Below are 57,671 nucleotides of genomic sequence, written 5' to 3'. Positions count from 1 at the left end.
GAACGTTTACTAGACCGTCGTTTGCGAATCCCACTCCCGGATTGATCAACCCAGCTTCCCCGTAGATGAATCCAGTCCCTAGCAGATTAGCCTGACCAAAGTTGAGGTGTTCGGCTACCTCGCCCTCAGAGAGCAAGTCGCTCCCCCCTTCGTTCATTCCACTGCCCTTTGCGTCGAACTTAGACGCGTAGCCATGAACTCTCCATAGGGTACCCAAGATCTGAATCTTCACGGCGCCCGAATTGCGGAATTCGAAGTGTGTGGGAACTTGAATATGGCTCCCGTCAGCGCTAATAGTGGGTTCACCGAAGGATGCGTTCAAGGCAAACTTCATCGGAGTCGAGTAGGGCAGGTAAAATAATTGCGAATAGGCGATGCCTGCAGCCCCAATCGCAGCAGATGCTACGAAACTCATCGCGACACTCTTTGGGTGTGGGACACCTCTCCAGACACCATGTTGAGTCACTGCCCACAAGGCCCATACGCACCAGACCGCCAGAGCAACCCATAGCAAGAGACGTGGGCTCCAGTTTTTGCTCTGGATCTGCAAGAGTAGGAACAGGAGATCCGTGAGAGCGACGACGCCAACACCGATGATGAGTGCTGCACCTGAATAAGAAAAGGTCCTCTTTCCCCAGAAGTCGAACGCCGCCGCAACAGCGACTGCTTCAACAAGGGCTGCGGCGATGAACACGACCCCCACGAAGTGAGCACCATAGGTCAGCCCATGGAATGTGTCATTCTTGCCCACCGACAACAGCACTGTTGCCGATCCGAGAAGCCCAAGGGAAGTTACTAGGGCCGCAGCCCATCTGCGCCATGGACGGTCAGGCCAAGATGACTTATCCGCTGCCCAATAGACGTGGTCAGCGTCGTCGAGATCGAAATCTGGCGGCAAGCTGGCGCGCCGCAACATCCTTCGCAGGTGGCGCAGTGACCAGGCTCCACCGACATATTCCCCTCCGACACGCACGGCCCGCAGACCGCGGCTGTCTGGAGCCTCTACGACGACGCGATGGAGGTTGTTCATGAAGATAAGGGTGCTCACTCCGCCAGGGACGCTGATGGAATGACGCGCCGTTACAGGTCACCTCATTTGGCGGATCCGAGGGGAGCCCAAAGCCGAGCAGAGGTGTGCTCACTTCCTACGGGGAACCATCTGCTCTGGCGTCGCCGCACAGCGGAACCCTGTGTCGTCGTCATGCATCGTGTCGTCGGCGTCGTTGGGAACGGCCGGCACTCCCCGGAACAGAGGGCTCGTGAAGGCGCTCCCCCGGAGTTCGTACCGTCCCGGATCGGTCGGCGTGGCAAGCCACTCCCACACGTTGCCCACCATGTCGTAGACCCCGTAGGGCGAGACACCGCTGTGGTAGCGCGATACGGACGTCGTGCGCTCCACTCCGGTCTCTCTGACGTTGCACTTGGCGGCAGTCTTCTGGTCACCCCACGGGAAGGTGCGGCCAGCAGTTCCGCGCGCCGCCTTCTCCCATTGGTTCGCTGTGGGCAGTGACTTTCCCGCCCACGTCGCGTACGCGTTCGCGTCTCGCCACGTCACGTGCACAACGGGGTGGTCGTACAGCTCACGCGGACAACGACCGCTCTCCCAGTGCTCGGGCACCGGGTGTCGAGTCGCCGCACAGAATCGCGCATAGTCGGCGTTCGTGGTCGGAAAGGTATCGATGTGGACTTCATCTACCCACACCGGATCGTCGCCCTCTCCAGATAGGAAAATTCCTTCGGGCACATGCGCCATAAGTTTTCCGTCGCCGGGATGCTTCACGTACTCGCCGCAAACTCGTGCCCGTGGTCTTCGAGTCGGGCGTAGATGCCACCGCCGCCGGGGTTCTCCGCGAACAGCTCCGGGATCTCCTTCACAACGTCCCAGGGAAGGTAGGACGTGGCGGTCTCGACCGGGGTGCCATTGCGGAAGTAGAGGCGCCGGCGGGCCAGCACCTGCGTGCCGGCGGGGACGCCCAGTCGCTGGGCGGCGTCCTCGGGTGCCTCCATGGGCCCGATGTAGAGGACGCTGACCTTGGCGGAAGCACCGGACTGCGCAGACTCCGCAAGGTACGCGGCCTGCCCTCCCTGACGGAGCGAGCGCCGGAAGCGATCGGAGGAGCGGTGCCGCACCGGCGGCCGGTTCTTCACGATCGAGCCCTTGCCGTGCCGGGTCTCGACGAGCCCGCTCGCCCGCACTTCGACCATGGCCTTACGGATGGTGCCGCCGGACACGCCATAGCGGTCCACCAGCTCCGATTCACTCGGCACCATGTCACCGGGCTTGAGAACACCCGCCCGGATCTGCTGCACGATCTCTTCCGCGATACGCACGTACCGAGGCCCGGATCCGACCCCTCCAGCCGCAGTTCCCATAGTCCTTCTCTGCCTCCTATGCTCCTCTACATGAGTCAAGCACAGGAAGCGACATCGCCTCCCCTGCACTCCGTGTCCGTGGCCGGAGTAGTAGTGCGCGAGGACGGGCGCCTCCTGGCGATCCGCCGGGCCGACAACGGCACCTGGGAACTCCCCGGCGGTGTCCTCGAACTCAACGAGACCCCCAAGGCCGGCGTCGCCCGCGAGGTCCTGGAGGAGACAGGCATCCACGTCGAGGTCGACGAACTCACCGGCGTCTACAAGAACATGACCCGCGGCATCGTCGCCCTGGTCTTCCGCTGCAAGCCTTCCGGCGGCACCGAGCGCACCTCCAACGAGTCGACAGCGGTCTCCTGGCTCACGCCTGACGAGGTCAGCGAGCGCATGTCCGAGGTCTACTCGATCAGGCTCTTGGACGCCCTGAACGGCAACGGCCCCTACGTACGGAGCCACGATGGCAGGCACCTCATCCCAGCGGGATAAAACCTTCTCTCCTTCATCAAGGGCTCGCTTCGCTCGCCGTCGCTCCCGGCCTCCCAAGCTGCAAGCAGTCCGATCGGAGATCAGAGGTGCCGCGCACAGCGCGGCGGCGCCGGGCGGTCGCCGCCGCGCCGCCCCTCCTTACCTTCGTCACCGGGGCCGCGCGCCGTCGCCCGCCCGCGCCCACAAGGGGGCGAAGACCAGGCCGGGGCTGGGGTGAGACGACACAACGAGGTCAGAACAGTGCCTCCGGCGGCGGATCGCGGAGCACATGTGGGAGCCGGGAGACCGCCTTCCCTCCCGCACCCAGATCGGCCAGGAGTGCGGCGTGGGCGACAACGTGGTGCGCCGGGCACAGGAACTGCTGATCTCCCAGGGCGTGTTGGAGGGCCGGGCCGGGTCCGGAACGTACGTCGCCGAGCCCCGGCAGCGGGTGCGGGTCGTCCGTTCATCGGCGCGCGAGCACCCCAACGGATCTCCGTTTCGCGCGGACATGAAGGCCGTGGGCAAGCAGGGGGACTGGGAGAGCCGAACCGAGGCCAAGATCCCGGCCCCGGCGGAGATCGCGGCCCGCCTCGGCATTACCGAGGGCGATCTATGCGTCCGGACTACGTACGAGTACCTGGCCGACAGCAGGCCGGTGCAGTTGTCGACGAGTTGGGAGCCATACGACCTCACCGCCGGCTCCCTCGTCGTCCTCCCCGAGGGAGGGCCCCACGCGGGGGCGGGCGTCGTGAACCGCATGGCCGCGATCGGCGTCACCGTCAGCCACGCCGTGGAACAGCCGGAACCGAGGCAGGCGACCGCCGAGGAGGCATCACTCCTGGGCATCCAGAAGGCCGCCCTCGTCACCCACATCCGCCGGACGTACTACAGCGACCAGGGACGCCCCGTCGAGACAGCGGACATCGTGGTGCCCGCCGCTCACTGCGAGATTGTCTACGAGATCCCGATCAACCGTTAGGGCTTGTCCGACCGGCAACCAGCGCGAGAAATCAGCCCACGTCACTTCGCGGCCTGCGGCGACGTCGAATGTCACGCACTAACTGCCAGATAGTGGTGACTTGCAGCAGGCATGCCGACGCGACCCACCAGGCCGACTCATCTCCGGTCAGATACGCCTGCAACGCACCGATCACGAGCATGAGGCAGACCAAAGCACCGAAAATCGATATAGCCAAGCTGACTCGATTGATCACCTGCGAATTGTCATGGACTAATCGCATCCTTGCCTAGCGCGTACGGCAAGGTTCCACGCGGCTGCACCAAGCGATGTCTGAGAGACACGCTCTAGAAGACTGCTGAGAATCTTGCTCCGGCCATCCGGCTCGCCCCGGATTGCCGGTAAATGTCAATCGCCACGAAACGGCGCAAGTCGGGCGCGATTCCAAGATCTTCAGGACACTCCTAGTCGGCGGCGAGCCCGCTGCTCGATGGATCTCCGACTACGGTGGTCGGCCCGTGCCCCATCCGTGCCCGATCGAGCGGGAAACCACGGGGAAATACGGCGATGAGCGGGCGGCACACAGCACAACGGCCCCTGACCGTATTACCTGGTCAGAGGCCGTCAACCTGCGCGGTGGGTGTGGGATTTGAACCCACGGTGACTCGCGCCACGACGGTTTTCAAGACCGTTCCCTTAGGCCGCTCGGGCAACCCACCCCTGCGCCGCCCACCAGGGGCGGAGCAGGTACAGCCTAGCGCCTCGGGACCTCGGGTACGGGAGATCGGCCAGGGGATGGCCACCGGTCACGGCCCCGCCGCAATCACCGTCCCGCAGCCGCCGGCGGCTGCGGCGTACAAAGCCGCGAATGCCCGTCATGGCGGACCCGCCGACGCGATGGATGCGCGTCCTGCGCGCGGGGGTGGCTTTCGTGCACCCCTGATACGGAAGAGCCCGGTCGCTGGCGACGGGGGATGCACCAGCGGCCGGGCTCTCGCCAGAGTAACAAGGCCGGTTGCGCGGCGGGGAGCCGACTACTCTGCTACGGCAAGGAGTTGTGACGGGGATCACGGAACCCGATCCACGAGGAGGTGCCGGCTCGGATCCGCTACTGATCACACGGAGACTTGTACGAGAGGCGGGGCAGATACTCGTGCCACCTCTCCGGTGTCAGAACGCCCCGAGTGATCGAGCAGATGCGGCGAATCGCCTCGTCGATATCCAGGTTCCACAGCCGGACGGTATCGGCACCGCTCGACACTCCGAGCATGTGGCTGTTGGGGCTGAACGACAGGAAAGTGCCGGTCTTGGCGTTGGGGCTCATCGACCGGCCGATGGGGGCGGCCTTGGAAGGGGTGGTGACGTTCCAGAGCCGGACCGTGTTGTCGTTGCCGCCGCTGGCCAGTGTGCGTCCGTCCTGACTGAACGTCAGCGACACGACCGCCTCGGTGTGCCCCTTGAGGGAGGAGTCCAGCCGCGTGGCCCGAGGCGAGTCGGTGATGTCCCAGAGCCGGACCGTGTCGTCGTCGCTGCCGCTGGCCAAGGTACGGCCGTCCGGGCTGTAGGCGAGCACGTTCACCGGTCCCAGGTGCCCGGTGAGAGGCGCGCCGCGTCGGGTGGCACGACGTGGGTCGGCCACGTTCCACAGCCGGATGGTGGCGTCCGCGCCGCCGCTGGCCAGAGTGCGCCCGTCCGGGCTGAAGACGAGGGCGTTGACGTAGCCCTTGTGGCCGGTGAGCGGCGCACCGAACGGACGGAGCTGGGACGGGTCGCTGACGTTCCACAACTGGATGGTGCGGTCGTCATGGGCGGTTGCCAGCGTGCGCCCGTCCGGGCTGAAGGCCAGCGCTCCGGGACCGGCGAATCGTGTGCGCAGCGCGACAGGCGACCCGTAGGACACCGGCCGGGCCGGGTCGGCGACGTTCCACAGCTGCACCGCGCTGCTTCCCGTCAGCACCGCGAGGGTGCGGCCGTCGGGCGAGAACGCCAGCGAACGCACGTCGCCCTCCCGGGGCATGAACGGATTGCCCAGCAGTACGGGCCGGTTGGGAGTCTGCACATTCCACAGCCGGACCTTTTCGTCGCGTGCGGCCGTGGCGAGCACCCGCCCGTCGGGACGGAATGCTCCGATGCGGCCGATCATGTCCGATGTCGGTATCGACCACAGGCGGACTTTGTTGTCGCCGCTCCCGGTCGCGAGGGTCCGCCCGTCGGGGCTGAAACCCACGGCGTACATCTCGCCACTGCCGCCCGCGAGAGGCTCCCCGACCTGCGACGGGTATGCCGGATCACTGACGTTCCACAGACTCGCCGTGCTGTCCGCGCTGCCGGCGGCCAGCATGGTTCCGTCAGGACTGAAGGCCACGGACCATACGGGACCGGTATGACCGGTGAGCGGCGCACCGAGCGGTGTCGCATGCCGTGGATCGGCCACGTTCCAGAGCTGGATGGTGTCGTCCGTGCTGCCGCTGGCGAGGGTGCGGCCGTCGGGGCTGAAGGCCACGGAGTGGACCGTGCCCCTGTGGCCGGTGAGTACCGCGTCGATCGGCCTCGGACGCGGATCTGCCATGTTCCACAGCCTGATCGTGGCATCGTCGCCGCCGGCCGCCAGTGTCCGTCCATCGGGGCTGAAGGCCACGGAGCGCACGGCGGCGGTGTGGCCGGTCAGGGCACGGAGCGCCCTCGGCCCGCGCGGGCCGCCCACGTCCCACAGACGCACGGTGTGATCTTCATCGGCGGAGGCCAGAGTGCGTCCGTCCGGGCTGAAGGCGAGCAGGTAGATCGTGCCGGCATGGCTGGTCAGGGGCGCGCCGAGCGGGCGCGGGTGGGCGGGATCCCGCACGTTCCACAGCCGGATCGTGCCGTCGTCCGAAGCGCTGGCGAGGGTGTGGCCGTCCGGGCTGAAGACGGCGCTGCTCACCCAGCTCGCGTGACCGGTGAGGGGCTTGCCCAGGGGCGTGGGGCGGGTCGGGTCCGTCACGTCCCACAGTCGGACGGTCCGGTCGTAGCTGGCGGTGGCCAGGGTCCGCCCGTCCGGGCTGAACGAAGTGAGGTAGACGGCGCCAGTGTGGCCGAGCAGCGGCATGGCCAGCGGCGCGTTGACGATCGATATCAACCGGCTGTTCGTGCCCTTGTCATGTGGCCGCAGGCGGTGTGCCACCAGGTCGAGTTGAGCGGACAACGACGGATCCGTGTACTGGACACGATCGGATTCGGCGAGCACCTGCTCGAACACGGCGTCGTCCCGCTGCCGCCACGCGAGCGCCGCCGACCCACCGGCCAGCACCGCCAGGACGACCAGAGCCGACACCGCGCCACGACTGACCCAGACCGTGCGCTTGCGCAACCGGACGGACGCGGCCAGGAATTCCACCACGCTCCGGGTCAAAGAGGTTCCACCAGCGGATTCCGCCCAGCTGTGGGCCTGTTCCAGACGCGAACCCCGGTACAGCAGTGACGTGTCGCGGTTCGAGCCCTCCCAGGCCCTGCCGTCCTCCTCGAGTCGCTGGCGCAGCAGGTGGCCGTGCCTGTCCTCGTCGATCCAGTCGCGCAGGCGTGGCCAGGCGTGGAGCAGCGCTTCGTGGGTGATCTCCACGGTCTCCGCGTCGAGTGTCACCAATCGGGCGCGCACCAGCGCTTCGAGCGACTCCTCCGTCTTGCCGGGGTCCGTGGACTCCTCCGCCAGTTGGCGCCGCGTCCCCCGCCTACGGGTGGCCTGGGTGTCCTCGCCCAGCCGGACCAGCCTGAGCAGGAGCAGTCTCGCGGCCGTACGAGCCGCCGGATCGAGGCCGGACCAGGCCCGCTCGGCGGTCGCCGCCACCGCTCCCTGGATGCCGCCCGCCGCGCGGTAGCCGGCCAGCGTCAGCCTTCCCGCCTTCCGCCGCTGCCAGGTGGAGAACAGGGCGTGGGAGAGGAGCGGCAGCGCTCCCGCGTCGTGCGCTCCGCGGGGGCCGTCGTCGCTGACTTCCTGGACGATCAACTCCGCCAGCCCCGGCTCGAGTTCCAGCCCCACGGCCTTGGCCGGGCCGATCACCGCTTCACGCAGCTCCGCAGTGGTCAGTGGCCCGAGGACCATGTGACGGTGTTGCAGCGCGTCGGCCAGTTCGGGATACCCGAGGCATTGCTCGTAGAAGTCGGCGCGTACGCCGAGAACAACGAGCACGGGGGCTTGGTCACCGGGTTCGGCGGGCGTGCACGCGGCGTGGAGGAGCTGGATGAAAGCGCGTCTGTTCGCCTCGTCGAAACAGAGGGTGAACGCCTCCTCGAACTGATCCACGATGACGACCGGGCGGAAGGCGGAGGACGTCTCGCGCTGCGCCCATGCCGTGACGGCCTCTCGCACCGCGTGGGCGAACTCCGCAGTGCCGGGCTCCTGCGCCGCCGGCTCCTCCGCGCCGGGGACGAGGCGCGCGAGTTCGGGTATTCGGCGGGTCAGCTCCGCGAAAGGATCGCTGCCCGGCACGAGTTGCACCACCACGTCCGACGCCTGGCCGGTCTCCTCGCCCGGTACGCCGTTCTGCAGTGCGGGCACCAAACCGGCGCTCAGCAGGGAGGACTTCCCCGCTCCCGAAGCCCCCACGAGCATGATCAAGCCACCCGTCTTCTCCGCTGCACGGAGCTGGGCGACGAGGGCACCCGTGCTGCGCTCGCGGCCGAAGAACCACCGGGCGTCCTGCTGCCGGTACGAGGCCAGTCCCCGGTAGGGGCAGACGACGGGGGCGACGCTCGGGGCTTCGGCCGGAGGTCGTTCCCCCTTGTCCGTGGATGTCGCGGGGCGGTCGCCGACCGGGTCGGCCAACGCGCGCTCCCACAGGTGCTGCCACTGGGCCAGGTCGTACAGGCCCTCGGACACCGGCGTGGGCTGCAGGCGGCGTGCCTGGGGGATCACGATGTGCAGCACTGCCGCCAGGGCGACGAACTGCGCAGGCACGTTCTTGGCCCGTCGCCAGTCGCTGATCCGCTGAGCGGACACCCGCACGGGGCGCCCACGTTCGTCGACCCGCTGGAGCCGGTCGACCGCTTCGGCCACGCGCTTGAGGGGAGGGTTGCCGGCCTCCTTGTACAGCAGCGCCAGACGTTCCGCGAAGGCTGTGCATGCCCCTGAGTCGGAACTCAAGGCCTCCACTCCTCACTTCCCCTGCACCTGGACGTCCGGACCGGAAAACCCACTCTATATGGCTGACCTGCGGTTTAGCCCTTGAGGCAAGGTCGAAATCTCGTCGGCGGAAGTCTCAGATGGCAAGATCTCGACACAGGAGCGCATCAACCGGGCATCGCCCGGGGCAGGCCACCGGCTCTCGGTAGGACACCTCACGACACCGCATGTTCTCGGCCGGCTTCCGGTCAAGCGAGGCGGCGGTGGCGGTGGTCCCGTCGTATGAGCTTGCAGAGCCGCACAGCCGGTCTGGACCAGATGGCTGCCGCACCGACCACGGTCCGGCCTTGCCCGATCCACACCGGTACGGCGCGAGCTGCGCCGCCCCCGTCGCTCGGCACCGGTCCCCACGAGGGGAGGGACCAGCGCCGAACGGTGGGGGCGTTGTCATCACGTGGCGGCGCTCTCCGGCCCCGGGTGACGTACGGCCTTCTTCACGGCTTGCTCGACCTCGTAGCGGTTCTGCCCGGTCGCTTCGGCATGCTCCGTGACGGCTGCCTGGGCGGCCTTCGACGCCTCCCACCAGCGTTGCCACTGCGCCATGCGCTCCTCGCCGTCCAGGCCCGCGAGCCTTTCGCGCTCCTCTTCGGCGGAACGTTCCAGCATGATCAAATCGTCGGATATGTCTGCCACGACCAAGAATTTTAGGCGCGACGGTGCGGTGTCGATGGCGAGGCGGGTCGCCTGAGCAGCCCACCGGCTCGCGCTGCCCCTCCATGCGGATGGACCGGCGGAGGTCGTCCGGGCCGGTGAGCGCGCCCGCGACAAAGGCGTACGCAGTGATCGGAGGGGACCAGCAGACGCGCAAGGGGGCCGCCGAGACCCTCGGCAGCCCCCTCACCCGCTGTCTTCCGCTCGTGGAGGCCGGTCAGTTGTCGCCGATACGGGAGCCCAGGGCGAGGTCCACCGTGTGGGTCCGGCCGTCGCGCTGGTAGGTGATCGTGACCTTGTCGCCCGGCTTGTGAGTCCAGATCTCGCCGATCAGGGTCGGCCCGCTGTCGATCACCCTGTCGTCGAGCTTGGTGATCACGTCACCCGGCTTCAGGCCTGCCTTGTCCGCGGGACCACCCGTCTCGACCGAGGCGGAGCCGCCGGTGCCCCGGTCGGTGATCTTCGCTCCGCCCACGGAGTCCTCCAGCGAGACCGAGGCTCCGATCTTCGCGTAGACCGGCTTGCCCGTCTTGATCAGCTCCTGGGCGACGTACTTGGCCTGGTTGATCGGGATCGCGAAGCCCAGGCCGATCGAACCGGACTGGCCGCCGCTGCCGCCCAGGCCGCCGCTGGCCGTGGACTGGATCGCCGAGTTGATGCCGATGACCGCGCCCCGTGCGTCCAGAAGGGGACCGCCGGAATTGCCCGGGTTGATCGAGGCATCCGTCTGCAGCGCGCTCATGTACGAGGGCCTGCTGCCGGAGGCGCCGTCACTGGAGGCCACCGGACGGTTCTTGGCGCTGATGATGCCCGTGGTCACCGTGTTCGACAGGCCGAAGGGCGCGCCGATCGCGATCGTGGTGTCGCCGACCACCATCTGGTCCGAGTCGCCGAGCGGGAGCGGCTTGAGGTCCGACGGGGCGTTCTTGAGCTTGATGACGGCGACGTCGTAGCCCTGCGCATGCCCGATGATCTCGGCGTCGTACTTCTTGCCGTTGGGGAACGTCGCCGTGAGCTTGCCGCCGTCGACGGCCTCGGCGACGACGTGGTTGTTGGTGATGATGTGGCCCTGGGTGTCGAAGACGAAGCCCGTGCCGGTGCCGCCCTGGCCGTTATTGCTCGCGGCCTCGATGGTGACCGTGCTCGGCAGCGCCTTGGCGGCCACTGCCGCGATCGAGCCGGAGGAGCTCTTGACGTCGCCGCCACTGGTGGCGGCGGCGACGGTCGTCGAGCCGCTGGAGTTCTCGTTCTTGGCCAGCTGATAACCGATGCCGCCGCCCACGCCGCCCGCGACCAGCGCGGCGACGAGGATCGCGGCGACCAGACCGCCACGGCCTTTCTTCGGCTTCGGGGCGGGCTGCTGGTACGAGGCGCCCCACACGCCGCCAGCACCACCGTCGCCGCCCATGTACGCGGGGCCGGCCGGCGCGGGCCACCCGGCCTCGGCGGCCGGGTAGGCGCCCGGCTGCCCCGGGGGCGCGGGCGGCAACTGGGCCGCCGGCACACCCCCCGCGGTCGGAGCCGGATTCCCCGCACTCGGAGCGTGCCCTTCGGGGGCCGCGCCCGGTGCGGGAGCGGGAGCGTCCACCGGCACGGGAGGTGCAGACGGGGCCGGGGGTACCGCAGTGCCCTCGTTCTCGGTGCTCACAGCTCTTTCTCCTCGTTCCACGGCTGTTTTCTTCTGGGGTCGCACGCGGCCGCACTCGCCCGCTCCGCGCGGCGCCGGGCGCGCATCGGCAGTGCAAGGCCTTGTGTATGCCGTCAAGCTTTTCCCACAGGACGTCAGGGCACCATAAGCGGAGACTGTGGGTCCCTGACCTTCATTTATATCGGACCTGTCCGAACAAAAATCTGCATTCCCGACACCTCACCGATGCGCCGCCGTCACTTTCCGGTCCCGCGCGTTCTGCCTGACAGTGACACCATGACGCGGTGACCCACGCACGACAGCATCCGATCCAGGTCGTCGCCCACCGCGGAGCCTCCGAAGAGGCGCCCGAGCACACCCTGGCCGCGTACAAGAAGGCGATCGAGGACGGGGCCGACGCCCTCGAGTGCGACGTCCGGCTGACTGCGGACGGACACCTCGTCTGCGTCCACGACCGTCGCGTCAACCGTACGTCCAACGGCCGCGGCGCGGTCTCCGCCCTGGAACTCGCCGACCTCGCCGCCCTGGACTTCGGCTCCTGGAAGAACCGCGACGAGGAGCCCGACTGGGAGCACCGCCCGCAGGACCCCGAGGACACCTCCGTCCTCACTCTGGAGCGCCTGCTCGAACTCGTCGCCGACGCCGGGCGCCCCATCGACCTGGCCATCGAGACCAAGCATCCGACACGCTGGGCGGGGCAGGTCGAGGAGCGGCTGCTGCTCCTGCTGAAGCGGTTCGGCAAGGACGCCCCGGAGTCACCGGCCGAGTCATCGGTACGGATCATGAGCTTCTCGGCGCGCTCCCTGCACCGCGTGCGGGTCGCCTCTCCGACCCTGCCGACGGTCTACCTGCTGCAGTTCCTCTCCCCCCGGCTGCGCGACGGACGGCTGCCCGCGGGCGTGCGGATCGCAGGCCCTTCGATGCGGATCGTGCGCAGCCACCCGGGGTACATCCAGCGTCTGAAGCGCGCCGGACACCAGGTACACGTGTGGACCGTGAACGAGCCCGAGGACGTCGATCTCTGCGTCGAGATGGGCGTCGACGCCATCATCACCAACCGCCCGCGCGCGGTGCTGCACCAGCTCGGCCGCTGACCGGCACGGCGCCTTCCGCCGCAGAGCCGCCGTAAGGGCTGAAATCCAGCCACATGACTACAGGGAGTGCACCGGCGCGTTCGGTCCGTATCCGACCGTTACGAGTGCGTCACCACACGTACAGGGGTCGGTTTCCGGCCCGGTCACGTGGGGCATTCACACCGTGGCGTGGGGCGAAGGAGGTCTCGGGGGTGGCGTTGGTGGTGGCACAGGAGGTGCCCACGTCGTCGAGCATGGCCGTACCCCATGGTCCTGCGGGCGTGGGGGAAGCAAGACACCGGATGCGTGATCAGCTGCGTACCGGTGGCATGTCGGAATCGGTCATCGACGATGCCGTATTGATCCTGTCGGAACTGCTCAGCAACGCCTGCCGCCATGGCAGGCCGCTCGGCGACAGCCTTGCGGGGGACGGGGATGTGCGTGCTGCGTGGCGCGTCGAGCCCACGGGACGACTCACGGTCGAGGTGACGGACGGCGGGGGTCCGACCCGTCCGGTTCCGGCGACTCCGTCGGTCACCGCGCACGGCGGTCGCGGGCTGAACATCATCACGGCACTGGCCGAGGACTGGGGCGTCCGGGACGACGCTCGCGGCGAGGTCACGGTCTGGGTCGTCGTTCAGGACGACACCGGCTCAGCGCACCGCCGCGACGACTTCGCAACGCGCGTGACGGCGCCCTCCGTGTCGGCCGACCTGGACTTCGCGGACGCGTTCGACGACCTCGACTGAGGCGTTCCGCCCCGGCGGCGCCCGCCCGGCGGGCGCCGCGCACAGGAGCGGTGGAACACAAGCGGTGGACCCGGTGTCACGATCGTCTTCGCGAGCCGAGGTGGGCGGGACACGCCGTACGGACGCTTCCCGCCCGGGCGGGGCAGCACTGGAGCGCCCTCTTCCGGGGCTGTGCGATGCGTTGTCCACAGGATCCCGTCGGCCGCCGTACGAGCGGCTAGGCTCGCGCCCGTACGTAACGAGCCGTAACCGGGAGACACCCACGATGGCCAAGAAGCGACCCCAGACCAAGGCCAAGCGCCCGCAGCCCGCCCCCGGTGCCCGTGCCGCGGGCGCCGATGGGAACTTTCCGGTCGTCGGCGCCCGGGAGCCCTGCCCCTGCGGCAGCGGCCGCCGCTACAAGGCCTGTCACGGCCGGGCCGCCGCGCACGCGGTGACCGAGCTGGTGCAGCGCCCGTTCGAGGGACTTCCCGGCGAGTGCGACTGGGTGGCCCTGCGCGAGCTGGTGCCGGCGGCGACCGCCGAGCTGAAGCTCAAGGGGGACCTCCCCGAGGGCATCCCGTCGGTCACGCTCGCCACGGTCCTGCCGATGGCGTGGCCGGCACTGCGCCGCGACGACGGCTCGATCCTGCTCGGCCTGCAGAACGACACGGCGTCGGGCGACATCAGCCGCGACCTCGCGGACACCCTTGAGCGCGCCCTCGCCGTGGCACCCGGCACTCCGGTGCAGGCCCGCCGCGCGCCCGCCGACGGTCCGCGGCTGCAGGACCTGCTGGACCCCGAAGGCGCCCTCGAGCCGGTGGTGCACAGCGGCTTCGAGTTCTGGGTCCCGGACGTGGAGAACGCGACGCCGGAGGTGACCGCTTCCCTGGAGCGGGCCAACGCCGCCGCCATCCCCACCGTGAAGCTCACGGCCGTGGACGCCGCGTACTGGTGCGAGACCCCCGAGAAGAACCACCTGCGGTGGGTCATGCCGCACCCCGAGGAGCGGCTTCTGGACGCTCTGGCCCGGCTGCACGCGGCCGGGCAGTCGAGCCTCGGCGAGGGCACGCGCCTGGTCGGCTCCTTCCGCGCACACGGGCTCACCGTGCCGGTCTGGGACCTGCCGCGCGAGATGGGGGCGGAGGACATCGAGAAGCCGGTGGCCGAGTTCGCCGAGCGCCTCGCGGCCGCCCTGGCGTCGGACGCTCCGCTCACCGCGGACGAGCGCCGGGCGCGCGGCGGACTGACCAACCGACAGGTGACGCTCAGCTGACGCGCGACCTCGGCTGACCGGCTGGTCAACCCCTCACGGGCCTCATGGCGGGTGACTCCTGTCACAACTCATCCTTGTGACAGGGAAACCCATGTCCGATTGACCGAGATCGAATTTGCGAAAAGCCGATCTCTTGTTACCGTTCCAGTAGCCCGGTTGCTGGTGCATCCCCCGTCGCCAGCAACCGGGTCTTTCCATGCGCGGACGCGGTACGAAACGCCGTACGAAGCCAACTGCCCCGCGAGGCCGACGCGTTACTGTCCGTCCAGCTCGGCCGCATCGCTTCCGGAGCGCAGCAGCAGCGGACCGCTCCCGTCGCCCCGGGCGAACTCCGCCACCGCCGAATACCCCGCAGTGTCACTCGTCATGGCCTGCCGCGGTGTCTCACAGGTCTTCGCGTCACCCTCCACGCCCACCGCGCACTGCGTCTCGACGGCGCGTCCGCCCGGCCCCATGAAGCTCAGGGAGGAACTCAGCTCCTCGCCAGTGGTGTTCCGGTAGTACGTACGCGCCCAGGTGTCCCGTCCCTGGGCCAGGACGCAGGTCTGCGCCTCGATGCCGTCGCCGGAGGAGAGCTGCGGACCGCAGCGGGCGGCGGTGGCGAGACCGAGTCCCGGCAACCGGGAGGGAGAGGGAGCCGGAAGCCTCGCGCCGTCGTCGCGCGCGGGCGGGGGGACCACCGTGCGGTCCGCATCGCCGACCGGTCCGGCGGACGCCATGGCGAGCGGCAGCGCGGCCACGGCCGCCACCAGACCCATGAGCGCGAGCAGACGGGCCCTGCGGGGGTCGGGCCGACCGGCGAGGCGGACCAGCAAGCGCCTTCCGGGCCGCCGCTTCCCGCACCCCCCAGGACAAATCAGCATGGGGCCGAAGATATCGACCGTGCACGGGCGCCCGATTCGCCGCGCGCCCGACACCCTAGAACTCGGGTGCGCTCACACCCGTACGAGTGAGGGCCGCCACGACCGCGTCCACAACGGCCTCCACGTCGGGAACCCAGGGCGAGGCGGAGCCGGGCAGCGGCGCCCGCTCCCAGCGGACCTCCCCATGACCCGTCTCGGAGGGGGGCAGTGCCAGATAGCCGCCCTCGCCGTGGAAGCGCAACGACCCGGGAACGAAGTCCTTGGAGTAGAGCAACTCGCCCAGTCGCTCCATGGAATACGGAGCGACGAGGATCGCCCAGCGGTGCGGTGCCGCCACGACCGGCCCGAGGCGCATGCCCTTCCGGTCGAGCACGGCGAGGGCGCGCGAGGCCGCGAGGGCGGGCAGGCTCACCGCGCAGGGCGCCTTGCCCCCGGTGGCCAGCACGATCGGTGCGGTCGGCCGATTGGTCCACCACCAGCGCACCATGCGCTCGTCGGTGGTGGCCGCGAGCAGCCCGGGGTCGAAGGGATGCGCGCCGGGCACGGTGCACTCCGGGTCGGGGCACCCGCAGCGGGCACGCCCCCGCGGATCCGGTGCCACGCCTGGCAGAACGGGCCACTGCCATGCGGTCGCGAAGGTCAGGGCCGCGCCGATCACCTCAGGACTCCCGTCGTTCCGCCCGGACAGGAGCCTGCGTCGCCTTCCGAGGATCTCGCGCATGAGCGCTCGTTCCTTTCCGTTGCACGCCTGGCAACACCGAGGGCTACTTCACACCATGTGTCGATCACTTCGCTGTGCGTACCTGCCGGCGCATCACGCCCTTGTCCTGAACAAGGGGAACCCCTGGGACCGAACTGGCTGCATCCGCGTTCGTACTGCGCCCATCACCAGCATGGGCATGGCGCGGGGTGGCGGCGCCTGGCGTTTCGCCGTCCCGCTCTTACTCGCCGCCTCCGTCGCGGGAGGATGGGGCTCGGCCGTCGGTGGTTAAGACGCCCGGGTCCGGCGCCAGGTTCCGGGTGACCCCCAACCAACCCTGGCCTTCACCGAGTACGTACCCATCACGACCGCTGTGACGCTCTGTCGAACAGGGTCAGTCGACCGCAATAGGGCGATACCCGAGGCTGTTTCAAGCCAACTTTCCTTTTCCACAAGAACATAAGAGAGCCCCACGGACACCAGGAATCCCGGCAGGACAATGCTGGACATCCCCTCACGAGTGCGTGTACATGTGGAGACACTGCTCGCGGCGCAGAATGACATGGGGGTTTTGCGATGCTATCGAGCAATAAGCGCCGGTGCGAAAGCCGGACGCCATGAACGCCCCTCACCCTTCGAAAGTGGCCGGAATCGATTCAACGGTTCCCTCACCCGCACACACTGTTGCGCCGACGCCTGCCCCCTCGGCCGCCTCACCGGCCCCCGCAGACCCCGGGGCCGTCCTCCAGGACCGGCTCGCCGGCTGGGTCTCCGACCTGACGACCCTCCACGAACTCACCGAACGCCTGGCACGCACGGACTCACTCGCCGACGCGCTCCAGGAACTGCTGCGCGCCGGAGCCGCCCTCGTGGGCGCCCGGCGCGGTCTCGTCGTGCTGGAACCCTGCGACGGCCTCGGCCCGGACACCACGATCGGCCTGGGCCTGGGCCGCGCCGACCTCGGGCAGATCGAGACCGTGCCGCGCAGTTCCCTGCCGTTCGGCAGAATCCTCGACGGACTGCCGGACGGCGAGCGCGAGATCGCCCAGCCCGATCTTTTCTCCGAGGACGGGCTCGATCCCCGCCACCGCGAGGTGGCCGCCCGGCTCGGCTATGCCGCTAGCTACGCACTCCCCCTGTCCACCGATGCGGCGGGCCGTCTCGGTGCCGCCGTGTGGCTCTACGACGAGCCCGCCGAGCCGGTCGAACGACGGCGTCACCTTGTCGGCCTGTATGCGCGCTACGCGACGGAGCACCTGGCGCGTCTGGTCGAAATCGAGCGCACGCGCGCGTACCTGACGACGATCTCCGAGGAACTGCTCCCCTCCCGGCTGCCCCGGGTCGCCGGCGTCCAGCTCGCCGCCCGGCGCCGCACCGGTGCGCAGGGAGGCGGCGACTGGTACGACGCGCTGCCGCTGCCGGACGCCACACTCGGTCTCGCGGTCGGGTCCGTGACCGGATCCGGACCCAGCGCGGTCGCCGCCATGGGCCGGCTGCGCGCCTCCCTGCGTGCGTACGCCGTGATGGAGGGCGAGGACCCGGTCGCCGTCCTGTCCGACCTGGAACTGCTGCTGCGGCTCACCGAGCCCGCCCGTTCGGCCACCGCTCTGTTCGCGTACTGCGAGCCCGCGGTGCGCAAGCTCACCCTCGCCGGGGCCGGGCACAGCCCGCCCCTGGTGATCGGCCCGCGGCGCACGGAGTTCGTGGAGACCTCCCTGTCGGCGCCCTTGGGGATGCTGGCCTGCTGGGAGGCGCCGAGCGTCGAACTGACCGCGGAGCCCGGCGAAACCGTGCTGTTCTACACCGACGGACTGCTGCACCGCACCGGCGGCCCCATGGACCGCGCCTTCGCCCGGCTGCACGCGGCGGCCTCGAGCGTGCCGCGGCCGATGCGCACCGACCCGGGAGCCGTCGCCGACCACGTGCTGCGGAGCGTGCTACCGGCCGGGGCGGACGACACGGAGGACGTGGTGCTGCTGGCGGCACGGTTCGAGTGACTCCCGGCACACGTGAGCCTTCCGGTAACAGGCCTTCCCGCCCTGGGCCCCCTTCCGTACGACCGTACGATGGAGGAGGCCCAGTGCCGTAGCAAGGAGGATGACCGTGGCAGAAGAGCTCCCGGAGACCCCGGAGACTGCCGAAGAAGAGCCGATCAAGCAGCGCAAGAACGGCCTGTACCCGGGCGTGTCCGACGAGCTGGCCGAGAACATGAAGTCCGGCTGGGCCGACACCGAGCTGCACGACCTGCGGCCGATCGCCCAGACCGCCGAGACCGCGGCCCGCCGCGCCGCGCTCTCCGCACGTTTCCCCGGCGAGCGTCTGGTGATCCCCGCGGGCAACCTGAAGACCCGCTCCAACGACACCGAGTACGCCTTCCGCTCCTCTGTCGAGTACGCGTACCTCACGGGCAATCAGACCGAGGACGGCGTCCTGGTGCTGGAGCCGGTGACCGCCCCGGACGGGACGAGCGGCCACCGGGCGACGATCTACCTGCTGCCCCGCTCCAACCGTGAGAACGGCGAGTTCTGGCTCTCCGGCCAGGGTGAGCTGTGGGTGGGCCGCCGCCACTCGCTCACCGAGGCCGAAAAGCTGTACGGCATTCCGGCGTCGGACGTGCGGGAGCTGGCGCAGAAGCTGACCGAGGCCACCGGACCGGTCCGCGTGGTCCGCGGGTACGACGCCGGCATCGAGGCCGCCCTGCACGACAAGGTGACCGCCGAGCGGGACGAGGAGCTGCGCGTCTTCCTCTCCGAGATGCGCGTGGTCAAGGACGCGTTCGAGATCGGCGAGCTGCAGAAGGCCGTCGACTCGACCGTGCGCGGCTTCGAGGACGTGGTGAAGGTCCTCGACAAGGCGGAGGCCACCTCCGAGCGCTACATCGAGGGCACGTTCTTCCTCCGCGCGCGCGTGGAGGGCAACGACGTCGGCTACGGCTCGATCTGCGCCTCCGGTCCGCACGCCTGCACGCTGCACTGGGTGCGCAACGACGGCCCGGTCCGCTCCGGCGACCTGCTCCTGCTGGACGCGGGCGTGGAAACCCACACGTACTACACCGCCGACGTCACGCGCACGCTGCCGGTCAACGGCGCCTACAGCGAGATCCAGAAGAAGATCTACGACGCCGTGTACGAGGCCCAGGAGGCCGGCATCGCTGCGGTGAAGCCGGGCGCCAAGTACCGCGACTTCCACGATGCCGCACAGCGCGTCCTGGCCGAGAAGCTGGTCGAGTGGGGCCTGGTCGAGGGCCCCGTGGAGCGGGTCCTGGAGCTGGGCCTGCAGCGCCGCTGGACCCTCCACGGCACGGGCCACATGCTCGGCATGGACGTCCACGACTGCGCCGCCGCGCGGACGGAGACGTACGTGGACGGCACGCTGGAGCCTGGCATGGTGCTGACCGTCGAGCCGGGCCTGTACTTCCAGGCGGACGACCTGAGCGTCCCGGAGGAGTACCGCGGGATCGGCGTCCGCATCGAGGACGACATCCTGGTCACGGAGGACGGCAACCGGAACCTGTCGGCCGGTCTGCCGCGCCGCTCCGACGAGGTCGAGACGTGGATGGCGTCCCTGAAGGGCTGACGCTCCACTGACCTGGCCGTCATGAGGCGGTAGGCCGACTGCGGGCGATCACCGACCGGTCGCCCGCAGTTCGGTTCGCCCGATTGCCCTTCTCTGGCCTATACGGCCACCAGAGGCGCGCCCTCCTGCCATTTCAGGGTCTTGTCGAAGCTCACCACGGCTCCGCCCGGGCTCGGTCGGTCGCCGATGTGGACATGGTCGGCGAGTTCCCGGATGAGGCAGAGGCCCCGGCCGTGCTCGGCGTCGGCGCGGGCGGGACAAGGGCTGTCGGAGGCGAAGCCCGGGCCCGAGTCCGCGACTTCGATACGGCACATCTCGCCGTCGAGGTAGGCCGTGACCCGGTACGCCTCGGACGCGTCGCCGTGGACGCCGTCGCCGCCGTGCTCGACCGCGTTGGCACAGGCCTCGCTGAGGGCGACGGAGAGGTCGTAGGAAACGTCGGGGTCGACGCCCGCGGTCTCCATCGTGCCCAGCAGGAGCCGTCGGGCGAGCGGCACGCTTGCGGCTTCTCGCCGCAGATGGAGTGACCACCAGATGCTCATGCTCCAGCCTCCCGGCCGCGGCTCGACATACCGTTACGTATTGCCGCAAGTGCCCGGTGGCAATCACCCGATCGACGAGATCCCGCCCGTGCGGCGGATGTGCGGGGGCCCGGATCGGGGTATGCGCGGGCGGCCCCGCGAGAACACGGCCCTCCGGATCAGCCGTCCGATAAACGCGTGTACGTCATCTTGTGGACCTGCCGTATGAAGCCGGTAAGGCCAGTGGGATGATGAGGCCGCCATGAGTGCCCTCCACCAGCGCACGGCGCGTTCCGGACACGATCTCCGGATTCTGCGGGCCGCGGTGTTCGCCGCGGTCTGCGTCGTGCTGGCCGCGGCCGGGCACGGGCTCGCTTCCTGCGCCGCGATTCCGCTGTGGACGCTGGGCGCGGGTTTCCTCGGCGTGTTCGCCGTCGCCGCCGCGCTGGCGGGACGCGAACGCTCGCTTCCGGGCATCGCCGCGGTCCTCGCGGTGGGCCAGACCGTGCTGCACACGCTGTTCGGACTGGGGCAGCACTCCGGTGCCGCGTCGATGACGTCGGGTGCCGTGCCCATGACCGACGCCTCGCTCGTGGAGCGGGCCGCGCGCATCATGTGCGGCACCACCGCGGCGGCGCTCTCCCCCGCGCAGGCCCACAAGATCCTCACCGACGCGCGGCTCGGTACGGGGACGGGCCCGGCGGCCCTGCCCCACCCGGCGGACGCCGTTTCCACCACGGGCGGTCCCTGGTCGTCGATGCTGCCTTCGGTACCCATGCTGCTCGCCCACGTCCTCGCGGGCGTCGCGGCCGGCTGGGTACTGCGCCGCGGGGACATGGCGCTGCTGCGACTCATCCGGCTGTCGGCGCACGGGGTCGCGGAAGGGGCGCTCGTACGGTCCCTGCGGACGGTGTTCGCTCTGGTGCGCGCGCTGCTGGCGGGTCTCCCCGAGGCATGCGAGGCGCGGCCGCGCGTCCCGCGCGCCTGGTTCCACCTGCTACCGAAGCTGCAGACGCACGCGCTGCACCACATGGTGATCCGTCGCGGACCGCCGGCCTCCACCGCTCCCGTCTTCGCTGCCTGACACGACGCGCCGCTCCGCTCGCCCATGCCGAGGGGCCGCCGTCGTGCGGCACGCGCGCGTATCCACAGCCCGCCACCGCAGTGGTCGGCTCCGTGCACGCGCGCCTCCCCCTCAACGGACTTCTCACTCGAAGTGGAGTGCTCTGCATCATGCAGATCATCAAGGTTTCCCCGAAGGTCTCCCGTCTGGCCGCCGTCGGTGCCGCGGCCGCATCGACCGTCTTCCTCCTGTCCGCGCCCGCGTTCGCGCACGTGAGCGTGCAGCCGGAGGGCGAGGCCGCCAAGGGCGGGTACGCGGTGGTCGACTTCAAGGTCCCGAACGAGCGGGACGACGCCTCGACCACGAAGCTGGAGGTCAGCTTCCCTGCCGACCACCCGCTCGCCTCGGTGCTGCCGCAGCCGGTCGCAGGCTGGGACGCGCAGGTCACCAAGTCCAAGCTCGACAAGCCGGTCACGCTGCACGGACAGCAGATCGACGAGGCCGTCACCAAGGTCACCTGGACCGCCACCGGCAAGGGCATCGAACCGGGCTACTTCCAGAAGTTCCCGCTCTCGATCGGCCAGCTCCCCGAGAACACCGATCAGCTCGTCTTCAAGGCCCTCCAGACGTACTCCGACAACAAGGTCGTGCGCTGGATCGAGCCGCAGAAGGAAGGCCAGCCGGAGCCCGGCAACCCTGCCCCGGTGCTCGAGCTGGCCGCCTCCTCCGCCTCCGGCCACCAGGGTTCCACGGGCGAGGGTGCCTCCGCCTCAGGCGGCAGCAGTGACACCACCGCCCGGGTCCTCGGCATCACCGGCATCGTCGTCGGCGCGGCGGGCGTCGCGTACGGCGTTCTGGCCAGCCGCCGGCGTACCGCCGTCAACCTCTGAGGACCGACTCACCTCCGGGCCCGCGCCGGTGCCGTACGGCACCGGCGCTCGCCGGGACCCTCACATCTGGGACATCTCTCTATGCGCAAGAAGAAGACGCTCATCACGGCCGGCCTCCTCGCCGCCGTCGCGTTCACCCTCTCCGCCTGCGGCTCCGGCAACGGAGGCGACGGACCGGTCGCCGCGGTCTCCGTCGAGACAGGCTCGAACAAGGCCGCGACCGTGCTCGACCAGCCGTTCGAGAAGCCGGATCTCGTCCTCACCGACACCCACGGCAAGAAGTACGACTTCCGTGCGGAGACCAAGGGCAAGCCGACGCTGATCTACTTCGGCTACACCCACTGCCCCGACGTCTGCCCGCTGACGATGAACAACCTCGCCGTCGCCAAGAAGGCGGTGGAGCAGAGCAAGCAGCTCACCCAGGCGCAGAAGGACTCGCTGCGGATCGTGTTCGTCACCACCGACCCGGAGCGCGACACCCCCGCCGCCCTCGGCAAGTGGCTCAAGGGCATCGACCCCGACATCGTGGGCCTGACGGGCGACTTCGCCACCATCCAGGCCGGCGCCCGCACCCTCGGCATCAGCATCGAGGCGCCGAAGAAGGAGAAGGACGGCAAGATCGTCTCCACCCACGGCAGCCAGGTCATCGCCTTCTCGCCGAAGAGCGACGCGGGCTATGTGCTGTATGGCCAGGACACCACCGTCGACGACTACACCAAGGACCTTCCCAAGATCATCAAGGGAGAGAAGCCGTGAACCGCCGCCTCGGCCGCGCCATCGCCATGACGGCGGCAGGACTGGTACTCGCGGGCTGCGGCGGCGCGGGCGGCTCGTCCTCGGACAAGCCGGAGTTGAAGATCACCGGCGCCTATATGCCCGTGCCCGTCAGCAGCGACATGGCGGGCGGCTTCCTCACCGTCACCAACTCCGGCAGTGCCGACACCCTCACCTCCGTCACCAGCAGCCTCGCCAAAGACATCACGATGCACTCCACCAAGGGAGGCGCGATGCACGAGGAGAAGTCGTTCGCCGTGCCCGCGAACGGCACGCTCGACCTCGCGCGCGGCGGCAACCACCTCATGTTCGACATGCTCACCCACAAGCCGAAGCAGGGCGAAAGGGTGTCGATACAACTGCACTTCGCCAAATCCGGAACGATCACGATCGACATGCCGGTGAAGTCGGCCACCTACACCCCGAAGACCGGGCACTGAGGGAGAGAGCACCGTGACACAGACCATCGCTCCCGACGGCCGCATTCAGGAGACCCTCCGTGCGACCGCCCGGCGCACGCTCCGGATCCGGCTGGTCCGCGGGCTGCCGGCACTGCTGCTCGCCGTCGCGTGCGTGCTGCTGTGCGGGGCCGCACCCGCCTCCGCGCACGCCGCCCTGACGGGCAGCGACCCGGCACAGGGAGCGGTGGTCGACAAGGCGCCCACCCAGGTCTCGCTCACCTTCTCCGAGCAGGTCGCACTCTCCGACGGCTCGCTGCGCGTCCTCGACCCGAAAGGACAGCGCGTCGACACCGGCAAGGCGGCCAACCTGCGCGGGACCACCTACGGAGTGAAGGTACGCGCGGGGCTGCCCGACGGCACCTACACCGTCACCTACCAGGCGGTGTCCGCGGACAGCCACCCGATCTCCGGCGCCTTCACCTTCTCCATCGGCGCCCCATCCGCGACCACGGTCCCGGCCTCCGGCCAGGCCGTGGGCGGCGGGATCGTCGGCGGGCTCTACGGGCTCGCGCGGTACGTCTCCTACGCGGGGTTCATCGTCCTGGTCGGCGGCGCGGCCTTCGTGCTGGCCTGTTGGCAGCGGGGCGCCGGGGTAAGGGTGGTGCAGCGGCTCGTTGTCTCCGGTTGGGTGGCCATCACCGCCGCAACACTCGCGCTGCTGCTCCTGCGCGGCTCGTACACAAGCTCGGGGAAGGTCGCCGACATCGTCGACCTGTCCTTGCTCGGGCAGGTGCTCGAGACCAAGTCGGGGGCGGCGCTCGTCTCCCGGTTGCTGCTGCTCGCCGCGGGGGCGCTGTTCATCGCGGTGCTCTTCGGGGCGTATGTGAAGCGCGACGCGGAGGAGACGTCCGGGACCGCCGGCGGCGGCGCCGCCGGCGAAGCCGCGGCCGTCCGCGCCGCCGAGAGGCGGGACCTCACCTTCGGTCTCGCCCTCGGCGGAAGCGTCCTCGCGGTCGGCCTCGCGTTGACCTGGGCGATGGCCGAGCACGCCTCGACGGGCATCCAGCCCGGCATCGCGATGCCCGTCGACGTCCTGCACCTGCTGGCGGTCGCCACCTGGCTGGGCGGACTCGCGGCACTGCTCGTGGCTCTCTACCGGGCACCCTCGATCGAGACCGCGGCCGTACGGCGCTTCTCGCGCATCGCGTTCGGGAGCGTCGTGACGCTCGCCGCGACCGGGCTCTACCAGTCGTGGCGTCAGGTCGGCTCCTGGTCCGCGCTGACCGGGACGACGTACGGACAGCTACTGCTCGTGAAGATCGGCCTGGCCGCCGTCCTCGTCGGCACCGCCTGGATCTCGCGGCGCTGGACGGCTCAGCTGGCCACGACACCGACGGCGGCGGCGAAGGCTCGACCGAAGGGCGGCGTATCCGCTCGGAGCAAGGGCTCATCGGCGGCCTCCGGCCGGAACGGGGGCTCGAGCGCCGCTCCGGACTCCGCTGGATCCCGTGATCCCGAGCGTGCCGCCCAGCTGGCCCGCCAGCGGGCCGCGATGGCCACGGCGCGCGCCAAGCAGGTCCGGGACGCCGACCCGGCCCGCTCCGGGCTGCGCCGTTCCGTGCTCGCCGAGGCGGGCGTCGCGGTCGTACTGCTCGCCGTCACCACCATGCTGACGTCCACCGAACCGGGGCGCGCGGAGGAAGCGGCCGGCACGGCCGTCCCCTCCGCTTCGCAGTCGTCCGGTCCCGTGTCGCTGCGCATCCCCTTCGACACGGGTGGCCAGGACGGCAAGGGCACTGTGGGCCTCGCCCTCGACCCGGCCCGCGTGGGCGGCAACCAGCTGCACATCTACGTGGTGCGGCCGGACGGCAAGGCCTTCGACGTCCCCGAGGTGAAGGTCGCCTTCACCCTCAAGGCGAAGGACATCGGACCGCTGTCCGTCACACCCGACCACATCACCACCGGTCACTGGTCGGCAACCGGTGTGCAGATCCCCATGGCGGGCGACTGGGAGATCGCGGTGACCGTGCGGACCTCCGACATCGACCAAGTGACTGTGAACAAGAACGCGAAGATCGGGCTGAACAATGGCTGACCAGTCCACGCCCAAGGCGTCCTCCGAGGGCATCCCTTCTCAGCAGAGCCAGGGCCGTCACCCTGGCGGAAAGGGCTCCCCCAACGACGCCGATTCCCTCCGCAACAGCCCCGGCAAGACCACGTCCGACCACCCCTCACCCACAGGGATGATCTCGCGGCGGCGGCTCCTCGGGACCGCCGGTGCCACCGGGCTCGCACTCGGGGCGGTCGGCGGAGCCGCCGGGTACGCCGCCGCGCCCTCCGAGAAGATCACGCCCCTGACCTCGCTCGGCACGGGCCGGGTGGCGTTTCACGGGAAACATCAGCCCGGCATCACCGACGCCCTCCAGGCCCGCGGCCATCTCGTCGCCTTCGATCTGACGGCGGGCGCGGGCCGCAAGGAGGCCGCCGCGCTGCTGCGCCGCTGGTCGGCCACCGCGGAACGGCTGATGGCGGGCGAGGCGGCCGGACACGACGACACCGATGTCGCCCGTGACGCCGGCCCGTCGTCCCTGACCATCACCTTCGGGTTCGGGAACAGCTTCTTCTCCCGTACGGGACTTCAGAAGCAGCGTCCGTCCGCCCTGGACCCGCTGCCCGACTTCTCCTCCGACCAGCTCGACGCCTCCCGCAGCAACGGCGACCTGTGGGTGCAGATCGGCGCCGACGACGCGCTCGTCGCCTTCCACGCGCTGCGCACGATCCAGAAGGACGCCGGAAGTGCTGCCCGCATCCGCTGGCAGATGAACGGCTTCAACCGTTCGCCGGGCGCGACAGCGCAGCCCATGACCGCGCGCAATCTGATGGGCCAGGTCGACGGCACGAACAATCCGAAGCCGCGCGATGCCGACTTCGACCAGCGCATCTTCGTGCCCGCCGGCGGCGAGCAGGAGTGGATGGCAAACGGTTCGTACGCCGTCGTACGCCGTATCCGCATGCTCCTCGACGACTGGGAGAAGCTCTCGGCCAAAGCCCAGGAGAACGTCATCGGACGCCGCAAGTCCAACGGGGCACCGCTCAGCGGCGGCGCCGAGACGACCGCCATGGACCTGGAGAAGACCGGCGCCGACGGCAAGCTGGTCGTACCCCTCAACGCGCACGCACGCATCACCCGGCCCGACCAGAACGGGGGCGCAGCAATGCTCCGCCGCCCGTTCTCCTTCCACGACGGCTTCACCGCGGACGGAACGCCCGACGCGGGTCTGCTGTTCGTCTGCTGGCAGGCGGACCCGCTGCGCGGCTTCGTGCCGGTGCAGCGCAAGCTCGACCGCGGGGACACGCTGTCGCAGTACATCCGCCACGAGGCGAGCGGTCTGTTCGCGGTGCCGGGAGGGGCTGCGGCGGGAGAGTACGTGGGGCAGCGGCTGATGGAGGGATGAAAAGCGACGCGTCCCCCGGAAGGGGCCACGGTCCCCAGAAGTGAGCCGGGTCGCATCGGATCGCATTAGGGTGAGGCTATGCCAGCCAGCTATGCGTACCTGGGTCCCGAGGGCACCTTCACCGAGGTGGCCCTCCGTACGCTGCCGGAGGCCGCGACCCGAGAGCTCGTCCCGATGGTGTCGGTCCCCGCGGCCCTCGACGCCGTCCGCAGCGGCGAGGCCGAGGCCGCCTTCGTGCCGATCGAGAACTCGGTCGAGGGCGGCATCACGACCACGCTCGACGAACTGGTCGCGGGCGAGCCGCTCATGATCTACCGCGAGGTGCTCCTCTCGATCACCTTCGCGCTGCTGGTCCGGCCCGGCACCAAGCTCTCGGAGATCAAGACGGTCACCGCCCACCCGGCCGCGCAGCCGCAGGTGCGCAACTGGCTGAAGGCCAACCTCCCGGACGCCGTCTGGGAGTCGGCGGCGTCGAACGCGGACGGCGCTCGCCTCGTCCAGGAGGGGCGCTACGACGCCGCGTTCGCGGGCGAGTTCGCCGCCGCGCGCTACGGCCTCAAGGCCCTGGAGACGGGTATCCACGACGCGGAGAACGCACAGACGCGGTTCGTCCTCGTCGGCCGGCCCGCCCGGCCGGCGGCGCCGACCGGCGCGGACAAGACCTCCGTCGTCCTGTGGCAGCGCGACGATCACCCCGGTGGCCTGCGCGATCTGCTGGGCGAGTTCGCCGTGCGGGGCGTCAACCTGATGCTGCTGCAGTCACGCCCGACGGGAGCGGGCATCGGGAACTACTGCTTCTGCATCGACGCCGAGGGCCATATCTCCGACCGCCGGGTGGCCGAGGCGCTGATGGGGCTCAAGCGGATCTGTCTGCAGGTGCGGTTCCTCGGCTCGTACCCGCGCGCCGACGTCGAGCCGAACGGCGTCCGGGATCTGCCGCCGGGAACGTCGGACGGCGAGTTCATGGGCGCGGCGGACTGGGTGGCGCGCTGTCAGGACGGCCGGTTCTAGGACGTCCGGTTCCGGGATGTCTCCGGCGCCTCTGGTCCTACCTGCAGATCTTCGCCGTCCACAGAAGTTATCCACAGGCTCGTTTCCTCTATCTGGGGACAAGTCGACAGCATGGCGCGGTCGAACCGATGAACCTCCCCAAGAGTCCACCGCCCGTCCACCGGCACATCCGTCACAGTTGTCCATCTGTTTCTTTTGATCAACACTTCTGGGCGACCTTTCTCCCCCGGAAGTGTGTGAAGTGCCGGTTTGGACCAGAAAATCTCCGCCCCGCGCACGACATTCGGAATGACCACCTCCGGAATCCACAGATTTTCCACACAGCCTGTGGATAACTTTGCGGGGTCTGTGGACGCCTGTGGACGAGCGCACCCCAAATCCCGTTCCCTGCAAGGAAGTCGAGTCAATGAGCCGCAGCCGGATTGCCGCTGCCGGGGAGTGGCACCCCATGCATTGACACGTAACGTAATCACGCCATGACGGCACATGGGCCGCGGATCGAATATGGAGTCGTGGGCCGGAACTCGGCACCGGTAGCCTTAAGGGGTGATTGACCTTCGCCTGCTCCGTGAGGACCCCGACCGTGTTCGCGCCTCTCAGCGCGCCCGTGGTGAGGACGTCGCGCTCGTCGACGCCCTCCTCTCCGCCGACGAACGGCGCAGGTCGTCCGGCGTCCGCTTCGACGAGCTCCGTTCCGAGCAGAAGGCGCTCGGCAAGCTGATCCCCAAGGCCTCCGGCGACGAGAAGGCCGAACTGCTGCAGAACGCGAGCCGACTCGCCGCCGACGTCAAGGCGGCCGACGCCGAGCAGCACGAGGCCGAGGAGGAGACCAAGCGGCTCCTGCTCCAGCTGGGCAACCTGGTGCACCCCGACGTCCCGGTCGGCGGCGAAGAGGACTTCGTCGTCCTGGAGACGCACGGCACCATCCGCGACTTCGGCGCCGAGGGCTTCGAGCCCAAGGACCACCTGGAGCTCGGCGAGGCGCTCGGCGCGATCGACGTCGAGCGCGGCGCGAAGGTCTCCGGATCGCGCTTCTACTACCTGACGGGTGTCGGCGCCCTGCTGGAGCTGGCGCTCGTCAACGCGGCGATGGCGCAGGCCGTAGAGGCCGGGTTCACCCCGATGCTGCCCCCCGCCCTGGTCCGTCCGCGCGCCATGGAGGGCACGGGCTTCCTCGGCCAGGCCGCCGAGAACGTGTACCACCTCGACAAGGACGACTACTACCTGGTCGGTACTTCCGAGGTCCCGCTCGCGGCGTACCACATGGACGAGATCATCGACGCGGAGAAACTGCCGCTGCGCTACGCGGGCTTCTCGCCGTGCTTCCGCCGCGAGGCCGGCACGTACGGCAAGGACACGCGGGGCATCTTCCGCGTGCACCAGTTCGACAAGATCGAGATGTTCTCGTTCGTCGACCCCGAGGACGCCGAGAACGAGCACAAGCGGCTCCTGGAGTGGGAGAAGCAGTGGCTGACCTCGCTTGAACTGCCCTTCCAGGTCATCGACGTGGCGACGGGCGACCTGGGCTCGTCGGCGTCCCGTAAGTACGACTGCGAGGCGTGGATCCCGACCCAGGGCAAGTACCGCGAGCTGACCTCGACCTCCAACTGCGACGGCTTCCAGGCCCGCCGCCTGTCGGTCCGTATGCGGAACGGCAAGAAGGTGCAGCCGCTGGCGACGCTGAACGGCACGCTGTGCGCCGTGCCGCGCACGATCGTGGCGATCCTGGAGAACCACCAGATGGCCGACGGCTCCGTACGGGTGCCCGAGGTTCTGCGCCCGTACCTGGGTGGCCGGGAGCTGCTGGAGCCCGTGGCCAAGTGAGCACGGGCACGTCTGCCGGATTCCCTTACGAACTGATCGCGACCGATCTCGACGGAACGCTTCTGCGCTCCGACGAGACCATCTCGGAGCGCACGCGTGAAGTGCTCGCCGCGGCCACCGCGGCGGGCGCCGCGCACATCGTCGTCACCGGGCGCGCGGTCCCCTGGACGCGTCACATCCTCGACGACCTCGGGTACCGGGGCCTCGCGGTCTGCGGCCAGGGGGCGCAGGTGTACGACGCGGGGGAGCACCGGCTGCTGACGTCGCTGACGCTGGACCGGCAGGTCGCGGGCGTCGCACTGGCGAAGATCGAGGCCGAGGTGGGCCCGCTGCTGCTGGCCGCCAGCCGGGACGGGCTGGACGGCGAGGTCCTGGTCGCCCCCGGCTACCGGGCCCAGGAATGGCCGCTTCCGTACCAGCCGATCAGGGACGCGGCTGAGCTGTGGTCGGCGCCGCTGAACAAGGTGTACCTCCAGCATCCGACGCTGAGCGACGACGAACTGGCCGAGGTGGCGCAACAGACGGCCGGGGGCCTCGTCGGGGTGACGATGGCGGGCGAGGGGATCGTGGAGATCCTTCCGCTCGGCCTGACCAAGGCGACGGGTCTGTCGCTGGCGGCCCGCCGGCTGGGCGTGAAGGCCGCGGACACGATCGCCTTCGGCGACATGCCGAACGACATACCGATGTTCGGGTGGGCCGCCCATGGTGTGGCCATGGCCGATGCCCACGGAGATCTCAAGGCGGTCGCGGACGAGGTGACGCTGTCCAACGAGGAGGACGGCATAGCGGTGGTGCTGGAACGGTTGCTCGGGTAGCTGCGGGCTGTGCCGACGTACTTCGGACTCTGAACGTCGGCGAAGCGACAGCGGCAGTTGACGGCGACAGTGTCTTGCGGAGGATGCGCGGATCGAACGCGCGCGGGGATCGACCCCGACCACGGCTTAGCAAGCCGGTGCCTTACCACTCGGCCAATCCTCCGGGTGGGCGGCCCGCGCGAAGCACATCGCGCGCTCGAAGCGGCCGCCCCGGGCAGCTCCCTGTGCGGGCGGGCTCGACGGAGGGGTAACTACTCCGGAACCTGCCGCGGGCTGCCCTGTCGGGAGCTCGGCGTACTGTCGTGCATGGACATCACCCAGCTCCTCTCCCAGAATGTGGCGCCGACTCGATCCGGCGTCGTGGACATCACCACTGTGCCCGTCCACCGCATCAGGCGCCACTGAATAGAATCCACCGGCCGCCTACCGCGTACGGCTGTTACCGGCGGCGCCACCTGCGGCGGCGTGCCTTGCTGAAGAACCAGCCGGCGGGCGGCTCGTCGGAGCGCCACGGCTGGGGGTCGGGGGCCTCGTGGCGCCAGCGCGCGGCCAGCATCCGGGCACGCGCGGACGGCTCCGAGGACGCCGCGGACCGTATGAAGTCCTCGTCGAACACGACGCCGTCCCAGGCGTCCCCGGCCTCGCCCCGGCCGTCGCCCTGTGGTGCCTGAGCTGCCATCCCCGTTCCTTTCCGCTGTGCATCCCCCTGGCCCAGTGTGCCCGGGCAGGTGTGAAGCCGGTGTCAAAGCCTTGGACGACGAGCCGGTTCCGGGGTGCGGTTCGGGTGCGCCGGGGTGCGGCCCGGTTCCGGGCCGCACCCCGGCCGACGTCTCGCGGGGTCCGTCACTCCTCGCCCGCCAGCGTCAGCGTCCGCAGCTTCTGTCCCGCGTACCAGGTGGCGGCCACGGTCACCACGATCAGCAGCACCGTCGCGGTGGGCAGCCCGACGTCGGAGGTGACGAGAGAGCTGTCGGAGACCTTGTGGGCCACGGCGAGCGCCCACTGCTGCACGCTGAGCGTCCGCGCCCCGGAGACCAGCGAGCCGAAGAGCGCCTCCCAGACCAGCGCGTAGACCAGGCCGAAGACCACCGCGTGCCGGCTCACCGTGCCGAGCAGCAGGAACAGCGCGGCGTACGCGATGGAGGCGACCAGCGCCGCGACGGTGTAGGCGACGGCGATCTGCTGGCCGTTGCCGTTGAGGATCAGGCCCGCGACGAACGTCGGCAGCGCCGAGAACGCCATGGTGACCGCGATCGCGACGATCAGCTTGGTGAAGATGATCGCCGGCCGCTTCACCGGCTTGGACAGCAGATACACCACCGAGCCGTCGTCGATCTCGGGCCCGATCGCGCCGGTGCCCGCGATGACGCCGATGATCGGCACCATCGTGGCGAGCGCGAACCCGCCCAGGACGTCGTGGGCCACCTGGTCGTCGGCGCCGGTCAGGACGCGCACGACCGCGGAGATCACGATCAGCAGGACCGGCAGCGCGCCGAGGATGAGGGCCCGGCGGCGGCCGAGGAGTCCCCGGTAGGTGAGCCGGGCGACTGTGGGGTCGTACATCTTCGGCCTCCTACGCCGCGACCAGATACGAGAAGACGGACTCGAGGGACTCGTCGGACGGCGAGACCGTGAGCAGCCGGATGTCGTGCTCGCGCGCGACCTTCGGCAACAGGGCCGTGAACCGGCCGAAGTCGACCGCCTGGATGCGCAGCGCGCCCTCCGCGAGGTCCACCTCGATACCCGAGGTCGACGGGTCCGCGATGAGCGCGGCCGCGAGCGCCCGGTCGTCGCTGGAGCGCACCAGATAGCGGTGCGGGCGATCGGTCATCAGACGGCGGATCTTGCGGAAGTCGCCGCTGGCCGCATGCCGTCCGGCGACGATCACCTCGATGTGCGAGGCGAGTTGCTCGACCTCTTCGAGGATGTGGGACGAGAACAGCACCGTGCGGCCCTCGGCGCCCATGCGCCGGAGCAGTTCCATGAGCTGCATGCGCTGGCGCGGGTCCATACCGTTGAACGGCTCGTCGAGCAGCAGCAGCGACGGGTCGTGCACGAGTGCGGAGGCCATCTTCACGCGCTGGCGCATGCCCTTGGAGTACGTGGAGATCTTCCGGTCCTGCGCGTACTCCATCTCGACCGTGGCAAGCGCACGTTGGGCCGCCTTGGCGCCCAAGCTGTGCAACTCGGCGTTGGCGAGCACGAATTCACGTCCGGTGAGGAAGTCGTACATCGCCTCGCGCTCGGGGACGACGCCGATGCGCTTGTAGATCTGCTCGTTGCGCCACACGGGCTGTCCGTCGAGGGTGACAGAGCCGGTGGAGGGGGCGAGGAAGCCTCCCATCATGTGGATGAGGGTGGACTTGCCGGCGCCGTTCGGGCCGAGCAGACCGGTGACGCCGGGGCCGACGGTCATCGTGATGTCGTTGACGGCGACCACGTTGCCGAACCAGCGCGAGACGTGGTCGATGGTGAGTGTGGTCACAGCCCGGCCTTTCGGTAGCGGCGGACCAGCAGGCCGTAGCTGCCCGCGATGAGTCCGAGGACGACGAGGAGGTAGACGACTCCCTGCGCCGCCGAGGGCCCCTGCGCGCCGGGGAAGGAGGAGGATGCGCCGAGGAAGGCGGTCTGTACGCCGTCGATGAGCGTGATGGGCGAGAACAGGCCCATCCACACCAGGACCGAGGTGTCGCCGGAGTGGACGTGCGCGATGGCCTGGAGGGTGGAGACGGCTCCGTACGAGATGGTCAGGACGGCGATGACGGCCGCGATGCCGAAGCCACGCCGGGGGGTGGCGGCCGCGGCGACCAAGCTGATCCCGGAGAACAGCAGGGAGAGAAGTGCCACGGAGACCACTGCCTCGGCGAATCCCTTGGTCTGGTGGCCGAAGTCCAGCTTGGCGAGCAGCGCGCCCACGTAGAGGACGAGCAGCGGCGCGGCCGTCAGGATGAACATCGCCGAGGCCAGGGCCGCGTACTTGGCGCGGACGTAGTCGACGGTCTCGATGGGGCGCGAGAAGTACAGCGGCACCGTCTTGAAGCGCAGGTCGCGCGAGACCGACTGGGGCGCCTGCGAGGCGACGTACAGGCCAATGACGGCCTGCATGATGATCGCGTAGCGCGTGTACTCGATGGGCAGTTCCTTCGCCTTGGTGGCGACCGCGACCGCCACCATGATCAGCGCGGGCACGCACATCACTACGAACAGCAGCATCGGCAGCACCTTGGACTTGACCGAGCGGCCGAGACCGTAAGCGCCCCGCAGGGACTGCGAGTACAGCGAGCGGCGGGCATAGGCGCGGCCCAGACGCGGGCCGTCGTACGAGCGGTAGCCGATGTTGTGGATCCGGGTCTGCTCGGCCTCTCGGGCCGTGGGCTGCTCAACCGCCATGGCCGACCGCCTCCTTCCGCTGCTCCTCGCCGTCCTTGAAGACCTCGGCGATGTGGTGCCTGCGCTGTTCCATGCGGACCAGGCCGAGGCCCAGGTCCGCGACGACGTCCCGGACGAGGTCGTACGTCCGCTCGCCTTCCGCGGTGAGCAGCAGGATGTGTCCGGCGCCTGGAAGTTCGCTGCCGTCGTGCGTGGTCACCCCGCGCGCGTGGAGCGCGTCGCGCACCGCGCGGGTGCCGTCCGGGTGCTCGTCGGTGTCGGTGACCTCGATCGCGAGGGTCGTGGTGGTCTGGGTGAAGTCCCGGGTGGAGCTGGAGCGCAGAAGCTTGCCGCCGTCGATGATCACGACGTGGTCGCAGGTGCGCTCCAGCTCGCCCAGCAGATGGGAGGTGACCAGGACCGAGATCCCGAAGTCCGTGTGGACACGGCGGATCAGGCCGAGCATCTCGTCGCGGCCGACCGGGTCGAGGCCGTTGGTCGGCTCGTCCAGGAAGACCAGCTGCGGGTCGTGGACCAGCGCCTGGGCGAGCTTCACACGCTGTTTCATGCCGGTCGAGTAGCCGCCGATGGGACGGTAGCGCTCCTCGTACAGACCGACGTGGCGCAGCGTGTCGGCGGTGCGCTCGCGGGCGGCCGTCGGCGGCAGGCCCGCCATGCGTGCCATATGGACGACGAACTCGGTGGCCGACACGTCGGGCGGCAGGCAGTCGTGCTCCGGCATGTACCCCACACGCTCGCGGATGGCGCCGCCCTTGCTGGCGACGTCGAGTCCGAGCACCTCGGCACGGCCTTCGGTGGCGGGGGACAGACCCAGCAGGATCTTGATCAGTGTGGACTTGCCGGCTCCGTTGGCGCCGACGAGCCCCGTCACACCGGGTCCGACGTCCACGGAGAGCCGGTCAAGCGCGGTCACCCTCGGGAACCGCTTGCTCAGGCTTTCGGTCGCGATCACAGTCACGTCATCGACGGTAGTGACCTGGGCTACGCGCGTCGTCAGCCCGCAGAGCCGTCTTGGAATCAGACTCCAGTCGTACGAGTCCCTAGGGGTCCCCCTGAGGGCGAACGCGTCCGGGGTTTTCCACAGGCCGGGGCAGGCCTATTGACGCAGGCTCTAACAACTGCGAGATTCGCCGGTGTCAAGCGCAGAGCGCGTTCTGGCTGGACGGCGATCTGCCGCACGTACGACGCTGGGCAGAGGACGAGTGACGGTCGTGGGGGCGCGTGAACGCCGGGTGCGGACAGGTGGAATCGAGCTGTGCGTGGCCGAGTTGGGGGACCCGGCGCAGCCGACGGTCGTCCTCGTGCACGGTTATCCGGACAGCAAGGAGGTTTGGTCCGAGGTGGCGGCCCGCCTCGCCGACCACTTCCACGTGGTGCTGTACGACATCCGCGGCCACGGCGACTCGACGGCGCCGAAGCCGCTGCGCGGCGGGTTCACGCTGGAGAAGCTGACGGACGACTTCCTGGCGGTCGCGGACGCGGTCAGCCCGGACCGGCCGGTGCACCTGGTGGGGCACGACTGGGGCTCGGTGCAGTCGTGGGAGTTCGTCACTGTCAAGCGCGCGGAGGGCCGGATCGCGTCCTTCACGTCGATGTCCGGACCGTCCCTGGACCACTTCGGGCACTGGATCAAGGAGCGGGTGCGAAAGCCCACCCCGCGCCGGGTGGGTCAACTGCTCGGTCAGGGCGCCAAATCCTGGTACGTGTACCTGCTGCACACTCCGGTCCTGCCGGAACTCGCCTGGCGCGGCCCGCTCGGCAAACGCTGGCCGAAGTTCCTGCAACGCGTCGAGAAGGTACCCGATGACGGCTACCCGACCCGGTCTCTGCCCACGGACGCGTCCCATGGCGCCTGGCTGTACCGCGACAACGTACGGTCCCGGCTGAACCACCCGCGCGCGGACGCGCATGCGCACGCGCCGGTGCAGCTCATCACGCCCTTGGGGGACGCGTTCCTGTCGGAGCGGCTGTACGACGAGCTGGAGCGGTGGGTCCCCCGGCTGACTCGCCGCACGCTGCCCGCGGGGCACTGGATCCCGCGCACCCGACCCGATCAACTGTCCGCATGGATCGCTGAGTTCGTGACCGCTGTGGAAAGTGGTCGGCCGTCGCCGTCGGCGGCGAGCGGGCGGTATGCGGACCGGTTCGCAGGCCAGCTTGTGCTGGTCACCGGCGCGGGCAGCGGCATCGGGCGGGCCACGGCGGTCGCGTTCGCCGAGTCCGGCGCGCGCGTGGTGGCCGTCGACCGGGACGCGGAGGGCGCGGCCCGGACGGCGGATGTGGCCCGGCTGATCGGCGCCCCCGAGGCCTGGGCCGAGACGGTCGACGTCTCCGACGAGCAGGCCATGGAGAAGCTCGCCGAGAAGGTCGCCGCCGAGTACGGGGTGGTGGACGTGCTGGTGAACAACGCCGGGATCGGGCTGTCCGGCTCCTTCTTCGACACGACCGCCGAGGACTGGCGGAAGGTGCTCGACGTCAATCTGTGGGGCGTCATCCACGGCTGCAGGTTCTTCGGACGGCAGATGGCCGAGCGCGGTCAGGGCGGTCACATCGTCAACACCGCGTCGGCGGCCGCGTACCAGCCGTCGAGGGCGCTGCCCGCCTACAGCACGTCGAAGGCGGCTGTCCTGATGCTCAGCGAGTGCCTGCGCGCGGAGTTGGCCGGGCGGGACATCGGGGTGTCGGCGATCTGCCCCGGCTTCGTCAACACGAACATCACGTCGACCGCTCGCTTCACTGGTGTGGACAGCGAGGAGGAGAAGCGCCTGCAGAAACGGACGGCGCGACTGTACGGTCTGCGCGGGTATCCGCCGGAGAAGGTTGCGGAGGCGATCCTGCGCGCCGTCGTGCGCAACCAGGCTGTTGTGCCGGTCACTCCGGAGGCTCGTGGCACCCTCCTGATGTCCCGCTTCACCCCCCGCATGCTGCGTGCCGTCGCGCGGCTGGAGCCGCCTTTGTGATCAACGCCCTCCGGACGGCATGTTCTTGACCAGTGATCGGTCAAGAGCACGTCTCAACTGATGCGGTGCAGTAACTCGACGCGATGGCCGGGGAGTTCGCTGTCGCGCGCCGCCTGGCGTTCAACTCTCGCCCAAGCCACACCAATCGGCCTGACGTGCCGCACCTCTCGTACAGCGCTGGACAGTTGCCCAACGCACCTGACTCGCAGCCAAGTTGTCCACAGGTTTGCCAAATCAGCTGTGGATAACCGCACTTGCTTGTGGATCAAACATCCGGATCAAAATCATGTGCGTGATCCGCGTCTCTGTCGCACGCTGGAAGGATGACGGAAAGGAAAGACGAAAATCGCACCGTGAAGGTGTCGAAGTATCTCTCGAAACATCTGCGGCACCGGCCGGAGAGAATCGGGCTCACGCTGGACGAGGGCGGCTGGGTCGAGATCGACACCCTGCTCGCCGCGGCGGCCGCGCACGGCTTCCGCATCACGCGCGACGAGCTGCACCACGTGGTCGCCACCAACGACAAGAAGCGCTTCGCGATCGAGGGCACCCGCATCCGCGCCAGCCAGGGCCATAGCGTCGAGATCGACCTCGGACTGCCGCCGGCGACCCCGCCCGCCTACCTCTACCACGGCACCGTGGCACGCAACCTGGACGCGATCCGCGCGGAGGGCCTCAGGCCCATGGACCGGCACCATGTGCACCTCTCGCCCGACCGCGAGACCGCCACCCGTGTGGGTGCCCGCCGCGGCCGCCCGGTCGTCCTGACGGTGGACGCCGGCGCCATGCAGCGCGACGGCCACGTCTTCCACGTCAGCGCGAACGGAGTGTGGCTGACCAAGGCCGTACCGCCGCGCTACCTGCGGTTTCGGGGACCGCGCTGACATCCCGGCCGGCCCGGGCACCGCTGCCCTGGCTGGAACGCGACCAGTCTGTGCCTTTGATCACCGCGACCACTCCGTGGCTCCCCTTACGCTCGGAGCATGAGTCTGCGTCTGAGCACCGTGATCCTGCCGTACGTCCGCTGGCACGAGGGAGGGCGTTCCGCATGGCAGCGTGCGGAGCAGCTGGGCTTCCACACCGCGTTCACCTACGACCATCTGTCGTGGCGGACCTTCCGCGACGGCCCGTGGTTCGGCGCCGTGCCGACGCTGACGGCCGCGGCCGCCGTCACCGAGCGTCTGCGTCTCGGCACGCTGGTGACCTCACCGAACTTCCGCCACCCGGTCCCCCTCGCCAAGGAACTGATCTCCCTCGACGACATCTCCGGAGGCCGGATCACACTCGGCATCGGTGCCGGCGGTACCGGCTTCGACGCCACCGTGCTCGGCCAGGACTCCTGGAGCCCGCGTGATCGCGCCGACCGCTTCGGCGAGTTCGTCCCGCTGCTCGACCGCTTGCTCACCGAGGACTCCGTCTCGTTCCAGGGCGACCACTACTCCGCGCACGAGGCGCGCAACATCCCCGGCTGCGTCCAGCGTCCCCGGCTGCCGTTCGCGGTGGCCGCTACCGGCCCGCGCGGTTTGGCGCTCGCGGCACGCCACGGTCAGGCGTGGGTGACGACCGGCGACCCGAAGCTGTACGAGAACGGAACCCCCGAGCAGTCCCTGCTGGCTCTGCGCGCACAGGCCGAGAAGCTGGCCGACGCGTGCGCCGTGGTCGGCCGCGATGTGACGGAACTCGACAAGATCCTGCTCACCGGCTTCACCCCGGACCGCGGCCGTCCGCTGGAGTCCCTCGACGCGTTCGTCGACTTCGCCGGACGGCACGCGGAGCTGGGCTTCACCGACCTCGTGATCCACTGGCCCATCCCCGACTCGGACTTCGCGGCGGACGAAAAGATCTTCGAGCAGATCGCCATGGAGGCCCCGGCCCAGCTGGGCTGAGCAGGACGGGACGTGCTGCCACTGGTGAGGAGCGTCACCACTCATCTGTGAGAACTCCCGCACGGCCGTGCGGGCATATGCGCCAGAATGAGCCCGTGACCTCAGCGACCCGAGAGCCCGAGACCCCGGCATCCACCGTCCCGCCCCGGCTGATCGCGACGGACCTCGACGGCACCCTCCTCCGGGATGACAAGTCGGTCTCCGAGCGCACGATCGCCGCCCTGGCCGCCGCCGAGGAGGCCGGCATCGAGGTGTTCTTCGTCACGGGCCGCCCGGCGCGCTGGATGGACGTCGTCAGTGACCACGTCCACGGTCACGGACTGGCGATCTGCGGCAACGGCGCGGCCGTGGTCGACCTGCACGGCGGCCCCGGCACCCACCGCTTCGTCAAGGTCCGGGAGCTGGCCCGGGAGAACGCCCTCGACGCCGTCGAACTGCTGCGGGACGCCGCGCCCGGAACGGTGTACGCCGTGGAGCAGACGTACGGCTTCTACCAGGAGCCGGCGTACCCAAAGCTGCACATGGAGGTTCCCGAGTTCCGCGCGCCCGCCGAGGAACTACTGGCCGCGGACGCCCCGGGCGCCCACAAGCCGGTCCTCAAGATCCTCGCGTACCACCCGGAGCTGGACCCGGACGCCTTCCTCACACTGGCCCGCCTGGCCGTCGGCGACCGCGCCGCCATCACCCGGTCCAGCCCCAGCGCGCTGCTGGAGATCAGCGGCCCCGGCGTCTCCAAGGCGAGCACGCTCGCGCTGTGCTGCGCCGAGCGTGGCATCTCCCACGAGGAGGTCATCGCCTTCGGCGACATGCCCAACGACGTGGAGATGCTCACCTGGGCCGGCCAGTCGTACGCAATGGGCAACGCACACCCGGACGCGATAGCCGCCGCGTCGGGGCGGACCGTCGCCAACAACGAGGACGGGGTGGCCGTGGTGATCGAACGGATCCTCGCGGAGCGGTTGTAGGCCGGGGCAGGCCCAGGGCAGGTCCCTTACAGCTTCACGCCCCGTGCCGTCAGCCACGGCACCGGATCGACGCTCGACCCCAGCTCCGGGGTGGCCCGCACCTCGAAGTGGAGATGCGGACCGGTGGAGTTGCCGGTCGTACCCGACTGGGCGATCCACTGTCCGGCGGCCACCCGGTCGCCCTGGCCGACCATAACGGCGGCGAGATGGGCGTATTGCGTGCAGTACCCGCCCGGGTGCTCGATCACGATCTCCATACCGAACGCGCCCCCGCACGTCACCTTCACCACCTTCCCCGCCCCGGCCGCCCGCACCACTGTCCCGATCGGCACCGCGAAGTCCTGGCCGGTGTGCCGGTTCGCCCAGCGGGCGCCGCCACTGCCGAAGCCCGCGGAGAGGCGGTAGCCCTCCACCGGTGTGACCCACTTCCGCGTGATCTTCGCGTGCACCCCGTCCAGCCGGACAGGGCTTCGACACGTGCCCGCGGCTGCGGACGCGTCAGCCTGGCTCTGCAGCACCCGTCGAGCCTCGTCCAGTTTCGCCTGGATGACCCGCTTCATCCCGGCCAGTTCGCCGTTCCGTTTCTCCAGATCCCGCCAGAGCGCGGCCGCCCGCGCCTGCTCCGCGGCGAGCCAGGCCTCCGCCCGGCGGCTCTTTGCGACCGCGGTCTCCACCGCAAGGTCCGCCTGCGAGAAGACATGCTGACTTCGCATCAGCTCCTCGGGAGTGTTCGCGAGAATGACCTGCGCCGCGTACGGGATCCCACCGCCTTGGCGGTACTGGGCCCGCACGATCCGGCCGAGGTCTTCGTGAAGGGCCGCGATGTGCTTCTGCTCCCGTGCGAGGAGCTGCTCCGAACGCCGCGCCTTGGCGCGCTGCTTCTCGGCTTCCCGGTGCCCCACCTCGTACCGTCGCGTCGCCACGGTGGCCTCCTCGTACAGCCGCATCACCTTGGTGCTGACGCCGGAGTCCGCCTCGCCGCCTCCCGACCCCCCCTCGGCCGCGGTGGGCCGTGCCAGGAGCACGGCGGCCGCGCACACGAGCACCGGAACGAGCAGAGGACAGCGACGAGATGAGCGCATATCAGCGATCGTGGCCCACGGCAGGGTCGGCCGTCCTGTTCATGTCGTACGGCTGGGGGAACGGAGGACCACGATCGGCCCACGGCGTCCCTCATCCGAGTGGGACCCGGGTCTTCAGGGGCTCGGGTCCTCCTTCAGGGGTGAAGGTCCCTATGCCTGGGCCAAGGCCGCCGATCCCTTGTCTCCCGTCCGCCTTCCCAGCAGATCTCCCCGCGCCTCCCGCTCCACCATCTCCCTGAGCGGCCCCGCCGCCGCCACCAGCTCCGCGTACGTACCCCGCTGGACCACACGCCCCTCCGCCAGCACGATCACCTCGTCGACCGCGTCGAGCCCGGCCAGCCGGTGGGTGATCAGCAGTGTCGTGCGGCCCTCCGTGGCGGCCAGCAGGTCTGCGGTTAGCGCGTCCGCCGTCGGCAGGTCGAGGTGCTCCGCGGGCTCGTCGAGGACGAGGACGGGGAAGTCGGCGAGCAGGGCGCGGGCCAGCGCGAGCCGCTGCCGCTGGCCGCCGGACAGCCGCGCGCCGTGCTCGCCGATCAGCGTGTCCAGGCCGTCGGGCAGCCCGTCGGCCCAGTCGAGAAGGCGCGCCCGGGCGAGCGCGTCACGCAACTCCCCCTCGCTCGCGTCCTTCCGGGCGAGCAACAGGTTCTCCCGTACCGAGCTGTCGAAGAGGTGCGCGTCCTGGGCGCAGAGTCCGACCAGGCGCCGTACGTCGTCGCCGTCGAGCGCGTGCGCGTCCATGCCGCCCAGGGTGTACCCACCGGCGCTCACGTCCAGGAACCGCAGCAGCACCTGCGCGAGCGTCGTCTTGCCCGCGCCGGAGGGACCGACCACGGCGATCCTGCGGCCCTGTTCGAGGGTGAGGTCGAGTCCGGTGAGCGCGTCCTGCCGCTGCGTGCTGTGGCGGGCGGCCAGCCCTTCCATGACGAGCGGGAAGGGCGATGCGGGCGCCGGCTGAGGGCGCTCCGGTTCGTGCACGGGCTCGGGTGCGTCCAGCACCTCGTACACGCGCTCGGCACTCCTGCGCACCCGCTGCCGGTACTGGACGGCGAGCGGCAGCCCCAGAACCGCCTCGAACGCGGCCAGCGGGGTGAGCACCACGACGGCCATGGTCACACCGCCGATCCGCCCGTCGGCGACGGCCTGTGCGCCCACGAGGGCGGCGGCCACGACGGTCAGCCCGGTAACGAGCGCGGTGAGCCCATCACCGAGCGCGGTGGCGGTGGCGGCGCGGGATGCGATGCGGGTGAGATCCCTGTCGGCCCGGCGTGCCCCGGCGGTCCGCGCGGGCAGCGCCCCGGCGACCGTCAGTTCGGCGGTCCCGGTGAGCAGATCGGTCACCCGGGTCGCCAGCACGCCCCGGGCGGGCGCCAGCCTCCGCTCCGCGCGGCGTGCCACGGCACCCGTCATCAGGGGCACACCGGCACCGGCCGCCAGCAACCCGACGGCGAGAACGGCACCGGCCTCGGGCAGCAGCCAGGCGGTGAAACCGACCGAGCCGACCGACACGACGAACGCGGCGCCCGCGGGCAACAGCCAGCGCAGCCAGTAGTCCTGCAGGGCGTCCACGTCGGCCACCAGCCGCGACAGCAGATCGCCGCGCCGGGTGGTGCGCAGCCCGGCCGGCGCCAGCCGCTCCAGACGCCGGTAGACGGCGACCCGGGTGTCGGCCAGCATCCGCAGCACGGCGTCATGGGACACGAGCCGCTCCGCGTACCTGAACACCGCGCGGCCGATGCCGAACGCCCGGGTGGCCGTCACAGCGACCATCAGATACAGCACGGGAGGCTGCTGGGACGCCCGCGAGATCAGCCATCCGGAGGTGGCCATCAGCCCGACGGCGCTCCCGAGCGCGAGACTGCCGAGCAGCAGCGCGAGGGTGAGCCGCCCACGTCGGGGACCGGCCATGGCACGGACTCGGGGGAGTACGCCACCGCGTCGCACCGGGGTGAGGGCGGGCATCTGCTCGTCGTGGGCCTGCGGCTCCTCCGGCGTCCGGGGGCGCGGCAGGGGCGCGGCAGCGGACTGAGCCGGTCCACCCTCGGTGCCGTACTCCTCCACTTCCAGCCGCACGACCCGGTCGGCCAGCGCGAGCAACGCCGGCCGGTGCACGACCAGCAGCACCGTCCGCCCGACGGCCAGCCGCCGCACGGCCTCCACGACCTCCGCCTCGGTCGCCCCGTCCAGGGACGCCGTCGGCTCATCCAGCAGGAGCACCGGCCGGTCGGCGAGGAACGCCCGCGCCAGGGCGAGCCGTTGCCGCTGCCCCGCGGAGAGCCCCGCGCCGTCCTCGCCGAGCACCGTGTCCGCTCCGGCTGGCAGCGCGTCCACGAACTCCAGCGCCCCGGCGTCGGCCAGCGCGAGCCGCACCGCAGCGTCGTCCGCGTCCGGCCGCGCCAGCCGTACGTTGTCCGTGATGGTGCCCGCGTACAGATGGGGCCGCTGCGGCACCCAGGCGATCCGCGAGCGCCACTCCTCCAGATCGGCCGAGCCGAGATCGACTCCCCCGACCCGTACGCGCCCCGCGGTGGGCGGTACGAAACCGAGCAGGGCGTTCAGCAGCGTCGACTTGCCCGCGCCGCTCGGCCCGACCAGGGCGACGGTCTCACCAGGTCGGACCGTCAGCGACACCTTGGACACCGCGTCAGCCGACCGTCCGGGGTAGCGCACGGTCACGCCCTCGAAGGCGATCTCCCCGTGCGGGACGCGCTGCGTACCGGAGGACGGAACCGGCGTCTCCAGCACCGTGAAGATCTCCTCAGCGGCGGCCAGGCCCTCGGCAGCCGCGTGGAACTGTGCGCCCACCTGCCGCAGCGGCAGATAGGCCTCCGGTGCGAGCACGAGGATGACCAGACCGATGTACAGGTCCATGTCGCCGTGGACGAGCCGCATACCGATGGTCACGGCGACAAGCGCCACGGAGATCGTGGCCAGCAACTCCAGCGCGAAGGACGACAGGAAGGCAATCCGCAGCGTCCGCATGGTCGCCTGCCGGTACTCGCCGGTGATCCGCTTGATGGACTCGGCCTGCGCCTTGGCCCGGCCGAATACCTTGAGCGTCGGCAGCCCGGCGACCACGTCGAGGAAGTGCCCGGAGAGTCGGGACAACAGCCGCCACTGACGGTCCATCTGGGAGCGCGTGGCCCAGCCGATCAGGATCATGAAGAGCGGGATCAGCGGCAGCGTGCCGACGATGATCGCCGCCGACACCCAGTCCTCGGTCACGATCCGGGCGAGCACCGCCATCGGCACGACGACCGCGAGACCCAGCTGGGGCAGATAGCGCGAGAAGTAGTCGTCGAGGGCGTCGACGCCTCGGGTAGCCAGGGCGACCAGCGAGCCGGTCCGCTGGCCACTGAGCCACCCAGGGCCGAGGGCCCCCGCCCGCACCAGCAGTCGCCCCCGCAGCTCGGACTTGACCGCCGCGCCGGCCCGGTGTGCGGCGAGTTCGGTAAGCCAGGAAACCAGCGCCCGGCCGACCGCCACGGCCACCAGGAGCAGCAGAGGCGTCCGCAGTTCGGCCACCGGCTGGTGGTGCTGGAAGGCATCGACCACCACCTCGGCGATCAGCATCGCCTGAGCGATGACCAGAACCGACCCGACGGCACCCAGGCCGACGACCGCCACAAGGAAAAGGCGCGTGGCGCGGGCGTAGCGGAGCAGTCGCGGATCGATCGGTTTCACGTGGAACACACCCTCTTCTCATTGAGCATGTTTCACGTGAAACGTGCTCTTTGATCCCGAGTGGGTGTGTTCCGTACGAAACACACCCACCGGTCGGAATCAGTGGGCCGCATCAGCGGCGATGTGATGCGTACCGATGCGCTTACGGAAGACCCAGTACGTCCAGCCCTGGTAGAGCAGGATGATCGGTGTGGCGATCCCGGCACACCACGTCATGATCTTCAGGGTGTAGGGGCTCGAGGACGCGTTGGCCACCGTCAGACTCCAGTCTGCATTGAGCGTGGACGGCATGACGTTCGGGAAGAGCGCCAGGAAGAGCATCGCGACCGCCGCCACGACCGTGACGCCGGAGAACGCGAACGCCCACCCCTCGCGCCCGACCTGGTTCGCCACGAGCGCCGCGACGAGCGCCACGACCGCGACGATCAACGCGACCAGGCTCTTGCCGTCACCGTGGTCGACCTGCGCCCAGATCAGGAAGGCCAGCGCCAGCACAGCGGTCAGCAGTCCGACCACCAGCGCCAGCTTCCGCGCCCGCTCCCGGATGTCCCCGACGGTCTTGAGCGCCGTGAACACCGCTCCGTGGAAGGTGAACAGGGTCAGCGTCACCAGGCCACCCAGGAGAGCGAACGGGTTGAGCAAGTCCCAGACGTTGCCCACGTACTCGAAATGCTTGTCGATCTTCACGCCCCGCACGATGTTGGCGAAAGCCACGCCCCACAGGAACGCCGGGATCAACGAGGTCCAGAAGGTCGCTGTCTCCCAGTTGCGCTGCCAGCTCTCCTCGGGACGCTTCGCCCGGTACTCGAAGGCGACGCCACGCACGATCAGGCAGAGCAGGATGATCAGTAGAGGCAGATAGAAGCCGGAGAAGAGCGTGGCGTACCACTCGGGGAAGGCGGCGAAGGTCGCGCCGCCCGCGGTGATCAGCCATACCTCGTTACCGTCCCAGACGGGGCCGATCGTGTTGATCAGCACGCGCCGCTCGGTACGGTCACGGGCCAGCAGTTTGGTCAGGATGCCGACTCCGAAATCGAAGCCCTCCAGGAAGAAGTAGCCGATCCAGAGAACCGCGATGAGGACGAACCAGACGTCGTGAAGTTCCATGATGTGAGCGCTCCCTCGGCCTAGTACGAGAAGGCCATCGGTTTGTCGGCGTCATGGGAGTCGCCGCCGATCTTGGTGGGCGGGTTGAGATCGGACGCCGTGAGCTCGGGTGGACCGGCCTTGACGTACTTCACGAGCAGCTTGACCTCGATGACGGCGAGGATCGCGTAGAGCAGAGTGAACACGGTCATCGAGGCGATGACCTCGCCCTGGGAGACACCGGGGGAGACGGCGTGACGGGTTTGCAGCACGCCGTAGACGACCCACGGCTGCCGGCCCATCTCGGTGAAGATCCAGCCCCAGGAGTTGGCGATCAGCGGGAAGGCCAGGGTCAGGATCGCGATCCGCCAGTACCACGTGGTGAGCCTGGGACCGAGGGCCTTGTTCTTGAAGAGCACCAGATGCGGCACCTCGTCCTCACCCACCCGCAGATGCTTCGGCAGCATGAACTTCTTTCGGGTGAGCCAGAGCCCGACCAGGCCGATGGCGAAGGAGACCATCCCGAAGCCGATCATCCAGCGGAAGGCCCAGAAGGTGACGGGAATGATGGGTCGGTAGTCGCCGGGGCCGTACTTCTCCTGCTCGGCCTTGTTGGTGTCGTTGATGCCGGGGACGAAGGAGTGGAAGTCGTCGTGGGCGAGGAAGGAGAGCAGCCCGGGGACGGACAGCTCCACGGTGTTGCGGCCCTTGCTGACATCTCCATAAGCGAAGATCGAGAACGGCGCGGAGTGCTGGCCGTCCCAGAGAGCCTCGGCGGCGGCCATCTTCATCGGCTGCTGCTCGAACATGACCTTGCCGAGCCTGTCGCCGCTGATCGAGGTGAGCAGGCCGCCGATGATGACCGTGACCAGACCGAGCCGCAGCGAGGTCTTCATCACGGCGATGTGCTTCTTGCGGAGCAGGTGGAAGGCGGCGATGCCGACCATGAAGGCGCCACCGGTCAGGAAGGCCGCGGACAGGGTGTGGAAGACCTGGACGAGCACGGTGTTCTGGGTCAGCACGTGCCAGAAGTCCGTGAGTTCGGCGCGTCCCTTTGCCTTGTTGATCCGGTAGCCGACGGGGTGCTGCATCCACGAGTTGGCCGCGAGGATGAAGTACGCCGACAGGATCGTGCCGATGGAGACCATCCAGATGCAGGCGAGGTGGAGCTTCTTGGGCAGCTTGTCCCAGCCGAAGATCCACAGCCCGATGAAGGTGGACTCGAAGAAGAAGGCGAGGAGGGCCTCGAACGCGAGCGGGGCACCGAAGATGTCACCGACGAAGCGCGAGTAGTCGGACCAGTTCATGCCGAACTGGAACTCCTGGACGATGCCGGTGACGACGCCCATCGCAATGTTGATCAGGAAGAGCTTTCCCCAGAACTTCGTCGCCCTGAGGTACTTCTCCTTCTCCGTCCGCACCCAGGCGGTCTGCAGGCCGGCCGTCAGAGCGGCGAGCGAGATCGTCAGCGGGACGAACAGAAAGTGGTAGACGGTGGTGATGCCGAACTGCCATCGCGCCAAAGTCTCTGGCGCCAGAGCCATGTCCACGTCGTCTTTCTCCTTACTTCGCCGTGGTCACAAGCGTTGCTTCGCCGTGGTCACAAGCGGCAGTCTGCCCCGTTTGTCACGCACATCACAGGAGCTATCGGGACACGTTTGTGAACGCGTTCACATTCACAAGAAATTATGACGCATGGCGCTTTGGTGATGGATAGGCGGGGGGTCCTTTATGGGGTGCCATCAGGTCCTGACATGACTCCGCCCCCAAAATCCTCAACATTTTGTTGAAGATCTTGGGGGCGGTAACCCTCTACGCGCGAAACCCGCAGACGACCGACGCCTGACGACCGGAGATCCGTCAAAGATCCCTGCGGAAGCTCTCCGCCACCTTCACGAAGACGTCGTTCGCCTCGCACTCTCCGATCGTCACGCGCACCCCTTCACCCGGGAAGGGCCGCACCACCACGCCGGCCTGCTCACAGGCCGCCGCGAAGTCGACCGTGCGCTCCCCCAGCCGCAGCCACACGAAGTTCGCCTGGGTCTCGGGCACCGTCCAGCCCTGGGCACGCAGCGCGTCGACCACGCGCGTGCGCTCGCACACCAGCGAGCCGACCCGGCCGAGCAGTTCGTCCTCCGCGCGCAGCGAGGCGATCGCCGCCTCCTGGGCCAGCTGGCTCACCCCGAACGGCACCGCCGTCTTGCGCAGCGCCGCGGCCACCGGCTCATGGGCTATCGCGAAGCCGACCCGCAGCCCGGCGAGGCCGTACGCCTTGGAGAAGGTGCGCAGCACGCACACGTTCGGCCGCTCACGGTACAGCTCGACGCCGTCCGGGACCTCGACGTCACGGATGAACTCCCGGTACGCCTCGTCGAGTACCACCAGCACATCGCTCGGCACCCGGTCGAGGAAGCGCTCCAGCTCGGCCCGGCGCACCACCGTGCCGGTCGGGTTGTTCGGGTTGCAGACGAAGATCAACCGGGTCCGGTCGGTGATGGCGTCCGCCATCGCGTCCAGGTCGTGCACGTCGCCGGGGGTCAGCGGCACCCGCACCGATGCCGCACCGCTGATCTGCGTGATGATCGGGTACGCCTCGAACGACCGCCAGGCGTAGATCACCTCGTCGCCCGGGCCGCTTGTGGCCTGCAACAGCTGCTGGGCGACACCGACCGAGCCCGTACCGGTGGCGAGGTGCGACTCGGGCACCCCGAAGCGCTCCGACAACTCGCACATCAGCCCCGTGCACGCCATGTCCGGGTAGCGGTTGAAGGACGTGGCCGCCGCCGTCACGCTCTCCATCACGCCCGGGAGCGGGGGGTACGGGTTCTCGTTCGAGGACAGCTTGTAGGCCACCGGGCCGCCGGCCGCAGCAGGCTTGCCGGGCTTATAGGTGGGGATACTCTCCAGCTCGGCACGCAGCTTCGGGCTCGTCTCGCTCACCGCAGTCCTCCTCAAGCACGCCGGCTCATGGCCGCCACCGGCTTCCAATGCTTCTCACCTTATGAGGATTCGGCGCCGCTGCGAATGGGCTGTGGACAACCATGTCCGCGCCGGGCACATCAGCCTGCGCGTCCGGGCCTCCAGCCGCCCGAAGGAAAGGGGGCGCACTGCTGCTTGTCGCACGCGCCGGTGGCTCGCGCCGTGGCGCGCATCCCTCGTGAAGGTGAGTTGAGACCTCTTCGGAATATCGCCGCCTGGGCAGGCTCATGCACGCCGACAAGTCACGTACTGATGAAGCATCGCTCAATCCCCTTGCGTTCCATGGCCTTTGACACTTGTTGACCATGCAGAAACGTCCCTGTCAACGAGCGCATATGCGTCCGCACTACCCCACCGCATGAGCCCTACTATCGGCTCGCCATGACAGCAGCAGGGAAGCACCAGGTGAGCCGGGCGGAGACCTCCCGCCGAGGCAACCGGCCGGGCCGGGCGGGCATCAGAGATGTGGCCGCCGCCGCCGGGGTCTCCATCACGACCGTCTCCGACGCCCTCAACGGCAAGGGCCGGCTGCCGGACGCCACTCGACGCCATGTCCGCGAGGTCGCCGACCGGCTGGGCTACCGCCCCTCGGCCGCGGCCCGCACCCTCCGTACCGGAAAGTCGGGCCTCATCGGCCTGACGGTGACGACGTACGGGGATGAACCTTTCACCTTCACCGAGTTCGCGTACTTCGCGGAGATGGCCAGAGCCGCCACCTCGGCCGCGCTCGCCCGCGGCTACGCCCTGGTCATCCTGCCCGCGACCTCGCGCCACGACGTGTGGTCGAGCGTCGCCCTGGACGGCACGGTCGTCATCGACCCGTCCGATCAGGACCCCGTGGTCAGCGAGCTGGTCCGCCAGGGATTACCGGTGGTCTCCGACGGCCGTCCGGCCGGCTCCCTCCCGGTCACCGCCTGGGTCGACAACGACCACGAGGCCGCGGTCCTGGGCATCCTCGACCATCTGGCGGAGGCGGGTGCCCGCCGGATCGGACTGCTGACGGGCACCACGACCGACACGTACACGCATCTGTCCACGACCGCGTACATGACCTGGTGCGAGCGCGTCGGGCAGGACCCCGTGTACGAGGCCTACCCGGCCCACGACCCGTGCGCGGGCGCCGTCGCCGCCGACCGGCTGCTGGCACGCCCCGACCGCCCCGACGCGGTCTACGGGCTCTTCGATCCGAACGGCACCGACCTCCTGGCCGCCGCCCGCCGCTACGGACTGCGTGTGCCCGACGACCTGCTCCTCGTCTGCTGCAGCGAGTCCGCCGTGTACGCCAACACCGAACCGCCCGTCACGACGCTCTCCCTCAAGCCGCGCCGGATCGGCACCGCGGCGGTCCAGCTCCTCATCGACGCCATCGAGGGCGTCGAGTCGGAGCAGCCCGTCGAGCGGGTGATACCGACGGAGCTGATCGTGCGTACATCGTCCCAGCGGCGCCCGCCCCGTACCACGATCAGCCCGCCCCGATCGCCGGAGAAGGGGTAGACCCTTGGTGATCCGCGGGTGACACACAGGTCACCCGCGGGTCATCGATGGTCCGTCCCGGCGGCGAAAGCCCCTCCTAATCAGGGCGAATGCTACGGTGAACCGGAGTCCTTCCCGATTCACCACCCCTGGGTCATCACAAGGCGCGATCCGCATTCCTATGATGGGCCCACGACACCGCGGGCCGCTGCGACCAGGCAGTCCGATGCGGTGCAGATGCGGCGCGATGGTGGAGGGGTCAATGACTCAGGGGGCCGGTCAGGGACCCGAGGTGGAGCGGACAGCTACGTTGCGCGACTTCCGGGTACCCGCGTACGTCCACGAGACCGGTCCGTACGCACAGAGCACGCCCCCGGGCGAGGTCGCCGGACCCGTGGTCGCATCGGAGTCGTACCCCCACGGGTACTCCGAGGGATACACGCCCACCGAGCGCGATCTGCCGGTGATCAACCGCGGCGACACCGTCCAGGTGACCGTCGACCCGGCGTCCGTGCCCTCCCCGCAGCCCTCCGACGGGCCCGGTCCGCTGTTCGTCGTCGGTGACGTCCATGGCTATCTCGACGAGTTGGAGGCGGCGCTCCAGGAGAAGGGGCTCATCGACGCCTCGGGCCACTGGTCCGCGGGCACGGCGCGGCTGTGGTTCCTGGGGGACTTCACCGACCGCGGCCCCGACGGCATCGGCGTCATCGACCTGGTGATGCGGCTGTCCGCGGAGGCGGCCGCGGCCGGCGGCTACTGCAAGGCGCTCCTGGGCAATCATGAGCTGCTGCTGCTCGGCGCCAAACGGTTCGGCGACACCCCTGTCAACTCCGGCGCGGGCACCGCCACCTTCCAGGCGGCCTGGCTGCTCAACGGAGGCCAGAAGAGCGACATGGACCGGCTCCAGGACCACCACCTCCAGTGGATGGCCCGCCTGGACGCGGTCGAGGAGGTCGACGGGCATCTACTGGTCCACTCGGACACCACTGCCTACCTCGGCTACGGCGACTCCATCGAAGCGGTCAACGACACCATCCGCGAAACGCTCACGCGCAACGACCCGGACGAGGTCTGGGACCTCTTCCGGAAGCTCACCAAGCGCTTCTCCTTCCGCGACGAGGGCGGCGCCGACGCCGTACGGTCCCTGCTGGACGCATACGGCGGCACGCGCATCGTCCACGGCCACAGCCCCATTCCCTACCTCCTGGGCCAGGTCGGCTCGGAGGACGGCGAGGACGACGCGGGTCCGGTGGTCGAGGGCCCGCACCTCTACGCGGACGGGCTGGCGATCGCGATGGACGGCGGCGTGACCATGGCCGGAAAGCTGCTGGTCCAGCAACTTCCGCTGGATAGCTGAGCGTTCAACGGGCAGTCGTCCCCCTACGGAGGACTGCCGAAGAACTGCGACGGGCAAGGGCAATTTCCGGAAACCCCCTGTCACCGTGTGCGGTCACCGCTCTACCATCGGCTTATCCGTAGCAGGCTCCCCTCCGTTTCTGCCCGACGGCTCGTCAGCATGCCGAGCCCCAAGCCCTACGGAGCATCGGGGGATGCACATGAACAGCGTTCCGCAGCACCTGCTGAGCGAGGACCGCCAGGAATACGAGCGGATCCTCGATGAGGCGCTGCGCTCCGCACCACACCGCCCTGAACTGACCACTGCGGAAATACGGCTCAATCCCGAACAACTGCGCACCGTGGCGCTGAACGCCACCGCCCTGATCACCGCGGCGGCGGCTGCGGAGTACCAGCGCTACGTGAAGGTCCGTGAGGAACTGCGCCAGCCGGCCCCGTCCGCCGCGACCGGCCAGCAGAGCACCACCGGTTCCCCGGGACCGGACTTGGAGGGTCCGGGGCTCGCCGCCACCGTGGGAGAGGCTGCGGCGAGCGCCGGACCTGGTGCCGTCCTCGCGGTGCTCGCCCCCGTCCTCGCCGGCGCCGCCGCGGCGATCTTCCTGCTCGTGGGCTACATCCTCAAGATGGTCAACCCCGACCAGGCGTTCGCCAGGACCCTCCTGACCACCGGGTGGGTCTTCGGTGCCGTGACCGCGGCGGCGATGCTGGTCGCCGCGGTCGGCCTCTTGCTGACCGCTCTGCGCAATGGCTCCTCCACCGCGGAAGCCGTTGCCCGGGACGCGTTGACGGCGGAAGTGGCCCGGGCCAGGGAAGCCTGGCACGCGGCCCTGCTGGAGCGCGGCATCCTGCCGTTCCTCCGCGAGGCTCTCGCCGCCCCGGACACGGCCGCGACGAGCCGGAAGGAACCGGAACCGACCTCCAGCCGTATCCCGCACCTCGGCTACAACAGCCCGGGCTTCAGCAGCCCGGAAAGCGGCCCCGCCGGGGGCCCGCGCCCCCGGTTCAGCAGCCCGGACTTCACCAGCCCGGACTTCGGGGGGCCCGAGCACCAGCCGGAGTGACGGGCGCCGCCTGCCCGACACCGGTGCCGTCGCCGGGGAACGGTACCGGTACGTCCGGCACGCGCTCATGCGCAGCGGGCACCCTCCCCGTGCCCCTCGCACGCCCGCCGTACGCTCCCCCACTTCCGCAGGAACCGTCGCAAGGGTGCCGGGGACAGCGGACGAGGTCCCCGCTGCCCGTGCCGCCGCCCGGTCCGAAACAGTTCGGCGGCACAGACCACCACATGGGTCCGGCGTCAGTCCGCGAGCGGCAGGTACACGCGGTTCCCGTTCGCAGCGAACTCCTTGGACTTCTGGAGCATGCCCTCGGCGATCTCCTCCGCCGACGCCCCCTCAGCCACGTCGCCGCCGAACCGCTCTGTGATGCTTTGGCTGATTTTCATCGAACAGAACTTCGGCCCGCACATCGAGCAGAAGTGGGCCGTCTTGGCAGGCTCCGCCGGGAGTGTCTCGTCATGGAAGTCGCGGGCCGTGTCCGGGTCGAGGGCCAGGTTGAACTGGTCTTCCCAGCGGAACTCGAAGCGTGCCTCCGACAGGGCGTCGTCCCACTCCTGTGCGCCCGGGTGCCCCTTGGCGAGGTCGGCCGCATGGGCTGCGATCTTGTAGGTGATGACGCCGGTCTTGACGTCGTCACGGTTGGGCAGGCCCAGGTGTTCCTTCGGTGTGACGTAGCAGAGCATGGCCGTGCCCCACCAGGCGATCATCGCGGCGCCGATGCCGGAGGTGATGTGGTCGTACGCCGGCGCGATGTCTGTCGTCAGCGGCCCGAGCGTATAGAACGGAGCTTCATCGCAGATCTCCTGCTGCAGATCGATGTTCTCCTTGATCTTGTGCATCGGGACGTGCCCCGGGCCCTCGATCATGGTCTGCACATGGAAACGCCTGGCGATCCGGTTGAGTTCCCCGAGCGTCCGCAGCTCCGCGACCTGGGCCTCGTCGTTGGCGTCCGCGACCGAGCCGGGCCGCAGGCCGTCGCCCAGCGAGTAGGTGACGTCATACGCCGCGAGGATTTCACACAGTTCTTCGAAGTTCTCGTACAGGAACGATTCCTTGTGGTGCGCCAGGCACCACGCCGCCATGATCGAGCCGCCCCGCGAGACGATGCCGGTCTTGCGGCGGGCGGTCAGCGGCACATACGGAAGGCGCACACCCGCATGGACCGTCATGTAGTCCACGCCCTGCTCGGCCTGCTCGATGACCGTGTCCTTGTAGATCTCCCAGGTCAGCTCCTCGGCCTTTCCGTCGACCTTCTCGAGGGCCTGATAGAGCGGCACGGTGCCGATCGGCACGGGGGAGTTGCGCAGCACCCACTCGCGCGTGGTGTGGATGTTGCGACCGGTGGACAGATCCATGACCGTGTCCGCGCCCCAACGGGTCGCCCAGGTCATCTTCTCGACCTCCTCCTCGATGGAGGAGGTCACCGCGGAGTTGCCGATGTTGGCGTTGACCTTCACCAGGAACCGCTTGCCGATGATCATCGGCTCGGTCTCCGGGTGGTTCACATTGGCGGGGAGCACCGCCCGGCCCGCCGCGATCTCCTCACGCACAACCTCGGGGGAAACGTTCTCTCGGATCGCCACGAACTCCATCTCGGGCGTGATCTCTCCGCGGCGGGCGTACGCGAGCTGCGTGGCCGCCCTGCCGGCGCGGCCACGCCGCGGCCGACGTGGCCGGCCCGGGAACACCGCGTCGAGATTGCGCAGCCCTCCACGCGGCGAGGTGTGCTTGATCCCGTCGTCCTCGGGACGGACGGGACGGCCTGCGTACTCCTCCGTGTCGCCGCGAGCAGCGATCCAGTGTTCCCGCAGTGGCTCCAGCCCCCTACGGACATCGGTCTCGACCAGCGGGTCGGTATACGGGCCAGAGGTGTCGTACAGGGTGACGGACTGCCCGTTGGTGAGGTGCACCTGACGGACCGGCACCCGCAGGTCGGAGCGCGAACCCCCGACGTACGCCTTGTGCCAGCCGATGGACTTTCCGGCCTCCTGGGACTGTTCGTCCTGGGCGGAGGCAAGCGTGCGTGCGTCCTTGATGGTCATGAGACCTACTCCCTACGCCGGCATTACCCGGTAACAGGTTCAGCGGTCGACGCAGCGGTTTCCGCCCGCTGATGTTCCACGTGAAACATCGCGTTTGCGAAGGTCAGCGCCCTCTCAGCCCGGTGCTCCGAGCTCCCGCGTGTGCAAAGGTGTTCTCACGCTAGCGTCTTATCGCGCGAGCTGAACAGCCCGGGTTCACGCCTTCTTGCAATGATCAGGCGGTGACCGCGACGCAGCATCCGCCCCCGTTCCCGCCCTCCACGCCACCTCACGGCCATGGCACGGACCACTCACGGAGTCACCGCTCCGGACAAGTGCACGGCCCCGGAGGCGGCCGTACTCGTGGACCCGACAGTGGGCATGGCCACTTCCACAGTCACAGCCATGGCCCTGCGGCCCCTGTGTCCCAGCACCTGCGCAGAGTCATCGCCGCGGTCCTCATCCCGTTCACCGCGGCGGTAGTGGTCGGTCTCGTGGTGCTGTGGCCCGGTGGCGCCCCATCACACACACGCACCGGCGTCGGCTTCGACCGACAGACCCAGCAGGCCACGGTCACCACGGTCGTGACGGCGAACTGCGCGCCCCTGAGCCCCTCGGGCGATACCCCGACCGGTGGCACCTCCACCGCCGAGAGCTCCTCGGCACAGCACGGCACCTGCAAGAAGGCGACGATCCGCGTCGACACCGGCAAGGACAAGGGCCGTACGTTCACAGAGATCGTCCAGCCGGACCAGTCACGGCAGTTGCACCAAGACGAGAAGGTCGTGGTCGCGTACGAACCCACTGCGCCCAGGGAGCTGCAGTATTCGGTGACCGATGTGAACCGCACGTTCCCCATGGCACTACTCGCCGGCATCTTCGCCGTCGCCGTGGTGGTCGTGGGCCGGATACGCGGCATCATGGCACTCGTCGCTCTGGCGGTCAGCTTCCTGGTATTGAGCCTCTTCATCCTGCCCGCGATCCTGCAGGGCTCGAATCCACTGCTCGTGGCGGTGATCGGATCGAGCGCCATCATGCTGATCGCCCTCTACATGTGCCACGGCCTCTCAGCCCGAACCTCCGTGGCGGTGCTCGGCACGCTCATCTCACTGTCACTGATCGGTGTGCTGGGCTCTCTGTTCATCGGCTGGGCCGCGCTGACCGGCAACACGGACGACAGCACCGGTCTGATCCACGGGCTGTACCCCCACATCGACATGAGCGGCCTACTGCTCGCCGGCGTCATCATCGGTTCGCTCGGTGTCCTCGATGACGTGACGGTGACACAGACCTCGGCCGTCTGGGAGCTGCACGAGGCGAATCCGTCGCTGGGATGGCGCGACCTGTACCGTGCGGGCATCCGCATCGGCCGCGATCACATCGCCTCGGTCGTCAACACACTCGTCCTGGCCTACGCGGGCGCCGCCCTGCCCCTGCTGCTGCTCTTCTCGATCGCCCAGAGCAGTGTCGCCACGGTCGCCACAAGCGAGCTGGTCGCCGAGGAGATCGTACGTACGCTCGTCGGCTCGATCGGCCTCGTCGCCTCGGTGCCGGTGACCACGGCCCTCGCCGCCCTCGTGGTCTCGGCCGACCGCCCCGCCGCGACCGCCGCGGTCGCGGCATCGGCTCGCGGTGGGAGGGGCCGCCGCCGCAAGCGCTGAGGCATGCCATGCAAGGGCCATAGGAGCGGTACGGCGTCCGCCATCCCGTACACGTGCGGGAACCGCTGCAGCAGCCACCGTCCCGCGTACGTATGGCGAACCGTTACGACACCCATCGCGCCCCGTATGGCGAACCGTTACAGCGCCGTGCATCGTCTCAGCCCGCGCTCTGTTCCTCCGCCAGGATCCGGTCCAGCACCTCGTCCAGATGCGCGTCGAAGCCGGAGAGGGAGCCTTCCTGCCCCAGCGGCACCAGCTTGTCCGTGCGGTCGAGGAACGCCACGAGCGGCACCGCGCCCGACCGGAACAGGGCCTGGTCGGTGCCAACCTGGAGCCGGATCAGCACATCGCCGAAGGTGTCCGGTTCGGAGGGGGCGATATGCACGTCTCCGTCGCCGCATGGCCGACCCACTCCGTCGACCAGTAGCTCACGCCCGAACGCCCAGGTCACGGGTGCGTCCCCAGGAAGATGAAAGGTGAGCCGCACGGCATAGGGATCACAGGTCTCGTAGCGCAGTTCCACCGGAATGCGGAACGAGAGCTCCTCCGAGACGAGAAAGCTCATCATGACCTCTGCCTGTACCGACTCGCGCATCGCCTACCCCGTCAATTGCCGTCGACTGGCCAGGAATCATCCCCCTGACACCTGCCGAAAGTTTGCTGAACGTGCGCATGAGATCACAAGGAGTGAGTTTTCAGATGCTGATAGAGAGGGCAGGCGTTCCTGGTGGACTTCCGCTCTCCGCCTGCGACTGACGCGCGAAGGGCGGCAACCGGTCGGCCTCCGCTGAGAGGGCGGGGAGAAGGCCGTCGTGATGGCCATCGCCCCAGCAGCGAGGCAATTCGCGGCGCAGACCGTCCCCAGCGCGCATTCCTGAGGCTCGGTGACAGGTTCCGTCCGCCCCCGTGCTTCAGCCCTCGCAGGAGCGTGCGGGCGTCATGCACCGGGTAGGCAGCGATCGCCCGAACGGGGTAACGGCCGAGACGGTCCCGGCGGACCTCCCCGTCGAGCCGGGACAACAGGCACCGGCCGATCGCCTGGGCATACCCGGTCTCGCGGACGTCGACCCACTCCTCGACCGCCGGGCTACCCGGCGAGTGGGCGACGTCAACGACCGCGATCTGACCCTCACGGTGGATCGCGTAGTACACGGGGACACCGATCGCATCACGCCATGGTGCGCACGCGTCATCCATCATGCTGCGACGTCTTCTGCCGAGCTGCGTCGCTGCTCAGCCGCTCGGCCGCCTCGCCGAGGAAGAACAGGCCCTTGTCCCGGCGCAGATAACCCTCGTGGGTCAGGGTGCGCAGCAGGTGGTACGCGGTGGGAAGCGCCAGGCCGACCTCACGGGCCAGTTGTTTGGCCGGAGCCCCGTACGCATGGTCGGCGACGGCCTCCAGCAACCGCATGGCCCGCTGCACGGATCCGATGAGCGTGGCGGAGTGCGGCTGCACGGGCTGTAGGCAGGCCTCCGCCGGTGACGTGCGCGGCTGTGCGAGCGGGGCGGGTGAGACTCGGGGTGCGGTGCGGGCCGTGGCCAAGGATCACTCCCGGAACGCGAGGAGGGCCGCCCGTGCGGGGACACGGGCGGTGGGTGCGCCACGCGCGATGCTGGCCGCGCGCCGAACTCCGGACTCTAACGGTCCGCCGCCGTCCGCCGACGGCCCCACCGGGAAAACTTCCCTCGCCCGAGCGAACTCCGGCTTCCCGTTACCGGCCGCCCGCCATCGCTCGCCCACGAGGCGCCGTCCCGTGCCGGTGCGGCGACGGCTCGGCGCGCTCCGGGCTGCTCACCAGTCGCCGCGTGACGTGGAACTCGACAGGAACTTCCGTACGACGTAGATCAGTCCG

At 69.3% G+C, this 57,671-nt stretch carries 44 protein-coding genes, 2 tRNA genes and 3 pseudogenes (2 of these 49 cut by a window edge); 24 read left to right on the top strand and 25 right to left on the bottom strand.

Annotated elements, in window-relative coordinates; all coding sequences use genetic code 11:
- The 3 genes and pseudogenes from BIV24_RS33870 to BIV24_RS14730 all read right to left on the bottom strand — a co-directional run.
- Positions 1-1,030 carry the 5' portion of a hypothetical protein gene (locus BIV24_RS33870; RefSeq protein ID WP_143064609.1) on the bottom strand. The gene continues 455 nt to the left of window position 1, outside the view, so 1,030 of the gene's 1,485 nt are visible here — the first part of the coding sequence; the start codon lies at positions 1,028-1,030; the stop codon falls past the left edge of the window.
- Positions 1,031-1,138: 108 nt separating this feature from the next.
- Entirely contained in the window at positions 1,139-1,753 is a 615-nt protein-coding gene (locus BIV24_RS14735; RefSeq protein ID WP_079168264.1) for a formylglycine-generating enzyme family protein, read from the bottom strand.
- A 35-nt stretch (positions 1,754-1,788) separates the two neighbouring features.
- A pseudogene (locus BIV24_RS14730) lies at positions 1,789-2,373 on the bottom strand (GntR family transcriptional regulator); the annotation flags it as partial.
- A gap of 18 nt (positions 2,374-2,391) precedes the next feature.
- Between BIV24_RS14730 and BIV24_RS14725 the strand changes: the two are divergent.
- Both BIV24_RS14725 and BIV24_RS14720 read left to right on the top strand, forming a co-directional pair.
- A complete protein-coding gene (locus BIV24_RS14725; protein WP_071366742.1) occupies positions 2,392-2,856 on the top strand; it encodes an NUDIX hydrolase in 465 nt (154 codons plus the stop codon).
- 244 nt (positions 2,857-3,100) lie between these two features.
- Positions 3,101-3,817 (top strand): annotated as a pseudogene (locus BIV24_RS14720) (GntR family transcriptional regulator); the annotation flags it as partial.
- A gap of 613 nt (positions 3,818-4,430) precedes the next feature.
- Here BIV24_RS14720 and BIV24_RS14715 read toward each other — a convergent pair.
- The 4 genes from BIV24_RS14715 to BIV24_RS14700 form a co-directional block, all read right to left on the bottom strand.
- A tRNA-Ser gene (locus BIV24_RS14715) sits at positions 4,431-4,515 on the bottom strand.
- A gap of 389 nt (positions 4,516-4,904) precedes the next feature.
- Positions 4,905-8,921 carry a WD40 repeat domain-containing protein gene (locus BIV24_RS14710; protein WP_071366740.1) on the bottom strand — a complete coding sequence of 1,339 codons (4,017 nt, stop codon included), beginning with the start codon at positions 8,919-8,921 and terminating at the stop codon, positions 4,905-4,907.
- A 420-nt stretch (positions 8,922-9,341) separates the two neighbouring features.
- Positions 9,342-9,584, bottom strand: a complete 243-nt coding sequence (locus tag BIV24_RS14705; RefSeq protein ID WP_245766807.1) for a hypothetical protein — start codon at positions 9,582-9,584, stop codon at positions 9,342-9,344.
- Positions 9,585-9,819: 235 nt separating this feature from the next.
- Positions 9,820-11,250, bottom strand: coding sequence for a S1C family serine protease (locus BIV24_RS14700; RefSeq protein WP_071366738.1), 1,431 nt, complete (start codon positions 11,248-11,250; stop codon positions 9,820-9,822).
- 284 nt (positions 11,251-11,534) lie between these two features.
- Here BIV24_RS14700 and BIV24_RS14695 point away from each other — a divergent pair, with 284 nt between their 5' ends.
- The 3 genes from BIV24_RS14695 to BIV24_RS14685 all read left to right on the top strand — a co-directional run bounded on the left by BIV24_RS14695 (position 11,535) and on the right by BIV24_RS14685 (position 14,327).
- The gene (locus BIV24_RS14695) at positions 11,535-12,344 is read left to right on the top strand and encodes a glycerophosphodiester phosphodiesterase (protein ID WP_071366737.1); all 810 of its coding nucleotides are present in this window, start codon (positions 11,535-11,537) and stop codon (positions 12,342-12,344) included.
- Between the two features lie 104 nt (positions 12,345-12,448).
- Entirely contained in the window at positions 12,449-13,072 is a 624-nt protein-coding gene (locus tag BIV24_RS14690; RefSeq protein ID WP_079168262.1) for an ATP-binding protein, read from the top strand.
- 265 nt (positions 13,073-13,337) lie between these two features.
- Complete coding sequence (locus BIV24_RS14685) at positions 13,338-14,327, top strand: DUF5926 family protein (RefSeq protein ID WP_071366735.1); 990 nt, start codon at positions 13,338-13,340, stop codon at positions 14,325-14,327.
- A gap of 254 nt (positions 14,328-14,581) precedes the next feature.
- Here the strand turns inward: BIV24_RS14685 and BIV24_RS14680 are convergent, their stop codons facing one another.
- Positions 14,582-15,085, bottom strand: a complete 504-nt coding sequence (locus BIV24_RS14680; protein WP_071366830.1) for a hypothetical protein — start codon at positions 15,083-15,085, stop codon at positions 14,582-14,584.
- Between the two features lie 160 nt (positions 15,086-15,245).
- Positions 15,246-15,911, bottom strand: coding sequence for a bifunctional DNA primase/polymerase (locus tag BIV24_RS14675; protein WP_071366734.1), 666 nt, complete (start codon positions 15,909-15,911; stop codon positions 15,246-15,248).
- Positions 15,912-16,531: 620 nt separating this feature from the next.
- Between BIV24_RS14675 and BIV24_RS14670 the strand changes: the two genes are divergently transcribed.
- Together BIV24_RS14670 and BIV24_RS14665 are read left to right on the top strand one after the other, a co-directional pair.
- A complete protein-coding gene (locus BIV24_RS14670; protein ID WP_071366733.1) occupies positions 16,532-17,887 on the top strand; it encodes a PP2C family protein-serine/threonine phosphatase in 1,356 nt (451 codons plus the stop codon).
- A gap of 100 nt (positions 17,888-17,987) precedes the next feature.
- Positions 17,988-19,466, top strand: coding sequence for an aminopeptidase P family protein (locus BIV24_RS14665; protein ID WP_071366732.1), 1,479 nt, complete (start codon positions 17,988-17,990; stop codon positions 19,464-19,466).
- Between the two features lie 98 nt (positions 19,467-19,564).
- Here BIV24_RS14665 and BIV24_RS14660 read toward each other — a convergent pair whose 3' ends face one another.
- A complete protein-coding gene (locus tag BIV24_RS14660) occupies positions 19,565-20,008 on the bottom strand; it encodes an ATP-binding protein (RefSeq protein ID WP_071366731.1) in 444 nt (147 codons plus the stop codon).
- A 241-nt stretch (positions 20,009-20,249) separates the two neighbouring features.
- Here BIV24_RS14660 and BIV24_RS14655 point away from each other — a divergent pair, with 241 nt between their 5' ends.
- The 9 genes from BIV24_RS14655 (at position 20,250) to BIV24_RS14615 (ending at position 30,220) form a co-directional block, all read left to right on the top strand.
- Entirely contained in the window at positions 20,250-21,071 is an 822-nt protein-coding gene (locus tag BIV24_RS14655) for a hypothetical protein (RefSeq protein ID WP_071366730.1), read from the top strand.
- Positions 21,072-21,220: 149 nt separating this feature from the next.
- Complete coding sequence (locus BIV24_RS14650) at positions 21,221-21,940, top strand: YcnI family copper-binding membrane protein (RefSeq protein ID WP_071366729.1); 720 nt, start codon at positions 21,221-21,223, stop codon at positions 21,938-21,940.
- A gap of 81 nt (positions 21,941-22,021) precedes the next feature.
- On the top strand, positions 22,022-22,696 hold the full coding sequence (locus BIV24_RS14645) for an SCO family protein (RefSeq protein ID WP_071366728.1): 675 nt from the start codon (positions 22,022-22,024) through the stop codon (positions 22,694-22,696).
- On the top strand, positions 22,693-23,154 hold the full coding sequence (locus tag BIV24_RS14640) for a copper chaperone PCu(A)C (RefSeq protein WP_425442567.1): 462 nt from the start codon (positions 22,693-22,695) through the stop codon (positions 23,152-23,154). Before BIV24_RS14645 ends, BIV24_RS14640 begins: the two co-directional genes overlap by 4 nt.
- A gap of 13 nt (positions 23,155-23,167) precedes the next feature.
- Positions 23,168-25,210, top strand: coding sequence for a copper resistance CopC/CopD family protein (locus BIV24_RS14635; RefSeq protein WP_425442566.1), 2,043 nt, complete (start codon positions 23,168-23,170; stop codon positions 25,208-25,210).
- Positions 25,203-26,570, top strand: coding sequence for an iron uptake transporter deferrochelatase/peroxidase subunit (gene efeB, locus BIV24_RS14630; protein ID WP_107459434.1), 1,368 nt, complete (start codon positions 25,203-25,205; stop codon positions 26,568-26,570). Before BIV24_RS14635 ends, efeB begins: the two co-directional genes overlap by 8 nt.
- A 78-nt stretch (positions 26,571-26,648) precedes the next feature.
- Positions 26,649-27,581: a prephenate dehydratase gene (gene pheA, locus BIV24_RS14625; protein ID WP_071366727.1), complete on the top strand. Its 933-nt coding sequence runs from the start codon at positions 26,649-26,651 to the stop codon at positions 27,579-27,581.
- A gap of 546 nt (positions 27,582-28,127) precedes the next feature.
- The gene (gene serS / locus BIV24_RS14620) at positions 28,128-29,405 is read left to right on the top strand and encodes a serine--tRNA ligase (protein WP_071366726.1); all 1,278 of its coding nucleotides are present in this window, start codon (positions 28,128-28,130) and stop codon (positions 29,403-29,405) included.
- On the top strand, positions 29,402-30,220 hold the full coding sequence (locus tag BIV24_RS14615; RefSeq protein WP_071366725.1) for an HAD family hydrolase: 819 nt from the start codon (positions 29,402-29,404) through the stop codon (positions 30,218-30,220). The genes serS and BIV24_RS14615 overlap by 4 nt, the downstream gene beginning before the upstream one ends.
- A gap of 77 nt (positions 30,221-30,297) precedes the next feature.
- Here BIV24_RS14615 and BIV24_RS14610 read toward each other — a convergent pair.
- The 6 genes from BIV24_RS14610 to BIV24_RS14585 all read right to left on the bottom strand — a co-directional run bounded on the left by BIV24_RS14610 (position 30,298) and on the right by BIV24_RS14585 (position 34,562).
- A tRNA-Ser gene (locus tag BIV24_RS14610) sits at positions 30,298-30,383 on the bottom strand.
- Positions 30,384-30,659: 276 nt separating this feature from the next.
- A complete protein-coding gene (locus tag BIV24_RS14605) occupies positions 30,660-30,899 on the bottom strand; it encodes an SGM_3592 family protein (RefSeq protein ID WP_071366724.1) in 240 nt (79 codons plus the stop codon).
- A gap of 164 nt (positions 30,900-31,063) precedes the next feature.
- Positions 31,064-31,783 (bottom strand): ABC transporter permease, encoded by a 720-nt coding sequence (locus tag BIV24_RS14600; RefSeq protein ID WP_071366723.1) that lies wholly within the window; start codon positions 31,781-31,783, stop codon positions 31,064-31,066.
- 10 nt (positions 31,784-31,793) lie between these two features.
- Positions 31,794-32,705 carry an ABC transporter ATP-binding protein gene (locus BIV24_RS14595; RefSeq protein ID WP_071366722.1) on the bottom strand — a complete coding sequence of 304 codons (912 nt, stop codon included), beginning with the start codon at positions 32,703-32,705 and terminating at the stop codon, positions 31,794-31,796.
- Positions 32,702-33,610, bottom strand: a complete 909-nt coding sequence (locus BIV24_RS14590) for a hypothetical protein (protein WP_071366721.1) — start codon at positions 33,608-33,610, stop codon at positions 32,702-32,704. The genes BIV24_RS14595 and BIV24_RS14590 overlap by 4 nt, the downstream gene beginning before the upstream one ends.
- Positions 33,600-34,562: an ABC transporter ATP-binding protein gene (locus tag BIV24_RS14585; protein WP_071366720.1), complete on the bottom strand. Its 963-nt coding sequence runs from the start codon at positions 34,560-34,562 to the stop codon at positions 33,600-33,602. The genes BIV24_RS14590 and BIV24_RS14585 overlap by 11 nt, the downstream gene beginning before the upstream one ends.
- A gap of 250 nt (positions 34,563-34,812) precedes the next feature.
- Here BIV24_RS14585 and BIV24_RS14580 point away from each other — a divergent pair, with 250 nt between their 5' ends.
- The 4 genes from BIV24_RS14580 (at position 34,813) to BIV24_RS14565 (ending at position 39,421) form a co-directional block, all read left to right on the top strand.
- Complete coding sequence (locus tag BIV24_RS14580) at positions 34,813-36,570, top strand: SDR family oxidoreductase (protein ID WP_071366719.1); 1,758 nt, start codon at positions 34,813-34,815, stop codon at positions 36,568-36,570.
- Between the two features lie 323 nt (positions 36,571-36,893).
- On the top strand, positions 36,894-37,454 hold the full coding sequence (locus BIV24_RS14575) for an RNA 2'-phosphotransferase (protein WP_071366718.1): 561 nt from the start codon (positions 36,894-36,896) through the stop codon (positions 37,452-37,454).
- Positions 37,455-37,553: 99 nt separating this feature from the next.
- Positions 37,554-38,456, top strand: coding sequence for an LLM class flavin-dependent oxidoreductase (locus BIV24_RS14570; protein ID WP_071366717.1), 903 nt, complete (start codon positions 37,554-37,556; stop codon positions 38,454-38,456).
- 77 nt (positions 38,457-38,533) lie between these two features.
- Positions 38,534-39,421, top strand: a complete 888-nt coding sequence (locus BIV24_RS14565; RefSeq protein WP_177198720.1) for an HAD family hydrolase — start codon at positions 38,534-38,536, stop codon at positions 39,419-39,421.
- A 26-nt stretch (positions 39,422-39,447) separates the two neighbouring features.
- Here the strand turns inward: BIV24_RS14565 and BIV24_RS14560 are convergent, their stop codons facing one another.
- The 5 genes from BIV24_RS14560 to hisC form a co-directional block, all read right to left on the bottom strand.
- The gene (locus BIV24_RS14560) at positions 39,448-40,503 is read right to left on the bottom strand and encodes a M23 family metallopeptidase (RefSeq protein ID WP_071366715.1); all 1,056 of its coding nucleotides are present in this window, start codon (positions 40,501-40,503) and stop codon (positions 39,448-39,450) included.
- A 150-nt stretch (positions 40,504-40,653) separates the two neighbouring features.
- A complete protein-coding gene (gene cydD / locus BIV24_RS14555; RefSeq protein ID WP_071366827.1) occupies positions 40,654-44,184 on the bottom strand; it encodes a thiol reductant ABC exporter subunit CydD in 3,531 nt (1,176 codons plus the stop codon).
- Positions 44,185-44,283: 99 nt separating this feature from the next.
- Positions 44,284-45,291 (bottom strand): cytochrome d ubiquinol oxidase subunit II, encoded by a 1,008-nt coding sequence (gene cydB / locus BIV24_RS14550; RefSeq protein WP_071366714.1) that lies wholly within the window; start codon positions 45,289-45,291, stop codon positions 44,284-44,286.
- Between the two features lie 20 nt (positions 45,292-45,311).
- Positions 45,312-46,820 carry a cytochrome ubiquinol oxidase subunit I gene (locus BIV24_RS14545; RefSeq protein ID WP_071366713.1) on the bottom strand — a complete coding sequence of 503 codons (1,509 nt, stop codon included), beginning with the start codon at positions 46,818-46,820 and terminating at the stop codon, positions 45,312-45,314.
- Between the two features lie 310 nt (positions 46,821-47,130).
- The gene (gene hisC / locus BIV24_RS14540; RefSeq protein ID WP_071366712.1) at positions 47,131-48,210 is read right to left on the bottom strand and encodes a histidinol-phosphate transaminase; all 1,080 of its coding nucleotides are present in this window, start codon (positions 48,208-48,210) and stop codon (positions 47,131-47,133) included.
- A gap of 420 nt (positions 48,211-48,630) precedes the next feature.
- Between hisC and BIV24_RS14535 the strand changes: the two genes are divergently transcribed.
- From BIV24_RS14535 to BIV24_RS14525, 3 genes are all read left to right on the top strand, one after another.
- Positions 48,631-49,743, top strand: a complete 1,113-nt coding sequence (locus tag BIV24_RS14535; RefSeq protein WP_071366711.1) for a LacI family DNA-binding transcriptional regulator — start codon at positions 48,631-48,633, stop codon at positions 49,741-49,743.
- A 226-nt stretch (positions 49,744-49,969) separates the two neighbouring features.
- Positions 49,970-51,079, top strand: coding sequence for a metallophosphoesterase (locus tag BIV24_RS14530; RefSeq protein WP_245766806.1), 1,110 nt, complete (start codon positions 49,970-49,972; stop codon positions 51,077-51,079).
- Between the two features lie 193 nt (positions 51,080-51,272).
- A complete protein-coding gene (locus BIV24_RS14525) occupies positions 51,273-52,139 on the top strand; it encodes a hypothetical protein (protein ID WP_071366709.1) in 867 nt (288 codons plus the stop codon).
- A 236-nt stretch (positions 52,140-52,375) separates the two neighbouring features.
- Here BIV24_RS14525 and thiC read toward each other — a convergent pair whose 3' ends face one another.
- Positions 52,376-54,178, bottom strand: coding sequence for a phosphomethylpyrimidine synthase ThiC (thiC, locus tag BIV24_RS14520; protein WP_071366708.1), 1,803 nt, complete (start codon positions 54,176-54,178; stop codon positions 52,376-52,378).
- Between the two features lie 221 nt (positions 54,179-54,399).
- Between thiC and BIV24_RS14515 the strand changes: the two genes are divergently transcribed.
- Entirely contained in the window at positions 54,400-55,818 is a 1,419-nt protein-coding gene (locus tag BIV24_RS14515; protein ID WP_071366707.1) for a YibE/F family protein, read from the top strand.
- A gap of 157 nt (positions 55,819-55,975) precedes the next feature.
- On the opposite strand, the gene BIV24_RS14510 is transcribed toward BIV24_RS14515, so the two are convergent.
- From BIV24_RS14510 to BIV24_RS14500, 3 genes and pseudogenes are all read right to left on the bottom strand, one after another.
- A complete protein-coding gene (locus BIV24_RS14510) occupies positions 55,976-56,413 on the bottom strand; it encodes an SsgA family sporulation/cell division regulator (RefSeq protein ID WP_071366706.1) in 438 nt (145 codons plus the stop codon).
- Positions 56,414-56,513: 100 nt separating this feature from the next.
- Positions 56,514-57,229 (bottom strand): annotated as a pseudogene (locus tag BIV24_RS14505) (helix-turn-helix domain-containing protein).
- A 381-nt stretch (positions 57,230-57,610) separates the two neighbouring features.
- Positions 57,611-57,671, bottom strand: partial view of a DUF5326 family protein gene (locus BIV24_RS14500; protein WP_071366705.1) — the 3' portion only. Its footprint extends 152 nt past the window's final position; 61 of the gene's 213 nt are visible here — the last part of the coding sequence; the start codon falls outside the window, past its right edge — the gene reads right to left on this strand; it ends in the stop codon at positions 57,611-57,613.

The sequence above is a fragment of the Streptomyces colonosanans genome, assembly GCF_001866645.1.
GTDB classification, from domain to species: Bacteria; Actinomycetota; Actinomycetes; order Streptomycetales; family Streptomycetaceae; genus Streptomyces; species Streptomyces colonosanans.
Note: the sequence above shows the minus strand (reverse complement) of the source record. Positions and strands in the feature narration are given on the sequence as shown.

Excerpts from the sequence above, each read along its gene's own strand:
- BIV24_RS14735 (WP_079168264.1), bottom strand. The coding sequence starts at position 1,753 with ATGGCGCATGTGCCCGAAGGAATTTTCCTATCTGGAGAGGGCGACGAT.
- BIV24_RS14725 (WP_071366742.1), top strand. The coding sequence starts at position 2,392 with ATGCTCCTCTACATGAGTCAAGCACAGGAAGCGACATCGCCTCCCCTG.
- BIV24_RS14685 (WP_071366735.1), top strand. The coding sequence starts at position 13,338 with ATGGCCAAGAAGCGACCCCAGACCAAGGCCAAGCGCCCGCAGCCCGCC.
- BIV24_RS14680 (WP_071366830.1), bottom strand. The coding sequence starts at position 15,085 with ATGGGTCTGGTGGCGGCCGTGGCCGCGCTGCCGCTCGCCATGGCGTCC.
- BIV24_RS14675 (WP_071366734.1), bottom strand. The coding sequence starts at position 15,911 with ATGCGCGAGATCCTCGGAAGGCGACGCAGGCTCCTGTCCGGGCGGAAC.
- BIV24_RS14665 (WP_071366732.1), top strand. The coding sequence starts at position 17,988 with ATGACCGTGGCAGAAGAGCTCCCGGAGACCCCGGAGACTGCCGAAGAA.
- BIV24_RS14660 (WP_071366731.1), bottom strand. The coding sequence starts at position 20,008 with ATGAGCATCTGGTGGTCACTCCATCTGCGGCGAGAAGCCGCAAGCGTG.
- BIV24_RS14655 (WP_071366730.1), top strand. The coding sequence starts at position 20,250 with ATGAGTGCCCTCCACCAGCGCACGGCGCGTTCCGGACACGATCTCCGG.
- BIV24_RS14650 (WP_071366729.1), top strand. The coding sequence starts at position 21,221 with ATGCAGATCATCAAGGTTTCCCCGAAGGTCTCCCGTCTGGCCGCCGTC.
- BIV24_RS14645 (WP_071366728.1), top strand. The coding sequence starts at position 22,022 with ATGCGCAAGAAGAAGACGCTCATCACGGCCGGCCTCCTCGCCGCCGTC.
- efeB (WP_107459434.1), top strand. The coding sequence starts at position 25,203 with ATGGCTGACCAGTCCACGCCCAAGGCGTCCTCCGAGGGCATCCCTTCT.
- pheA (WP_071366727.1), top strand. The coding sequence starts at position 26,649 with ATGCCAGCCAGCTATGCGTACCTGGGTCCCGAGGGCACCTTCACCGAG.
- BIV24_RS14605 (WP_071366724.1), bottom strand. The coding sequence starts at position 30,899 with ATGGCAGCTCAGGCACCACAGGGCGACGGCCGGGGCGAGGCCGGGGAC.
- BIV24_RS14600 (WP_071366723.1), bottom strand. The coding sequence starts at position 31,783 with ATGTACGACCCCACAGTCGCCCGGCTCACCTACCGGGGACTCCTCGGC.
- BIV24_RS14590 (WP_071366721.1), bottom strand. The coding sequence starts at position 33,610 with ATGGCGGTTGAGCAGCCCACGGCCCGAGAGGCCGAGCAGACCCGGATC.
- BIV24_RS14575 (WP_071366718.1), top strand. The coding sequence starts at position 36,894 with ATGACGGAAAGGAAAGACGAAAATCGCACCGTGAAGGTGTCGAAGTAT.
- BIV24_RS14570 (WP_071366717.1), top strand. The coding sequence starts at position 37,554 with ATGAGTCTGCGTCTGAGCACCGTGATCCTGCCGTACGTCCGCTGGCAC.
- BIV24_RS14565 (WP_177198720.1), top strand. The coding sequence starts at position 38,534 with ATGCGCCAGAATGAGCCCGTGACCTCAGCGACCCGAGAGCCCGAGACC.
- BIV24_RS14560 (WP_071366715.1), bottom strand. The coding sequence starts at position 40,503 with ATGCGCTCATCTCGTCGCTGTCCTCTGCTCGTTCCGGTGCTCGTGTGC.
- cydB (WP_071366714.1), bottom strand. The coding sequence starts at position 45,291 with ATGGAACTTCACGACGTCTGGTTCGTCCTCATCGCGGTTCTCTGGATC.
- BIV24_RS14535 (WP_071366711.1), top strand. The coding sequence starts at position 48,631 with ATGACAGCAGCAGGGAAGCACCAGGTGAGCCGGGCGGAGACCTCCCGC.
- BIV24_RS14530 (WP_245766806.1), top strand. The coding sequence starts at position 49,970 with ATGGTGGAGGGGTCAATGACTCAGGGGGCCGGTCAGGGACCCGAGGTG.
- BIV24_RS14525 (WP_071366709.1), top strand. The coding sequence starts at position 51,273 with ATGCACATGAACAGCGTTCCGCAGCACCTGCTGAGCGAGGACCGCCAG.
- thiC (WP_071366708.1), bottom strand. The coding sequence starts at position 54,178 with ATGACCATCAAGGACGCACGCACGCTTGCCTCCGCCCAGGACGAACAG.
- BIV24_RS14510 (WP_071366706.1), bottom strand. The coding sequence starts at position 56,413 with ATGCGCGAGTCGGTACAGGCAGAGGTCATGATGAGCTTTCTCGTCTCG.